Annotated in this window: 58 protein-coding genes, 2 tRNA genes and 1 other RNA gene; 15 read left to right on the top strand and 46 right to left on the bottom strand. The window is 61.2% G+C overall.

The genetic code is table 11. The annotated features are described in order from the left end of the window. Window positions 1-76 precede the first annotated feature (76 nt). The 8 genes from ACW4TB_RS24015 to rlmE form a co-directional block, all read right to left on the bottom strand. Window positions 77-153: transfer RNA gene (locus ACW4TB_RS24015), tRNA-Met, on the bottom strand. 98 nt (window positions 154-251) lie between these two features. Further along, window positions 252-337: transfer RNA gene (locus tag ACW4TB_RS24010), tRNA-Leu, on the bottom strand. 21 nt (window positions 338-358) lie between these two features. Further along, window positions 359-751 (bottom strand): preprotein translocase subunit SecG, encoded by a 393-nt coding sequence (gene secG / locus ACW4TB_RS24005; RefSeq protein WP_279933641.1) that lies wholly within the window; start codon window positions 749-751, stop codon window positions 359-361. A 4-nt stretch (window positions 752-755) separates the two neighbouring features. Beyond that, window positions 756-1,511: a triose-phosphate isomerase gene (gene tpiA / locus ACW4TB_RS24000; RefSeq protein ID WP_012312650.1), complete on the bottom strand. Its 756-nt coding sequence runs from the start codon at window positions 1,509-1,511 to the stop codon at window positions 756-758. A gap of 66 nt (window positions 1,512-1,577) precedes the next feature. After that, on the bottom strand, window positions 1,578-2,918 hold the full coding sequence (gene glmM / locus ACW4TB_RS23995; RefSeq protein ID WP_012312649.1) for a phosphoglucosamine mutase: 1,341 nt from the start codon (window positions 2,916-2,918) through the stop codon (window positions 1,578-1,580). Window positions 2,919-2,934: 16 nt separating this feature from the next. Then, window positions 2,935-3,786: a dihydropteroate synthase gene (gene folP, locus ACW4TB_RS23990; RefSeq protein WP_046788151.1), complete on the bottom strand. Its 852-nt coding sequence runs from the start codon at window positions 3,784-3,786 to the stop codon at window positions 2,935-2,937. A gap of 8 nt (window positions 3,787-3,794) precedes the next feature. Next, window positions 3,795-5,708: an ATP-dependent zinc metalloprotease FtsH gene (gene ftsH, locus ACW4TB_RS23985; RefSeq protein ID WP_455843093.1), complete on the bottom strand. Its 1,914-nt coding sequence runs from the start codon at window positions 5,706-5,708 to the stop codon at window positions 3,795-3,797. Between the two features lie 194 nt (window positions 5,709-5,902). Further along, entirely contained in the window at window positions 5,903-6,529 is a 627-nt protein-coding gene (gene rlmE / locus ACW4TB_RS23980; RefSeq protein WP_012312646.1) for a 23S rRNA (uridine(2552)-2'-O)-methyltransferase RlmE, read from the bottom strand. A 102-nt stretch (window positions 6,530-6,631) separates the two neighbouring features. On the opposite strand from rlmE, the gene yhbY reads away from it, so the two are divergent. Further along, window positions 6,632-6,940 (top strand): ribosome assembly RNA-binding protein YhbY, encoded by a 309-nt coding sequence (gene yhbY / locus ACW4TB_RS23975; protein ID WP_003249945.1) that lies wholly within the window; start codon window positions 6,632-6,634, stop codon window positions 6,938-6,940. Window positions 6,941-6,952: 12 nt separating this feature from the next. Here the strand turns inward: yhbY and ACW4TB_RS23970 are convergent, their stop codons facing one another. From ACW4TB_RS23970 to grpE, 8 genes are all read right to left on the bottom strand, one after another. Then, entirely contained in the window at window positions 6,953-7,402 is a 450-nt protein-coding gene (locus tag ACW4TB_RS23970) for a hypothetical protein (RefSeq protein WP_012312645.1), read from the bottom strand. After that, complete coding sequence (gene greA, locus ACW4TB_RS23965; RefSeq protein WP_039602474.1) at window positions 7,380-7,856, bottom strand: transcription elongation factor GreA; 477 nt, start codon at window positions 7,854-7,856, stop codon at window positions 7,380-7,382. Before greA ends, ACW4TB_RS23970 begins: the two co-directional genes overlap by 23 nt. Before the next feature lie 2 nt (window positions 7,857-7,858). Further along, window positions 7,859-11,080, bottom strand: coding sequence for a carbamoyl-phosphate synthase large subunit (gene carB / locus ACW4TB_RS23960; protein WP_012312643.1), 3,222 nt, complete (start codon window positions 11,078-11,080; stop codon window positions 7,859-7,861). Between the two features lie 105 nt (window positions 11,081-11,185). Continuing rightward, entirely contained in the window at window positions 11,186-12,322 is a 1,137-nt protein-coding gene (gene carA, locus ACW4TB_RS23955) for a glutamine-hydrolyzing carbamoyl-phosphate synthase small subunit (protein ID WP_039602472.1), read from the bottom strand. 373 nt (window positions 12,323-12,695) lie between these two features. Continuing rightward, on the bottom strand, window positions 12,696-13,499 hold the full coding sequence (gene dapB, locus ACW4TB_RS23950) for a 4-hydroxy-tetrahydrodipicolinate reductase (RefSeq protein WP_012312641.1): 804 nt from the start codon (window positions 13,497-13,499) through the stop codon (window positions 12,696-12,698). Window positions 13,500-13,512: 13 nt separating this feature from the next. Beyond that, complete coding sequence (dnaJ, locus tag ACW4TB_RS23945; RefSeq protein ID WP_012312640.1) at window positions 13,513-14,637, bottom strand: molecular chaperone DnaJ; 1,125 nt, start codon at window positions 14,635-14,637, stop codon at window positions 13,513-13,515. A 197-nt stretch (window positions 14,638-14,834) separates the two neighbouring features. After that, entirely contained in the window at window positions 14,835-16,760 is a 1,926-nt protein-coding gene (gene dnaK, locus ACW4TB_RS23940; protein WP_237859328.1) for a molecular chaperone DnaK, read from the bottom strand. Between the two features lie 101 nt (window positions 16,761-16,861). Continuing rightward, on the bottom strand, window positions 16,862-17,416 hold the full coding sequence (grpE, locus tag ACW4TB_RS23935) for a nucleotide exchange factor GrpE (protein WP_012312638.1): 555 nt from the start codon (window positions 17,414-17,416) through the stop codon (window positions 16,862-16,864). A gap of 191 nt (window positions 17,417-17,607) precedes the next feature. Between grpE and recN the strand changes: the two genes are divergently transcribed. Beyond that, complete coding sequence (gene recN, locus ACW4TB_RS23930; protein ID WP_279933639.1) at window positions 17,608-19,281, top strand: DNA repair protein RecN; 1,674 nt, start codon at window positions 17,608-17,610, stop codon at window positions 19,279-19,281. Window positions 19,282-19,393: 112 nt separating this feature from the next. Here the strand turns inward: recN and fur are convergent, their stop codons facing one another. Beyond that, window positions 19,394-19,798, bottom strand: a complete 405-nt coding sequence (gene fur / locus ACW4TB_RS23925; RefSeq protein WP_008096237.1) for a ferric iron uptake transcriptional regulator — start codon at window positions 19,796-19,798, stop codon at window positions 19,394-19,396. A 97-nt stretch (window positions 19,799-19,895) separates the two neighbouring features. Here fur and ACW4TB_RS23920 point away from each other — a divergent pair, with 97 nt between their 5' ends. After that, complete coding sequence (locus tag ACW4TB_RS23920) at window positions 19,896-20,432, top strand: outer membrane protein assembly factor BamE (protein WP_279933638.1); 537 nt, start codon at window positions 19,896-19,898, stop codon at window positions 20,430-20,432. A 61-nt stretch (window positions 20,433-20,493) separates the two neighbouring features. Here ACW4TB_RS23920 and ACW4TB_RS23915 read toward each other — a convergent pair whose 3' ends face one another. After that, window positions 20,494-20,928, bottom strand: a complete 435-nt coding sequence (locus ACW4TB_RS23915; RefSeq protein ID WP_012312635.1) for a type II toxin-antitoxin system RatA family toxin — start codon at window positions 20,926-20,928, stop codon at window positions 20,494-20,496. A 162-nt stretch (window positions 20,929-21,090) separates the two neighbouring features. Between ACW4TB_RS23915 and smpB the strand changes: the two genes are divergently transcribed. Continuing rightward, window positions 21,091-21,573, top strand: a complete 483-nt coding sequence (gene smpB / locus ACW4TB_RS23910; RefSeq protein WP_012312633.1) for an SsrA-binding protein SmpB — start codon at window positions 21,091-21,093, stop codon at window positions 21,571-21,573. 175 nt (window positions 21,574-21,748) lie between these two features. On the opposite strand, the gene ACW4TB_RS23905 is transcribed toward smpB, so the two are convergent. After that, window positions 21,749-22,516 (bottom strand): FCD domain-containing protein, encoded by a 768-nt coding sequence (locus ACW4TB_RS23905; RefSeq protein ID WP_012312632.1) that lies wholly within the window; start codon window positions 22,514-22,516, stop codon window positions 21,749-21,751. A gap of 256 nt (window positions 22,517-22,772) precedes the next feature. Between ACW4TB_RS23905 and ACW4TB_RS23900 the strand changes: the two genes are divergently transcribed. From ACW4TB_RS23900 to ACW4TB_RS23850, 11 genes are all read left to right on the top strand, one after another. After that, a complete protein-coding gene (locus ACW4TB_RS23900; RefSeq protein WP_279933637.1) occupies window positions 22,773-24,443 on the top strand; it encodes a lactate permease LctP family transporter in 1,671 nt (556 codons plus the stop codon). A gap of 63 nt (window positions 24,444-24,506) precedes the next feature. Beyond that, window positions 24,507-25,652, top strand: coding sequence for an FMN-dependent L-lactate dehydrogenase LldD (gene lldD / locus ACW4TB_RS23895; protein WP_251962020.1), 1,146 nt, complete (start codon window positions 24,507-24,509; stop codon window positions 25,650-25,652). Window positions 25,653-25,725: 73 nt separating this feature from the next. Further along, a complete protein-coding gene (locus ACW4TB_RS23890) occupies window positions 25,726-28,536 on the top strand; it encodes an FAD-binding and (Fe-S)-binding domain-containing protein (RefSeq protein WP_279933636.1) in 2,811 nt (936 codons plus the stop codon). A gap of 673 nt (window positions 28,537-29,209) precedes the next feature. Beyond that, on the top strand, window positions 29,210-29,479 hold the full coding sequence (locus tag ACW4TB_RS23885; protein WP_012312628.1) for a hypothetical protein: 270 nt from the start codon (window positions 29,210-29,212) through the stop codon (window positions 29,477-29,479). Between the two features lie 4 nt (window positions 29,480-29,483). Continuing rightward, complete coding sequence (locus ACW4TB_RS23880) at window positions 29,484-29,732, top strand: DUF3077 domain-containing protein (protein WP_012312626.1); 249 nt, start codon at window positions 29,484-29,486, stop codon at window positions 29,730-29,732. Between the two features lie 391 nt (window positions 29,733-30,123). Then, the gene (locus ACW4TB_RS23875; RefSeq protein ID WP_115273537.1) at window positions 30,124-30,393 is read left to right on the top strand and encodes a hypothetical protein; all 270 of its coding nucleotides are present in this window, start codon (window positions 30,124-30,126) and stop codon (window positions 30,391-30,393) included. A 4-nt stretch (window positions 30,394-30,397) separates the two neighbouring features. Continuing rightward, a complete protein-coding gene (locus ACW4TB_RS23870) occupies window positions 30,398-30,646 on the top strand; it encodes a DUF3077 domain-containing protein (RefSeq protein ID WP_012312626.1) in 249 nt (82 codons plus the stop codon). Window positions 30,647-30,796: 150 nt separating this feature from the next. After that, window positions 30,797-31,090: a hypothetical protein gene (locus tag ACW4TB_RS23865; RefSeq protein ID WP_279932467.1), complete on the top strand. Its 294-nt coding sequence runs from the start codon at window positions 30,797-30,799 to the stop codon at window positions 31,088-31,090. Window positions 31,091-31,189: 99 nt separating this feature from the next. Next, window positions 31,190-31,581: a transfer-messenger RNA gene (gene ssrA / locus ACW4TB_RS23860) on the top strand. A 158-nt stretch (window positions 31,582-31,739) separates the two neighbouring features. Further along, window positions 31,740-31,985, top strand: a complete 246-nt coding sequence (locus tag ACW4TB_RS23855) for a toxin-antitoxin system TumE family protein (protein ID WP_455843092.1) — start codon at window positions 31,740-31,742, stop codon at window positions 31,983-31,985. Window positions 31,986-32,069: 84 nt separating this feature from the next. After that, a complete protein-coding gene (locus ACW4TB_RS23850) occupies window positions 32,070-32,435 on the top strand; it encodes a hypothetical protein (RefSeq protein ID WP_455828589.1) in 366 nt (121 codons plus the stop codon). Between the two features lie 17 nt (window positions 32,436-32,452). Here ACW4TB_RS23850 and ACW4TB_RS23845 read toward each other — a convergent pair whose 3' ends face one another. The 27 genes from ACW4TB_RS23845 to ACW4TB_RS23715 form a co-directional block, all read right to left on the bottom strand. Further along, on the bottom strand, window positions 32,453-32,695 hold the full coding sequence (locus ACW4TB_RS23845; RefSeq protein ID WP_455843091.1) for a hypothetical protein: 243 nt from the start codon (window positions 32,693-32,695) through the stop codon (window positions 32,453-32,455). A gap of 95 nt (window positions 32,696-32,790) precedes the next feature. Continuing rightward, entirely contained in the window at window positions 32,791-33,153 is a 363-nt protein-coding gene (locus ACW4TB_RS23840) for a hypothetical protein (protein ID WP_455828590.1), read from the bottom strand. After that, window positions 33,150-33,587 (bottom strand): structural protein P5, encoded by a 438-nt coding sequence (locus ACW4TB_RS23835; protein ID WP_455828591.1) that lies wholly within the window; start codon window positions 33,585-33,587, stop codon window positions 33,150-33,152. The genes ACW4TB_RS23840 and ACW4TB_RS23835 overlap by 4 nt, the downstream gene beginning before the upstream one ends. A gap of 62 nt (window positions 33,588-33,649) precedes the next feature. After that, entirely contained in the window at window positions 33,650-33,874 is a 225-nt protein-coding gene (locus ACW4TB_RS23830; RefSeq protein ID WP_323616423.1) for a hypothetical protein, read from the bottom strand. A 23-nt stretch (window positions 33,875-33,897) separates the two neighbouring features. Further along, window positions 33,898-34,749, bottom strand: coding sequence for a hypothetical protein (locus ACW4TB_RS23825; RefSeq protein WP_323616421.1), 852 nt, complete (start codon window positions 34,747-34,749; stop codon window positions 33,898-33,900). A gap of 322 nt (window positions 34,750-35,071) precedes the next feature. Beyond that, window positions 35,072-41,092, bottom strand: a complete 6,021-nt coding sequence (locus tag ACW4TB_RS23820; protein ID WP_455828593.1) for a phage tail protein — start codon at window positions 41,090-41,092, stop codon at window positions 35,072-35,074. Window positions 41,093-41,100: 8 nt separating this feature from the next. Then, a complete protein-coding gene (locus ACW4TB_RS23815; protein ID WP_455828594.1) occupies window positions 41,101-41,727 on the bottom strand; it encodes a tail assembly protein in 627 nt (208 codons plus the stop codon). Next, window positions 41,720-42,490: a C40 family peptidase gene (locus ACW4TB_RS23810; protein ID WP_455828595.1), complete on the bottom strand. Its 771-nt coding sequence runs from the start codon at window positions 42,488-42,490 to the stop codon at window positions 41,720-41,722. Before ACW4TB_RS23810 ends, ACW4TB_RS23815 begins: the two co-directional genes overlap by 8 nt. Window positions 42,491-42,498: 8 nt before the next feature. Further along, window positions 42,499-43,197 carry a phage minor tail protein L gene (locus ACW4TB_RS23805; RefSeq protein ID WP_455828596.1) on the bottom strand — a complete coding sequence of 233 codons (699 nt, stop codon included), beginning with the start codon at window positions 43,195-43,197 and terminating at the stop codon, window positions 42,499-42,501. Then, a complete protein-coding gene (locus ACW4TB_RS23800) occupies window positions 43,197-43,535 on the bottom strand; it encodes a phage tail protein (protein ID WP_024718016.1) in 339 nt (112 codons plus the stop codon). The genes ACW4TB_RS23805 and ACW4TB_RS23800 overlap by 1 nt, the downstream gene beginning before the upstream one ends. Window positions 43,536-43,556: 21 nt before the next feature. Continuing rightward, complete coding sequence (locus ACW4TB_RS23795) at window positions 43,557-46,049, bottom strand: phage tail tape measure protein (RefSeq protein ID WP_455828597.1); 2,493 nt, start codon at window positions 46,047-46,049, stop codon at window positions 43,557-43,559. Window positions 46,050-46,283: 234 nt separating this feature from the next. After that, window positions 46,284-46,751, bottom strand: a complete 468-nt coding sequence (locus ACW4TB_RS23790; RefSeq protein ID WP_024718014.1) for a phage tail assembly chaperone family protein, TAC — start codon at window positions 46,749-46,751, stop codon at window positions 46,284-46,286. Beyond that, window positions 46,748-47,245, bottom strand: a complete 498-nt coding sequence (locus ACW4TB_RS23785) for a phage tail tube protein (protein WP_455828598.1) — start codon at window positions 47,243-47,245, stop codon at window positions 46,748-46,750. The genes ACW4TB_RS23790 and ACW4TB_RS23785 overlap by 4 nt, the downstream gene beginning before the upstream one ends. 62 nt (window positions 47,246-47,307) lie before the next feature. Then, window positions 47,308-47,676 (bottom strand): DUF3168 domain-containing protein, encoded by a 369-nt coding sequence (locus tag ACW4TB_RS23780; RefSeq protein ID WP_455828599.1) that lies wholly within the window; start codon window positions 47,674-47,676, stop codon window positions 47,308-47,310. Further along, complete coding sequence (locus ACW4TB_RS23775) at window positions 47,673-48,158, bottom strand: HK97-gp10 family putative phage morphogenesis protein (protein WP_455828600.1); 486 nt, start codon at window positions 48,156-48,158, stop codon at window positions 47,673-47,675. The genes ACW4TB_RS23780 and ACW4TB_RS23775 overlap by 4 nt, the downstream gene beginning before the upstream one ends. Then, on the bottom strand, window positions 48,151-48,492 hold the full coding sequence (locus ACW4TB_RS23770) for a phage head closure protein (protein WP_455828601.1): 342 nt from the start codon (window positions 48,490-48,492) through the stop codon (window positions 48,151-48,153). Before ACW4TB_RS23770 ends, ACW4TB_RS23775 begins: the two co-directional genes overlap by 8 nt. Then, a complete protein-coding gene (locus ACW4TB_RS23765; protein WP_287167505.1) occupies window positions 48,492-48,968 on the bottom strand; it encodes a head-tail connector protein in 477 nt (158 codons plus the stop codon). Before ACW4TB_RS23765 ends, ACW4TB_RS23770 begins: the two co-directional genes overlap by 1 nt. 3 nt (window positions 48,969-48,971) lie before the next feature. Continuing rightward, on the bottom strand, window positions 48,972-49,193 hold the full coding sequence (locus ACW4TB_RS23760; RefSeq protein WP_287167504.1) for a hypothetical protein: 222 nt from the start codon (window positions 49,191-49,193) through the stop codon (window positions 48,972-48,974). A gap of 41 nt (window positions 49,194-49,234) precedes the next feature. Then, complete coding sequence (locus ACW4TB_RS23755; RefSeq protein WP_287167502.1) at window positions 49,235-50,491, bottom strand: phage major capsid protein; 1,257 nt, start codon at window positions 50,489-50,491, stop codon at window positions 49,235-49,237. Between the two features lie 9 nt (window positions 50,492-50,500). Continuing rightward, a complete protein-coding gene (locus tag ACW4TB_RS23750) occupies window positions 50,501-51,202 on the bottom strand; it encodes an HK97 family phage prohead protease (protein WP_287167499.1) in 702 nt (233 codons plus the stop codon). Then, window positions 51,199-52,530 (bottom strand): phage portal protein, encoded by a 1,332-nt coding sequence (locus ACW4TB_RS23745; protein WP_455828603.1) that lies wholly within the window; start codon window positions 52,528-52,530, stop codon window positions 51,199-51,201. Before ACW4TB_RS23745 ends, ACW4TB_RS23750 begins: the two co-directional genes overlap by 4 nt. Then, complete coding sequence (locus ACW4TB_RS23740) at window positions 52,523-52,687, bottom strand: hypothetical protein (RefSeq protein WP_181880584.1); 165 nt, start codon at window positions 52,685-52,687, stop codon at window positions 52,523-52,525. Before ACW4TB_RS23740 ends, ACW4TB_RS23745 begins: the two co-directional genes overlap by 8 nt. Window positions 52,688-52,698: 11 nt before the next feature. Next, window positions 52,699-54,426 (bottom strand): terminase large subunit, encoded by a 1,728-nt coding sequence (locus ACW4TB_RS23735; RefSeq protein ID WP_455828604.1) that lies wholly within the window; start codon window positions 54,424-54,426, stop codon window positions 52,699-52,701. After that, the gene (locus ACW4TB_RS23730) at window positions 54,426-54,911 is read right to left on the bottom strand and encodes a phage terminase small subunit P27 family (protein ID WP_455828605.1); all 486 of its coding nucleotides are present in this window, start codon (window positions 54,909-54,911) and stop codon (window positions 54,426-54,428) included. The genes ACW4TB_RS23735 and ACW4TB_RS23730 overlap by 1 nt, the downstream gene beginning before the upstream one ends. 135 nt (window positions 54,912-55,046) lie before the next feature. Next, complete coding sequence (locus ACW4TB_RS23725) at window positions 55,047-55,415, bottom strand: HNH endonuclease (protein ID WP_455828607.1); 369 nt, start codon at window positions 55,413-55,415, stop codon at window positions 55,047-55,049. Continuing rightward, a complete protein-coding gene (locus ACW4TB_RS23720; protein ID WP_455828608.1) occupies window positions 55,406-55,651 on the bottom strand; it encodes a hypothetical protein in 246 nt (81 codons plus the stop codon). The genes ACW4TB_RS23725 and ACW4TB_RS23720 overlap by 10 nt, the downstream gene beginning before the upstream one ends. A gap of 60 nt (window positions 55,652-55,711) precedes the next feature. Next, on the bottom strand, window positions 55,712-56,034 hold a 323-nt coding region (locus tag ACW4TB_RS23715; protein WP_455843090.1), incomplete at its 5' end, for a hypothetical protein.

The raw sequence follows: 56,034 nt of genomic DNA, 5'->3' as shown, positions 1-56,034 counted from the left end.
TGAAAGCGCCGTTGGACAACGACGCCGTAAACTGTTCGGCTAGCAAAAAGCCCCTGAAAAGGGGCTCCGCTGAAGCTGGTTGCGGGGGCTGGATTTGAACCAACGACCTTCGGGTTATGAGCCCGACGAGCTACCAAGCTGCTCCACCCCGCGACAAAGCTGGGGCGAAAGTATAAGACTGAACCCGTCGCTGGGTCAATCTAACCTCCACCTGCAAGAAAGCCCGCTAAAGCGGGCTCTCAAGCTTTAATTGGTACCGAGAAGGGGACTCGAACCCCTACACCCTATGGGCACAACCACCTCAAGGTTGCGTGTCTACCAATTCCACCACCTCGGCAATATTACTTCTTGAAACCCGTTACTTCTGCTCTTCGACTGGAGGAGGTACGTCACCCGCTGGGGTGGTTTCGCTCTTCTGCTCCTGGAGCACCGGTACATCATCATTTACTGCCGGCTTTGGCTGTTTCACTTCCAACACCGCTGGATCCGGAAGTCCCGCCTGACCAAGCTGGTGAGCTTGTTGCTTGGCGAAGTATCCTAACCCAAGTGCTGTCAAAAAGAAAGTGGCAGCAAGTATAGCAGTGAATTTACTCAGGAAGGTAGCAGAACCTTGGCTTCCGAACACAGTATTTGAAGCACCTGCGCCGAAAGATGCACCTGCTTCCGCACCCTTACCCTGTTGCAACAGTACCAGCACTACAAGCGACAGCGCTGCCAACAGATGAAAAACAACGATGACTGTTTCCAGCATTTGTTCAGTTTCCTGCGGCGCGACAAATTGCACCGAATTCGTCTGCGTTCAGGGATGCTCCACCAATGAGCCCCCCATCAATATCCGGCATGCCGAACAGTTCGGCCGCATTGGCCGCCTTCACGCTACCGCCGTAGAGAAGCTGCACATTCTGCGCAACTTCGGCGTCCTTCGCTGCCAACTGCTTACGGATGGCTGCATGCACATCCTGAGCTTGCTGCGGCGAGGCCGTCAAACCTGTACCGATGGCCCATACAGGCTCATAGGCAATTACTGCATTGGCAAAAGCGGCAATACCGAACGCGTCGATAACACTGCTTAGTTGACGCCCTACAACTTCAAGCGTCTTGCCCGCTTCGCGCTCCTCCAGAGTTTCCCCTATGCAGAGCACCGGCGTCAAACCACTTTTCTGAGCAGCTGCAAACTTGCGATTAAGCACTTCTTCACTTTCACCGATAACCTGGCGACGCTCCGAGTGACCAATCAACACAAACTTGCAACCCACTTCAGCCAACTGACTCGGTGCAACTTCACCAGTCAGCGCACCCTGCTCGGGCTGTACTGCAGAATTCTGTGCTCCAACGGTGATTCCTTTGCCTTTGAGACCATCAATGACTTCATTGATGAACAGGGCCGGAGGAAAAACCGCGACTTCGATACCTTCGGGAATGAGCATATTGCCCAAGCCCTGAGTCAGCTCAGCGACGCTGGCGCGGGTACCGTGCATCTTCCAGTTACCAGCTACCATGGGGCGACGCATGCTTTACCTCGTCGGTCAAAGTGGGCGCAGATCTTACCCAACCAGATCTGCGCTGGCAAGCCCAATTCAGACACAAACTTCAGCGACCAGTTTGGCCAGGGCTTCGGCATGCGTGCGCACCTGGTTTTCGTCGTCACCTTCAACCATCACCCGCACCAATGGCTCGGTGCCCGACTTGCGCAACAGCACACGCCCACGCCCCGCCATGTCTTCAGTAACCCTGGCACTGGCTTCCTTGACGGCCGGATGCTCCAGCGGGTCGACCTTGCTGGCGCCGAAACGCACATTGATCAACACCTGCGGGCACTTGCGCAAGGCCTGGCGAGCCTGCGCCAGGGTCTCACCGCGACGTCTGAGGGCCAGCAGGACCTGCAGTGCGGCAATGATCGCATCACCGGTGGTGGTGTGATTGCAGCACACGACATGCCCGGAATTTTCACCCCCCACCAGCCAGCCGCGTTCCAGCAGCTCGGCCATGACGTAACGGTCGCCAACCTTGGCCCGTACAAAAGGAATATCCAGGTCCTTGAGCGCAAGCTCCAGACCCAGGTTACTCATCAGCGTACCGACCACCCCGCCCTGCAGCTTGCCCCGCTCGTGCAGGTCCCGGGCGATGATGAACAGCAGCTCGTCACCATCGACGATCGCGCCGGTATGGTCGACCATCAACACCCGGTCACCATCACCGTCGAAGGCAATGCCCAAGTCGGCGTGACCGACCAGCACTGCCGCCTGCAGCGACTCGATGTGGGTCGAGCCGCAGTTTTCGTTGATGTTCAGGCCATCAGGCTGCGCATGCAGCACCGTCACTTCGGCACCCAGCTCACGGAACACGCTCGGCGCGACTTTGTAGGTGGCGCCATGGGCGCAGTCGACCACCAGCTTGAGGCCTTCGAAGCCGGTGCTGGTCGGCACACTGCTCTTGCAAAACTCGATGTAGCGGCCAGCGGCATCGTTGATGCGCGAAACCTTGCCCAGCTTGCTCGAGTCGACCACCGTCATCGGCTGGTCAAGAAGCTCCTCGATCATCAGCTCGATTTCGTCGGGCAGCTTGGTGCCCTGGCCTGAGAAGAATTTGATACCGTTGTCATCGTGCGGGTTGTGCGAAGCACTGATGACGATACCCGCTTCAGCATGGAAGGTACGGGTCAGGTAGGCGATGGCCGGAGTAGGCATCGGCCCGAGCAGCAAGACATCAGCACCCGCAGCAGAAAGGCCCGCCTCGAGCGCGGACTCGAACATGTAACCGGAAATGCGCGTGTCCTTGCCCACCAACACGCGGCAGTTACCCTGCTTGCGGAAGGCCATGCCCGCCGCCCAGCCCAGCTTCAGCATGAAGTCAGGGGTGATCGGGTATTCGCCGACGCGGCCACGGATGCCGTCGGTACCAAAGTATTTTCTGCTCATAGGGACTCCAATGTTCTTATTCGGCGTTCTGTACCGCAGCAATCATGCGTACCACATCGGCGGTCTCGGCCACATCATGGACGCGCAGAATGCTGGCACCCTTGGTCATGGCCAAAGCCGCCAGCGCCAGGCTGCCGTACAGCCGCTCACCAACCGGACGATCCAGCGTCAGGCCGATCATGCTCTTGCGTGAAACACCCACCAGCAACGGGCGCCCGAGACTGTAAAGTGCTTCCATATGCTTGAACAGGCTCAGGTTATGCGCCAGTGTCTTGGCGAACCCGAAACCCGGGTCGAGGATGATGCGTTCGGCACCGATACCCGCTGCTGCGCAAGCCGCCATCCGCTGTTCAAGATAGCGCGTTACATCGGCGGTCACATCCTCGTAATGCGGGTCGTCCTGCATGTTCCCCGGCTCACCGCGCATGTGCATCAGGCACACCGGCAGCCCGGTATCTGCAGCGGCATCGAGGGCGCCATCGCGCTCCAGCGCACGCACGTCGTTGATCAGGCCAGCACCGAGGCGAGCCGACTCACGCATGACGGCAGGCGTGGAGGTATCGACCGAAATGACCACATCAAGGCGACTATTGATCGCTTCGACCATCGGCGCCACACGCTCGAGCTCCTCGGTCACCGAGACCGCACGGGCGCCCGGGCGAGTCGACTCGCCGCCGATGTCGATCAGCGTTGCGCCCGCCGCAACCATGGCTTCTGCATGACGCAGAGCCTCGTCGCGCTGACTGAAGCGCCCGCCATCAGAGAAAGAATCGGGGGTGATGTTGAGGATACCCATGACATGGGTACGGGACAAATCAAGAACCCGGTTGCCGCAAGGCAACCGGGTCGGGTACAGCTTAGAGCTCATAGATGCCCTTAGTGTTGAGCCGCTGGGCCGCCGATCGGCGATTCAGGGCGATCATTCTGGGCAGCAGGCGTGCCCGAAGTCTTGTCGTCATCCCAGTCACGCGGCTCGCGAGGCGTACGACCGGACATGATGTCGTCGATCTGGTCGGCGTCGATGGTCTCGTACTTCATCAGCGCTTCGGCCATGGCATCGAGCTTGTCGCGGTTGTCGGTCAGCAGCTGTTTGGCAGTGGCATAGCACTGGTCAATGATGCTGCGCACTTCCGAGTCGATCAGCTTGGCCGTTTCGCCAGAAACACTGGCGTGCTGGCTGCCGGCGCTGCGGCCGAGGAAAACCTCGCCCTCTTCTTCGGCATACATCAACGGGCCGAGCTTCTCGGACAGGCCCCACTTGGTGACCATGTTCCGGGCAATCTGGCTGGCACGCATGATGTCGTTCGAGGCACCGGTGGTAACACCGTCGAAGCCCAAGGTCATTTCTTCGGCGATACGGCCACCGTACAGCGAGCAGATCTGGCTGATCAGTGCACGCTTGGACAGGCTGTAACGGTCTTCCTCGGGCAGGAACATGGTCACACCCAGGGCGCGACCGCGCGGGATGATCGAGACCTTGTAAACCGGGTCATGCTCAGGCACCAGGCGACCAACGATGGCGTGACCGGCCTCGTGGTAAGCGGTGTTCTGTTTTTCCTTCTCGGACATGACCATGGTCTTGCGCTCGGCGCCCATCATGATCTTGTCTTTGGCCAGTTCGAACTCTTTCATCTCGACCAGGCGCTTGTTCGAGCGCGCAGCGAACAGCGAGGCTTCGTTGACCAGGTTGGCAAGGTCAGCACCGGAGAAGCCTGGAGTACCACGGGCAATGACTGCCGGGTTGACGTTCTCGCCGATCGGAACCTTGCGCATGTGTACTTTGAGGATCTGCTCACGACCACGGATGTCTGGCAGGCCGACCACCACCTGGCGGTCGAAGCGGCCAGGACGCAGCAGGGCCGGGTCCAGTACGTCCGGACGGTTGGTGGCAGCGATGACGATGATGCCATCGTTCATTTCAAAGCCGTCCATCTCGACCAGCAACTGGTTGAGGGTCTGCTCACGCTCGTCGTGACCGCCGCCCATACCGGCGCCACGATGGCGACCAACGGCGTCGATCTCGTCGATGAAGATAATGCACGGGGCGTGCTTTTTGGCCTGCTCGAACATGTCACGCACACGGCTGGCACCCACACCGACGAACATCTCGACGAAGTCCGAACCGGAAATGGTGAAGAAAGGCACCTTGGCTTCGCCGGCAATGGCCTTGGCCAGCAAGGTCTTACCGGTACCCGGCGGGCCAACCATCAGCACACCACGCGGGATGCGGCCACCCAAGCGCTGGAACTTGCCCGGGTCGCGCAGAAACTCGACCAGCTCGCCGACTTCTTCCTTGGCCTCGTCGCACCCTGCAACGTCAGCCAAAGTGGTCTTGACCTGGTCTTCGGACAGCAGGCGCGCCTTGCTCTTGCCAAAACTCATCGGCCCGCCCTTGCCGCCTGCACCGCCCTGCATCTGGCGCATGAAGAACATGAACACGGCAATGATCACCAGGATCGGGAAGCTCGCCACCAGCAGCTGAGTCCAGATGCTCTGCTGCTCAGGCTGCTTGCCTTCGACGACCACGTTATTGTCGACCAGGTCGCCGATCAGGCCGTTATCGGTAATGGCCGGGCGAACGGTCTTGAAGCTGTCGCCGTCGGCGCGCTTGCCGGTAATGATGTAGCCGTCGACGGTCACACGCTCGACCTTGCCATCCTTGACCTGCTGGATGAAGTCGGAGTAGTTGAGGGTCTGCGGCTCGTTAGGGCTGGAGAAGTTGTTCATCACTGTCACCAGGACAGCTGCGATGATCAACCACAGGATCAGATTCTTTGCCATGTCGTTCAATTCGCTACCCTCTGAGGCCGGCGCACGACGCAGCCGTGCCTCGCATGATATTCATCGCCCTAACTTACTACATTACCTACGCAACCGCAGGCACCGTCTGTAACCCTTTGTGAAATCTAGACTACACGAAGTTCGGACAATCCAGACGGGGCAGCCGATTGGAATTAACTATCGACCACCCCGCAGCAGGCCATTCAAGCGCCCTTGAAACCCTTACCCAACAGGTACTGTTCACGCGAGCGATCCCGCGAAGAGGACGGCTTGCGCATCTGCACCTTGTCGAACTTGGTGCGCACATCCTTCAGGTACATGTCAAAGCCTTCGCCCTGGAAAATCTTGATCAGAAAATCACCGCCGGGCTTGAGCACACGGGTTGCCAGGTCCAGGGCCAACTCACAGAGGAACATGGCGCGCGGCATGTCCACCTCAGGCGTACCACTCATATTGGGGGCCATGTCGGAAATCACAAGGTCTACGTGCGAATCACCGACCGCATCGAGGATCTGCTGCAAGACCTCATCCTGGGTGAAGTCGCCCTGAATAAAGGTAACGTCCGGGATCGAGTCCATTTCCAGGATGTCCGAAGCGATCAGACGGCCCTGGCCACCAATCAGACGACTGGTCACTTGCGACCAGCCACCCGGCGCCGCGCCCAGGTCGATCACGCTCATGCCTGGGCGGATCAGGCGGTCTTTCTCCTGGATCTCAAGCAGTTTGTAGCTCGCACGCGAGCGGTAGCCATCCTTCTGCGCCTGCTTAACAAAAGGGTCGTTAAAATGCTCTCGCAGCCAGTTAGCGCTGCTTTTGGAACGTTGTACCACGGGGCACCTCGATGATATGCGTCGTGTTTGACTGGGCGGAGCCACAGGCCCTCGGGTAAAATGCCCGTCAATTTTACAGAATCAGACGGAAAGGGTCAGATTATGCCGCTCAATAACGAGCAGAAGAAGCAATACAAATCCATTGGTCATGACCTGAAACCGGTCCTGATCGTTGCTGGCAACGGTTTGAATGAAGGCGTGATCGCCGAACTGGAGCGCGCACTGGTCGACCACGAGCTGATCAAGGTCGAAATTCGCTCGGAAGATCGCGAAGAGCGCGCCGAGACCATCGCAGAGCTGTGCAAGGCCGGCCGCGCCGAGCTGGTGCAGACCATCGGCAAGAAAGCGCTGATCTACCGCAAGAACCCACAGCCGAACAAACAGCTGTCCAACATCCACCGCTACAAGTAACGGTGGCGCCGATCAGTGGCGCGCTTGGCGCGCCCTGACCGGTACCGGTTGAGCCACCAGCACGATGCCGGAAAAACCCAGAACCAGAAAACAGAACATCTGCCAGCGCTCGCCGACCGAGATGCCATAGCGCAAGGTGTAGTACCCCACGCAGGCCGCAAAGCCGAGCAACAGCATCTGGCCACGAAATTGCCGCCACCAGGCCGCCAGGCCATCGACCCTCGCCAGTACTGCCAGCTGCGTCAGCAGCCCGAGCAACGCCACGCCAATCAACCAACGGTCAATCTGCCCGGCGATATCCTGTACCAGCAAAGGTGCCAGGCCACTGACCTTGAGCGCGGGCACCAGCCCAACATGGAACACCCAAAGGCCACCGACCCAGAAAACCTGGGCCAGTTGCCAGAGGATCCCCTCAAGGGATGGCGCCCGCAGGCGCCGGTCAGATGTGCTTGACTTCGACAATCTCGTACTCGACCGAGCCGCTTGGCGTCTTGACGACGACAGTATCACCTTCTTCCTTGCCGATGATGGCACGGGCGATCGGTGCGCCGCTCGAGAGCTTGCCTTGCTTCACGTCGGCTTCATCCTCACCAACGATCTGGTAGCTCACCTCTTCATCGGTTTCAGTGTTGGCCAGCACCACAGTGGTGCCGAAAATCACCTTGCCGGTGTGAGGGATAGTGGTCACATCGATCACTACCGAGTTCTGCAGACGGCCTTCGATGTCGCGGATACGCGCCTCGACCATGCCCTGCTCCTCACGGGCGGCATGGTATTCGGCATTTTCCTTGAGGTCGCCCAGTTCGCGTGCTTCGCCAATGGCCTGACTCAGGCGCGGGCGCTCGGTCTTGCTCAGGAACAGGTGTTCCTCTTCCAGGGCGCGAGCGCCCTGAACGGTCATCGGATACTTGGTAATGCTCATGCTTTAAGTCCTGCATGCAGATCCTGCAAGCGACGAACGGTCTTTTCAGGGCCGAATTTCAGCGCTTCGCAGATGGCTTCACCAGCCGCAATGGTCGTGGTGCAGTAGATCTTGTGCTGCAACGCATTGCGACGAATCGAATAGGAATCGGCAATCGACTGACGGCCTTCGGTGGTGTTGATGATCAACGACACTTCGTCGTTCTTGATCATGTCGACCACGTGCGGACGGCCTTCGGTCACCTTGTTCACGCGGCGCACTTTCAGGCCAGCCGCCTCGATGACCTTGGCGGTACCTGCAGTAGCGACCACTTCGAAGCCCAGGGCGATCAGGTCACGGGCAACGCCAGCCACTTGCGGCTTGTCGTCGTCACGTACGCTGATGAACGCGGTACCGCCCGTTGGCAGCACTTCGCTGGCACCCATCTGAGCCTTGGCGAACGCTTCACCGAAGCTGTCACCGACACCCATGACTTCACCGGTCGATTTCATCTCAGGGCCGAGGATCGGGTCAACCCCCGGGAACTTGGCGAACGGGAAGACGGCTTCCTTGACGCTGTAGAAGTTCGGGATGATTTCCTGGGTGAAGCCCAGCTCTTTCAGGGTTTTGCCAGCCATGACGCGGGCAGCGATCATCGCCAGGGAAGTGCCGATGCACTTGGACACGAACGGCACGGTACGCGAGGCGCGCGGGTTGACTTCGATCACGTAGATCTTGTCGCCCTGCAAGGCCAGCTGCACGTTCATCAGGCCAACCACGCCCAGCTCCAGGGCCATCTTGCGCACCTGGTCGCGAACCTGGTCCTGCACGTCCTTGCTCAGCGAGTAAGGCGGCAGCGAGCACGCCGAGTCACCGGAGTGAACGCCGGCCTGTTCGATGTGCTGCATGATCGCGCCGATCACCACGTCGGTGCCGTCGCAGACCGCATCCACGTCCATCTCGATGGCGCAGTTGAGGAAGTGGTCCAGCAGTACCGGGCTGTCGTTGGACACTTGCACGGCTTCACGCAGGTAGCGCTTGAGCTCGTCCAGTTCGTAGACGATCTCCATCGCACGGCCGCCCAGTACGTAGGAAGGGCGCACCACCAGCGGGTAACCGATACCGCCCGCGGCACGGATGGCTTCTTCTTCGCTGCGCACGGTAGCGTTTGGCGGCTGCAGCAGGTTCAGGCGCTGAACCATCTGCTGGAAGCGCTCACGGTCTTCGGCACGGTCGATGGCGTCCGGGCTGGTACCGATGATCGGTACGCCGGCCTCTTCCAGGGCGCGAGCCAGTTTCAGCGGGGTCTGGCCGCCGTAGTGGACGATGACGCCCTTGGGCTTCTCGACGCGGCAGACTTCCAGCACGTCTTCCAGGGTCAACGGCTCGAAGTACAGGCGGTCGGAGGTGTCGTAGTCGGTGGAGACGGTTTCCGGGTTGCAGTTGACCATGATGGTCTCGTAACCGTCTTCACGCAGTGCCAGTGCCGCGTGTACGCAGCAATAGTCGAACTCGATGCCTTGACCGATACGGTTAGGGCCGCCACCCAGGATCATGATCTTGTCGCGGGTCGACGGGTTGGCCTCGCACTCTTCCTCGTAGGTGGAGTACAGGTAGGCGGTGTCGGTGGCGAACTCGGCAGCGCAGGTGTCGACGCGCTTGTACACCGGGAACACTTCCAGCTTGTGGCGGTGACGGCGCAGGTTCTTGTCGGTGATGCCGAGCAGCTTGGCCAGACGCTGGTCCGAGAAGCCCTTGCGCTTGAGGCGCAGCATGTAGTCCTTGTCGATCGCCGACAGGGCCAGGGTCTTGACCTTCTCTTCTTCCTTGATCAGGTCTTCCATCTGAACCAGGAACCACATGTCGATGCCGGTCAGGGCGAAGATCTCTTCGCAGGTCATACCCGAACGCATGGCGTCAGCCACGTACCAGATGCGCTCGGCACCCGGCACGGTCAGCTCGCGCTTGAGGATGCCGGCGGCTTCCGGGCTGGCCAGGTCGACTTTAGGGTCAAGACCGCAAGCACCGACTTCCAGGCCGCGCAGGGCTTTCTGCAGGGATTCCTGGAAGGTACGGCCGATGGCCATGACTTCACCCACGGACTTCATCTGGGTGGTCAGGCGGGCGTCGGCTTTCGGGAATTTCTCGAAGGCGAAGCGTGGCAGCTTGGTGACGACGTAGTCGATCGACGGCTCGAAGGACGCCGGAGTACGGCCGCCAGTGATGTCGTTCTGCAGTTCGTCAAGGGTGTAACCAATGGCCAGCTTGGCGGCGATCTTGGCGATCGGGAAGCCAGTTGCCTTGGAAGCCAGCGCCGAGGAACGCGAAACACGCGGGTTCATCTCGATCACGACCATGCGGCCGGTGTTCGGGCAGATACCGAACTGCACGTTGGAACCGCCGGTTTCAACGCCAATTTCACGCAGCACCGCCAGCGAGGCGTTGCGCATGATCTGGTATTCCTTGTCGGTCAGGGTCTGCGCTGGAGCAACGGTGATCGAGTCACCGGTGTGCACGCCCATCGGGTCGAAGTTTTCGATCGAGCAGACGATGATGCAGTTGTCCTTTTTGTCGCGGACCACTTCCATCTCGTACTCTTTCCAGCCGATCAGCGATTCGTCGATCAGCAGCTCTTTGGTCGGCGACAGGTCCAGACCACGGGTGCAGATTTCTTCGAACTCTTCACGGTTGTAAGCGATACCACCACCTGTGCCACCCATGGTGAACGACGGGCGGATGATGCATGGGAAGCCAAGCTTCTCAAGGACCGCATTGGCCTCTTCCATGCTGTGGGCGATACCGGAGCGCGGGCACTCCAGGCCGATGTCCTTCATGGCCTTGTCGAAGCGCGAGCGGTCTTCGGCCTTGTCGATGGTGTCGGCGTTGGCACCGATCATCTCTACGCCGAACTTCTCCAGAACGCCGTGGCGCTCCAGGTCCAGGGCGCAGTTCAGTGCGGTCTGGCCACCCATGGTCGGCAAAACGGCGTCCGGGCGCTCTTTTTCGATGATCTTGGCCACTGACTGCCACTTGATCGGCTCGATGTAGGTGGCGTCGGCCATGGCCGGGTCGGTCATGATGGTGGCTGGGTTGGAGTTCACCAGGATGACGCGGAAACCTTCCTCACGCAGGGCTTTACAGGCCTGGGCGCCGGAGTAGTCGAATTCACAGGCCTGGCCGATCACGATCGGGCCAGCGCCGAGAATCAGGATGCTTTTGATGTCTGTACGTTTTGGCATGGTGGTCACTCAAATCCGGGGTCAGTCGGCAAGCCGCTTTGAACAATCTGGGTCAGGCGCTTCCGGGCGCGGCGGGTGCCGGCCCGGGGCCTTGAAGCAGGATGCTCAGCGGCGCTTGGCCATGGCATCGGTGAAACGATCGAACAGTGGCGCGACGTCGGTCGGGCCCGGGCTCGCTTCAGGGTGGCCCTGGAAGCTGAACGCGCTCTTGTCGGTACGCTCGATACCCTGCAGGGTGCCGTCGAACAGCGACTTGTGGATGGCGCGAACGTTACCCGGCAGGGTGGCTTCGTCTACGGCGAAACCGTGGTTCTGGCTGGTGATCATGACCACGCCGGTGTCCAGGTCCTGGACCGGGTGGTTGGCACCATGGTGGCCGTGGCCCATTTTCACGGTCTTGGCGCCAGAGGCCAGCGCCAGCAGCTGGTGGCCCAGGCAGATGCCGAACACCGGAATATCGGTGTCGAGGATCTCTTTGATCGCCTGGATCGCGTAGTCGCATGGCTCTGGATCACCAGGGCCGTTGGACAGGAACACACCATCAGGGTTGAGCGCGAGCACTTCGCTGGCCGGGGTCTGGGCAGGCACCACGGTCACGCGGCAGCCACGGGCGACCAGCATGCGCAGGATGTTCAGCTTGACGCCGTAGTCGAAGGCAACAACGTGGTACGGCAGCTCGGAAGCTTCCAGGGTCGGGTGGCTGTCGGTTTTCAGCTCCCAAACGCTGGAGCGCCACTCGTAACGCTCCTTGGTGGAAACGACCTTGGCCAGGTCCATGCCCTTGAGGCCCGGGAAGGCGCGGGCAGCGGCGATGGCGGCTTCTTCGCTGATGTTGTCACCGGCGAGAATGCAGCCGTTCTGAGCGCCCTTTTCACGCAGGATACGGGTCAGGCGACGGGTGTCGATGCCGGCGATGGCAACGACATTGTTGGCCTTGAGGTAGTCAGGCAGCGACTGGGTGTTACGCCAGTTGCTGGCCAGCAGCGGCAGGTCACGGATGACCAGGCCGGCGGACCAGACACGGTTCGACTCGGCGTCTTCCGGAGTGGTACCGGTGTTGCCAATGTGCGGGTAGGTCAGAGTAACGATTTGCTGCGCGTAGGAAGGGTCTGTAAGGATTTCCTGGTAGCCGGTCATAGCGGTGTTGAATACCACCTCACCAACGGTCTGACCGTCGGCTCCGATGGCTTCACCGCGAAAAATACTGCCGTCGGCAAGGGCGAGTATGGCTGGCTTTGTCAAGAAGACCTCCCGTAAATCAAGCATGAAAGGGCGATCGCAGGTTGCAAAAAAGCGGAGTGACGTATGGACACGTCACCCCGCTTCTATGTGCTGAATTCAATTCGCTGCGCGCTTTTAGTGGACACACTAAAGCTGTAGCTTACAGAAAAGTGCTTTTTTGGTCTACCGTAAATGTGCCTCTAAAACACATGATTGCGACAGGCTGACCTTCTTGGGCAATGAACACGCGCGTAGGAGCGGCCTTGTGTCGCGAAAGGGCTGCGTAGCAGCCCTAGCTTTCTGCGGCGCTGCCGAGATCCCTGGGGCCGCTGCGCGACCCTTTCGCGACGCAAGGCCGCTCCTACAGGGATCACATGTACCCCGAGGGAACGGCTTAACGCAGCTCCAGCACATCCTGCATGTCGTACAAGCCCGCCTCACGCCCATCCAGCCACAGCGCGGCACGCACCGCACCCTTGGCGAAGGTCATGCGGCTGGAAGCCTTGTGGGTGATTTCCAGGCGCTCACCTTCAGCGGCGAACAGCACGGTGTGGTCACCGACCACATCGCCGGCACGCACAGTCGCAAAGCCGATGGTCTGGCGATCACGCGCGCCCGTCTGGCCCTCACGACCATACACCGCCACTTCCTGCAGATCACGACCCAGGGCATTGGCAACCACCTCACCCATGCGCAGCGCAGTGCCTGACGGCGCATCGACCTTGTGCCGGTGATGCGCCTCGATGATCTCGATGTCGACATCATCGCCCAGCACCCGCGCCGCCATGTCCAGCAACTTCAGGCTGAGGTTGACGCCTACGCTGAAGTTGGCGGCGAAGACGATCGGGATGTCCTTACCCGCCTCGGCCAGCAGCTGCTTCTCCTCGCTGGTGAAACCGGTGGTGCCGATGATCATCGCCTTGCCATGTTTGCGGCAAAACGCCAGGTTCTTCAGGGTCACCGAAGGGTGAGTGAAGTCGATCAGCACATCGAAATCGTCGGCAACCTTGGCCAGGTCATCCGACAGCAGCACGCCGATACGACCGAGCGCCGCCAACTCACCGGCATCCGCCCCCACCAGCGAGCTGTCCGGGCGATCGATCGCCGCCGTCAGCCCAGCACCCTGGGTTTGCTGCACAGCTTCGATCAGGGTCTTGCCCATCCGCCCTGCCGCGCCCATCACTGCAATACGTCGCATAGCCTGTTCCTTGTCAGAGATCGCCGAAGAAGCGCTTCACGCCATCGAACCAGCCATTGGCCTTGGGCGAGTGGGAGCTGTCGCCTTCGAGCGAGTCACGCAGCTCTTCGAGCAGTTCACGCTGGCGACGGCTGAGGTTGACCGGGGTCTCGACCGCAACGCGGCACAGCAGGTCACCCGCACCACCACCACGTACCGGTGCAACACCTTTGCCACGCAGGCGGAACTGCTTACCGGTTTGCGTGCCCTCAGGGATCTTCAGCTTCACACGACCATCGAGGGTCGGCACTTCCAGCTCGCCACCCAAAGCGGCATCGGTATAGCTGATAGGCACTTCGCAATACAGGTGCTTGCCGTCACGCTGGAAAATCTCGTGCTCACGCACGTTGATCACCACGTAAAGGTCGCCGGTCGGGCCACCATGGGTGCCTGCCTCGCCTTCGCCGGAGAGGCGGATGCGGTCGCCAGTGTCGACGCCGGCCGGCACTTTGACCGACAGGGTCTTGTATTCCTCGACACGGCCTTCACCGTGGCACGAACCGCAAGGGTCGGTGATGATCTTGCCCTGGCCATGGCAGCGCGGGCAGGTCTGCTGCACCGAGAAGAAGCCCTGCTGCATGCGCACCTGGCCGATACCGCCGCACGTCGGGCAGGTCGACGGGGTCGAACCCTTCTTCGCACCGCTGCCGTCACAAGGCTGGCAGTTGACCAGGGTCGGCACGCGAATACTGACCGTCGTGCCGCGAACGGCTTCTTCCAGGTTCAGCTCCAGGGTGTAGCGCAGGTCGCTGCCGCGCGCAGCACCACCACGACCACCGCCACGACCACCACCGAAGAAGTCACTGAACACATCGCCAAAGATGTCGGAGAAGTTGGCGCCACCGAAGCCTGCACCACCGCCACCCATGCTCGGGTCGACGCCGGCGTGACCATACTGGTCGAACGCCGCTCGCTTGCTCGCGTCAGACAGCACTTCGTAGGCCTCATTGGCCTCCTTGAACTTGTCTTCGGACTCTTTGTCGCCCGGGTTACGGTCCGGGTGGTACTTCATCGCCAGGCGGCGATAAGCCTTTTTCAGGTCTGCTTCACTGGCGCCGCGCTCGACACCCAGGACCTCATAATAATCACGCTTGGACATAGGTCATTTGCACCTTGTTGGGCGTTCGGCATCCGCGCCGCGCCGTCAGCACCCGCCTGAAGACCCGATGCGGCCCAGACAAATGCTGTAAAAATTCTCGAATTCCAGATACGCCAACGCGGGAGCAAGCCCCCGCGCGGCGACATCCTACCAGCTCACCGCCAAACGGCGGTGGGCTGGCCGACAACATGCAACGATTACTTCTTGTCGTCGCCTTTCACTTCTTCGAACTCGGCGTCAACCACGTCATCGTGCTTGGCTTCCGGCTCGGCCTGCTGAGCGCCGCCCTGAGGCTGTTCGGCCGACTGCTCGGCGTACATCTTCTGGGCTACCGGCGCGGAGACCTTGGACAGCTCTTCGACCTTGGCATCGATGGCAGCCTTGTCGTCGCCTTTGACAGCGGCTTCCAGGGCAACCACGGCCGCTTCGATGGCAGTCTTCTCTTCGGCAGTGACCTTGTCACCGGCGTCAGCGACCATCTTGCGGGTCGAGTGAACCAGCGCGTCACCCTGGTTGCGGGCAGCGGCCAGCTCTTCGAACTTGCGGTCTTCCTCGGCATTGGCCTCGGCGTCACGCACCATTTTTTCGATCTCTTCGTCGGACAGACCGGAGTTGGCCTTGATCACGATCGACTGGGTCTTGCCGGTGGCCTTGTCTTTGGCGCCGACGTGCAGGATGCCGTTGGCGTCAATGTCGAAGGTCACTTCGATCTGCGGAACACCACGCGGTGCTGGCGGGATGTCAGCCAGGTCGAACTTGCCCAGCGACTTGTTCTGCGAAGCCTGCTTGCGCTCACCCTGCAGCACGTGAATGGTCACTGCGCCCTGGTTGTCGTCGGCAGTCGAGAACACCTGCGACTTCTTGGTCGGAATGGTGGTGTTCTTCTCGATCAGCGGGGTCATCACGCCGCCCATGGTTTCGATACCCAGGGTCAGCGGGCTGACGTCCAGCAGCAGTACGTCTTTCACGTCACCGGCCAGTACGGCACCCTGGATGGCAGCGCCCATGGCAACTGCTTCGTCCGGGTTGACGTCCTTGCGAGCTTCCTTGCCGAAGAAGTCGGCTACGGCCTTCTGAACCAGCGGCATACGGGTCTGGCCACCGACCAGGATCACGTCGTCGATCTTGCTGGCGTCGATGCCCGCGTCTTTCAGGGCGATGCGGCAAGGCTCGATGGTACGGTTGACCAGGTCTTCCACCAGCGACTCCAGCTTGGCGCGGGAGATCTTCACGTTCAGGTGCTTCGGACCGGTCGCATCTGCAGTGATGTACGGCAGGTTCACGTCGGTCGACTGAGCGGAGGACAGTTCGATCTTGGCCTTCTCAGCAGCTTCTTTCAGACGCTGCAGGGCCAGAGGGTCGTTCTTCAGGTCCATGCCCGACTCTTTCTTGAACTCGTCGACGAGGTAGTCGATCAGGCGCATGTCGAAGTCTTCGCCACCCAGGAAGGTGTCGCCGTTGGTGGCCAGTACTTCGAACTGGTGCTCACCGTCGACTTCGGCGATTTCGATGACCGATACGTCGAAGGTACCACCACCCAGGTCATAAACGATGACTGTGTGGTCGCCCTTCGCCTTGTCCATGCCATAGGCCAGCGCAGCAGCGGTCGGTTCGTTGATGATGCGTTTTACGTCCAGACCCGCGATGCGACCGGCGTCTTTGGTGGCCTGACGCTGGCTGTCGTTGAAGTAGGCCGGAACGGTGATGACCGCCTCGGTGACTGGCTCGCCGAGGTAGTCTTCGGCGGTCTTCTTCATCTTTTTCAGGACTTCGGCGCTGATCTGTGGCGGCGCCATTTCCTTGCCGGAAGCTTCGACCCAGGCGTCACCGTTGTTAGCCTTGACGATCTTGTACGGCACCAGCTTGATGTCTTTCTGCACGACATCTTCTTCGAAGCGGCGGCCGATGAGGCGCTTCACTGCGAACAGGGTGTTGTGCGGGTTGGTGACGGCCTGGCGCTTGGCCGACTGGCCAACCAGGATTTCGCCGTCATTGGCGTAGGCCACGATCGAAGGGGTGGTACGCGCACCTTCGGCGTTTTCGATGACCTTGACGTTACCGTTTTCCAGAATGGAGACGCACGAGTTGGTGGTCCCCAGGTCGATACCGATGATTTTGCCCATGTTTACTCTCCCGAAACTTGAATTTGGTAGCAGCGACTACTTTGGCCAACTGCGGTAATACTTGAAGGCTTGACACCTAGATGGGGATGCCCCGTCGGATTTCAAGCCTTTTCATCGATCGAAGGCTGCGGCGCGCTCGGCGCCTTGCTGACCACCACCATGGCAGGGCGCAGCAGGCGGCCATTGAGCAGGTAGCCCTTCTGGAACACGTTCAGCACGCTGTTAGGCTCTACCTCGGCGCTTTCCTGCATGGCCATGGCCTGATGGTGCTCGGCATTGAACGGCTGGCCGTGCGGGTCGATGGCTTCGAGGTTGTAACGCTTGAGGGTGTCCTGGAACATCTTGAGGGTCAGTTCGACGCCTTCACGGATCTTCTTCACCTGCTCATCTTCAGCGCTGGAGTGCGCCAGAGCCAGCTCCAGGCTGTCGATCACCGGCAACAGGTCGCCGGCAAACTTTTCCAGGGCGAACTTGTGCGCCTTCTCGACATCCTGCTCGGCGCGGCGACGCACGTTCTGCAGATCGGCAACGGCACGCAGGGACTGATCCTTGGCGGCGGCCAGCTGCTCCTCGAGCTCTTGAACGCGGGCGCCGTTATCCACTGCACCAGCCTCTTCGGCGTTAAGGTCTTTCTCATTCAGCTGTTCGTCAGCCATGGGGTCTCTCCTCCGCAATCTCTGTAGTACGAGCAAAGCTCGCCGTGTCTGCCGGCTATATGGGGCCGGAAAAATCAGCTTCAAGGGGCAAAGCGGTTTTCAGGTCGACGATGGAAACTGCGAGCAGGCATTGGCAGGCTCGAAAAAAGTACTGTATAAATAACCAGACCTGACTTCTCGGGAGCCGCCCCATGCTGGTGCATCTGTCCATTCACAACTACGCCATCGTCGAACACCTCGATCTCGAACTCGCCCGCGGCATGTCCGTCATCACCGGCGAGACCGGCGCAGGCAAATCGATCATGCTCGACGCCCTCGGCCTGGCCCTCGGTGATCGCGCCGACAGCGGCGTGGTGCGCCCTGGCGCGGACAAGGCGGACATCCTGGCCACCTTCGATCTGGTGGATATCCCCGAAGCGCACACATGGCTGGCCGAGCGCGACCTGGACGACGGCGGCCCGTGCATCCTGCGCCGTGTCATCACTGCCGAAGGCCGCAGCCGCGGTTACATAAACGGCACGCCCTGCCCACTGGGTGACCTGAAGGCGCTCGGGGAACTGCTGATCGACATCCACAGCCAGCACGAGCACCAGTCGCTGCTCAAGACCGACACCCACCGCCGCCTGCTCGACGAATATGCCGGCGCCATCGACCTGTCCCGCCAGGTCCAGCTCGCAGCCAAGCGCTGGAACCAGACCCGCCTGGAGCTCGAGCGCCTGTGCAACTCCGGCGATGAGCAGCGCGCCCGCCACCAGTTGCTCAGCTATCAGCTGGAAGAGCTCGACAACCTTGGCTTGGGTGAAAACGAACTGGAGCAGCTGGAGCAGGAACACAAGAACCTGACCAACGCCGAGGCCCTGTTCGGCATCTGCCGCCAGGTCATCGACCAATGCAGCGAAAGCGACTCAGGCAATGTGCTTGGCGCACTCACCTCCAGCCTCAATCGCCTGGGCGCCGCAGCCAACACCCCCAAGGCGCTGGGTGAAGCCGCAAACCTCATCGCCAGCGCACAGATCCAGATAGAAGAAGCCGTAGGCGAACTCAACCGCTTCCTCGACAATTTCGACGCCGACCCCATGCGCCTGCAGGCCCTGGAAGAGCGCCTCGACACCATCTACACCCTGGCGCGCAAACATCGCGTGCACCCGACCGAACTGCCCCACCTGCAGCAGCAGTTGATGGAGGAGCTGGAAGGCCTGAATGCCAGCGACGAATCCATAGAGCGCCTGGGCGAAGAACTGTCCGCCTATGCCAAGCACTATCAGGAAAGGGCGACCGAGCTGAGCGCCCTGCGCCAGCAGGCGGCCCAGCAGCTCGCCGTCGCGGTCGAACAGGAGATCCAGCGCCTGGGCATGCCTGGCGGGCGGTTCTGCATCGAACTCACACCCAACGAAAGCAGCGACCTGTCGCCACACGGCCTTGAGCAGATCGAGCTACTGGTCAGCGCCAACCCCGGGCAGCCGCTCAAAGGTTTGGCCAAGGTGGCCTCCGGCGGCGAACTGTCACGGATCAGCCTGGCGATCCAGGTCATCACGGCGCAAACCTCACGGATCCCGACACTGGTCTTCGATGAGGTTGACGTGGGTATCGGTGGCCCGACGGCCGAGATCGTCGGCCAACTGTTGCGCCGCCTCGGTGAGCGCGGCCAGGTGCTGACCGTCACCCACCTGCCTCAGGTCGCGGCGCAGGGGCATCATCATTTGTTCGTGCACAAGGTGCGCAACAGCGACACCACGCACACTGCCGTGGCCAGCCTTGGCAAGCGCGAGCGGGTCGAGGAAGTGGCGCGGATGCTGGGCGGGATCGACCTGACCAAGGAATCGCTGGCGCATGCACGCAAGATGGTGGTGTCCGGTAAGGTGTAATGCTGCCTGCACTGGCGTCATCGCCGACAGCTGGCTCCCGCAGCTACCCCTACAGCAGAAAGCACAAAGGCGACCCCAGGGTCGCCTTTGCTCTTCATAACGACCGCAATCGTTACTTTTTCTTACGCACGTAGAGGACCAGATTGTGGTCCACCAGCTCGTAGCCATGCTCGGCCACGATCTCTTTCTGGCGCCGCTCGATTTCGGCGTCCATGAATTCGATGACTTCACTGGTCTCCACGTTGACCATATGGTCGTGGTGACCGCCGTCCGCCAGCTCGAAAACTGCGTGACCGCCATCGAAGTTGTGCCGTACCACCAGCCCAGCAGCCTCGAACTGGGTGAGTACGCGATAAACGGTTGCCAGACCGACGTCCTCGCCAGCCTCCATCAGCGCCTTGTAGACATCCTCGGCGCTCATGTGACGTTGCTCGGTCGAGTCGAGCATCTGAAGGATCTTGACTCGAGGCAGTGTCACCTTGAGACCGGCTTTGCGCAATTCGCTATTTTCAACCATGGTCAGCTTTCTCGCCGATGCTGCTTCGCAGCTTCTCTTAATACGGGTATGATCGGGGTTTACGTTGTCCAGCCAAGATAGTGGAAGTCGCCCACCGATGCAAAACAACACCAAGCTCTTGCTAACCAGCCTCACCTTCGTGGGACTGCTCGCACTCGCCGGTTGCTCGTTTCCCGGGGTTTACAAAATCGACATCCAGCAGGGCAATGTCGTTACGCAAGACATGATAGACCAATTACGCCCCGGAATGACCCGCCGGCAAGTAAGGTTTATCATGGGCAACCCTCTGCTCCAGGATACTTTCAACACCAATCGTTGGGATTACCTGTACAGCCTGCAACCTGGTGGCGGTCAACGCCAGCAGGAGCGCATGAGCATCTTCTTCAACGACAGCGACCAACTGGTCAGCCTGTCGGGCGACTTCATGCCAGGCGTGAGCCGCGACCAGGAAATCCTGGGCGGCAGCAGCGATACGACTGTCAGCCCGGCCACCCAGCCAGGCCAGCCTGCGTCGCAACCGGAAGAGCAGCCGGCCAAGCCAGGCTCGGTGGAAGAATCCATCCAGCGCGAGATCGACACCATCGAGACCACACCGGTGCCGACACCTGCCCCGCTGGATACCTCGCCGCAGTAAATGCAGGCGTAAAAAAGCCCGGATCAGTCCGGGCTTTTTTGTGCCTGATGACTTGGCAGCATCACGTATTGAGCTGTTTGGCACGCTGGCAGAACGCATCCACCAGCGTGTTGGCGGCCTGATTGAACAGCGGCCCCAAGGTCGCCCGCACAATCGGCCCGGCATAATCGAAGGACAGGTCCAGGCTGATCTTGCAGGCTTTTTCACCCAGCGCCTTGAATACCCACACGCCATGCAACTGGGTGAACGGCCCTTCCTCCAGGTTCATCTCGATGGACTGCCCCGGCACCAGCACATTGCGGGTCACGAACTGCTGGCTCATGCCACCTTTGGCCACCTCCAGCTTGGCGCGCATGTGCGTGTCACTGGCTTCGAGCACAGTCGAGGCCGAGCACCAAGGCAGGAACTGCGGGTAGCTGGCTACATCATTGACCAGGTCGTACAGCGCCTGGGCAGGGTACGGCAGCAGGGCGGAGCGTTGAATATGGGTAGTCATCCAGGCGTCACTTCCAAGGCTGGGTGGCGGGCTTCGCAGCGTGCCAAAAACAGGTTCTGTGCGTAAGACAGGGCCTGTATTGTCCGGTATTCATTGCGGTGGCTCAAGCGCACCTAAATCCCGTAGCCGACCACGCGGTGACTTGCCTATAATGCCGCCCCTATGGCTAAACAAAAGAAACATCCGACCGGGACCATCGCGCAAAACAAAAAGGCGCGACACGATTACTTCATCGAGCACAAGTTCGAGGCCGGGCTGGTCCTGTCCGGTTGGGAAGTAAAAAGCCTGCGGGCCGGCAAGGCGCACCTGACCGACAGCTACGTGCTGCTCAAGGATGGCGAAGCCTGGCTGTTCGGCAGCCACATCACCCCGCTGACCACTGCCAGCACCCACGTCATCGCCGACCCTATCCGCTCGCGCAAGCTGCTGCTGAACAAGCGTGAGCTGGAGCGTGTGGAAGCTGCGGTGGCGCAGAAGGGCTACACCTGTGTGGCCCTGGCGCTGTACTGGAGCAAGCACCTGATCAAGTGCGAGATTGCGCTTGGCAAGGGCAAGAAGGAATTCGACAAGCGCGACACCGTGCGCGAACGCGATTCCAACCGCGAGCTGCAGCGTGCGGTGCGGAACAAGGGCAAGGAAGACTAATTCCCGCCCTTGCGCGATCGCCGTAGGAGCGGCCTTGCCGGGGAGGCGGACCGGTCGGAACGGACTGCGCAGCAGTCCCAGGATATCTGTGGCGCCGCTGATATCCTGGGGCCGCTTTGCGGCCCTTTCGCGACGCAAGGCCGCTCCTACAGGGCGCGCATTCAGCAGCAACCGATCAGCGCCCGCTGCGCCGCTCTGCCCGCGCTACGCGCTGGGCTTCGTTCTGCGCCTCTTCCAGCACCTCCTGCACATACAGAATGTGCCGGCTGGACACCTCCCGCGCATCATCCGCCCTGCCCTCGACAATCGCCTGGTACAACTCACGGTGCTGGCTGATCAGCATGTCCCGCGTCTCGGTACGCTGCTGGTACATGCCCCCGATGTTGGTCACCACGTTGCGTTTGAGCAGGTCGAACAGCCCGCGAATGGTATGCAGCAGCACCGCATTGTGGCTGGCTTCGGCAATCGCCAGGTGGAATCGCGCATCCGCCGCGCCCTCCTCTGCACGCGTGACCTGGTCAGCCCGCGCATAACAGTCCTGCAGGGTGTCGAATGCAGCCTTGAGGCGCGCCCGATCTGGCTCGGTGGCGCGCTGGGCAGCGTAGTAGGCGCATGACGCCTCCAGGGTGTGACGGAACTCCAGCAAATCGCGCTGCGCCTCGGCGCTGTGCTCCAGCAGTTGCAGCAATGGGTCACTGAAGGTTGAACCGAGCGATTCGGCCACATAGTTACCGCCACCCTGCCGACTGACCAGCAGCCCCTTGGCCACCAGTTTCTGGATCGCCTCGCGCAGTGAGGGGCGCGACACACCGAACTGCTCGGCCAGGGCACGCTCGGCCGGCAGCCGCTGGCCTGAGGTCAGCGTGCCTTCGAGAATCATCCCTTCCAACCGATCGACGATGTCGTCGGACAGGCGCCGCTGGCGGACCTGATCAAAAACCATCACATGCTCTCCACAAACCCCCGGCAAAGTTCAGGGGGCGCCTATTCTCGCCGATCCACGCCACGCCGACACCCACCAGCCGACGTTTTTCCCATGCCATCAGCCGCCCGCTCATCGGCACACGACCAAAGTTTTGCACGGGACAAATTGACACACCCATGACAGCGCTTTTAACCTAGCGTCCAGCCATTGTAAATTGGTCTTACCAATTATCCAATGCCAGTGCCTGACCAACAACAATTAGGGGCTACCCCATATGCAAACCTGGCAACAACTCTATTCCCCGCTTGGTAGTCTTGGCCTGTCCGCACTGGCGGCGGTCATACCCATCGTGTTCTTCTTCCTGGCCCTCGCCGTGTTCCGCCTCAAAGGCCACGTCGCCGGCAGCATTACCCTTGGATTATCGATGCTGGTGGCGATCTTCGCCTTCCAGATGCCGGTCGACATGGCCCTTGCTGCCGCAGGCTATGGCTTCCTCTACGGCCTCTGGCCAATCGCCTGGATCATCGTAGCCGCGGTGTTCCTGTACAAACTCACGGTCAAGAGCGGCCAGTTCGAGGTGATCCGCAGCTCGGTACTGTCGATCACCGACGACCAGCGCCTGCAGGTGCTGCTGATCGGTTTCTGCTTCGGTGCCTTCCTCGAAGGCGCGGCCGGCTTCGGCGCACCGGTGGCAATCACTGCCGCGCTGCTGGTGGGCCTGGGCTTCAACCCACTGTACGCCGCCGGCCTGTGCCTGATCGCCAACACCGCCCCCGTGGCGTTCGGCGCCCTGGGCATCCCGATCATCGTCGCCGGCCAGGTCACGGGCATCGACGCCTTCCACATCGGCGCCATGACCGGCCGCCAGCTGCCTCTGCTGTCGTTGTTCGTGCCGTTCTGGCTGGTATTCATGATGGACGGCCTGCGCGGCGTCAAAGAAACCTGGCCTGCAGCCCTGGTGGCCGGCCTGAGCTTCGCCGTCACCCAGTACTTCACCTCCAACTTCATCGGCCCGGAACTGCCGGACATCACCTCGGCCCTGGCAAGCCTTGTCGCCCTGACCTTGTTCCTGAAGGTCTGGCAGCCCAAGCGCTCGTTCGCCGAAGCCAAAGGCAGCGTCGGCGCCGCCGTGGTCAGCAGCGGCGGCAGCCAGCCAAGCCCTTACAGCTTCGGTGAAATCTTCAAGGCCTGGTCGCCGTTCCTGATCCTCACCGTACTGGTCACCATCTGGACCCTGAAACCGTTCAAGGCGGCATTCGCCCCGGGCGGTGCGATGTACAACTTCGTGTTCAACTTCGCCATCCCGCACCTCGACCAGCTGGTGATCAAGACCGCGCCGATCGTCGCCGCGCCGACCGCCATGCCAGCGGTGTTCAAGCTCGACCCGATCTCCGCCACCGGTACGGCGATCTTCCTGTCCGCGCTGATCTCCATGGCCGTATTGAAGATCAACTTCAAAACTGGTCTTACCACTTTAAAGGAAACCTTCTGGGAACTGCGCTGGCCGATCCTGTCGATCGGCATGGTCCTGGCCTTCGCCTTCGTCACCAACTATTCGGGCATGTCTTCGACCATGGCCCTGGTACTGGCCGGCACCGGCGCCGCGTTCCCGTTCTTCTCGCCGTTCCTGGGCTGGCTGGGTGTGTTCCTCACAGGCTCCGACACCTCGTCCAATGCCCTGTTCGGTTCGCTGCAGGCCACCACCGCCCACCAGATCGGGGTCAGCGACACCCTGCTGGTAGCGGCCAACACCAGCGGCGGCGTGACCGGCAAGATGATCTCGCCGCAGTCGATCGCCGTGGCCTGCGCAGCCACCGGCCTGGTCGGCAAGGAGTCCGACCTGTTCCGCTTCACCGTCAAGCACAGCCTGTTCTTCGCCACCATTGTCGGCCTGATCACCTTGGTTCAGGCCTACTGGCTGACCGGCATGCTGGTCCATCACTAAAGTGAAAGGGGCCGGGCGCCACCGAGCGCCCGGCATCTCCTTCAACCCACGCTGCGAGAATCCATGATCATTTCCGCCTCCACCGACTATCGCGCCGCGGCCCAACGCAAGCTGCCCCCCTTCCTCTTCCACTATGCCGACGGCGGCGCGTACGCAGAGCACACCCTGCGCCACAACGTCTCGGACCTGGCCGGCATTGCCCTGCGCCAGCGGGTGCTGAAGAACATGTCCGAGCTGAGCCTGGAAACCCGGCTGTTCGACGAAACCTTGAGCATGCCCGTGGCCCTCGCCCCGGTCGGCCTCACCGGTATGTATGCCCGCCGCGGCGAAGTGCAGGCAGCCCGTGCGGCAGCCGCCCATGGCATCCCCTTCACCATGTCTACCGTGTCGGTCTGCCCGATCGAAGAAGTGGCGCCAGCCATCGACCGGCCGATGTGGTTCCAGCTGTATGTGCTCAAAGACCGCGGCTTCATGCGCAACGCGCTGGAGCGGGCCAAGGCCGCCGGGGTCAAAACCCTGGTGTTCACCGTCGACATGCCGGTGCCAGGCGCCCGTTACCGTGATGCCCACTCCGGCATGAGCGGTGCCAACGGGCCAATGCGCCGCGTGTTGCAGGCCATGACCCACCCCGAATGGGCCTGGGACGTTGGCGTGATGGGCCGCCCGCACGACCTGGGCAACATCTCCAAATACCGCGGCAACCCAACCGGCCTTGCCGACTACATCGGCTGGCTGGGTAACAACTTCGACCCGTCGATTTCGTGGAAGGACCTGGAATGGATCCGCGAGTTCTGGGACGGCCCGATGATCATCAAAGGCATCCTCGACGCCGACGACGCACGTGACGCGGTCAAGTTCGGTGCCGACGGCATCGTCGTCTCCAACCACGGCGGCCGCCAGCTCGACGGCGTGCTGTCCAGCGCCCGTGCGTTGCCAGCGATCGCCGACGCAGTGAAAGGCGACCTGAAAATCCTCGCCGACTCCGGCATCCGCAGCGGCCTCGATGTAGTGCGCATGATCGCCCTGGGCGCAGACACCGTGCTCATCGGTCGCGCCTTCCTCTGGGCCCTAGCCGTGCATGGCCAGGCCGGGGTGAAGAACCTGCTCGAACTGTTCGAAAAGGAAATGCGCGTGGCCATGGTGCTCACGGGCGCCAAGGCGATCAGCGAGATCAGCCGCGACTCGCTGGTACGCGAACTGGGCGCTTGAGCGCCTGCAAAAACACCGCCTGTACAACCGGGCATGCGGCGCGCCAGACGCCGTGGCCCGGTGAGGAGATAGCATGAGCCTGCCCGCCGCATTCCTGCGTGATGCCGAGCGCCTGATACCCGCCGATCGCCGTTTCGACGACGCCACGTCCACCCTGGCCTTTGGCACCGACGCCAGTTTCTACCGGCTGATCCCCAAGCTGGTCGTGCGCGTGGAGTCGGAAGACGAAGTGGTCGGGCTGCTGCAACTGGCCCAGCGCGAGCGCGTGCCGGTGACCTTCCGCGCCGCGGGCACCAGCCTGTCCGGCCAGGCTATCAGTGACTCGGTGCTGATCGTGCTCGGCGATAACTGGGGCAGCAAGGAGATCCGTGGCCAGGGCGAACAGATCCGCCTGCAACCCGGGGTTATCGGTGCCCAGGCCAACGCCTGGCTAGCCCCTTACGGGCGCAAGATCGGCCCGGACCCGGCCTCGATCAATGCCTGCAAGATCGGCGGCATCGTTGCCAACAACGCCAGCGGCATGTGCTGCGGCACCGCGCAGAACACCTACCACACTTTGGCCGGCCTACGCCTGGTGCTGGCTGACGGCACGCGCCTGGATAGCGAAGACCCGGCCAGCGTTGCCGCCTTTGAAAACAGCCACGCCGACCTGCTCGAAGCGCTGGCCCGGCTTGGCCGCGAAACCCGCGCCAACACCGCACTGGCAGAGCGCATCCGGCACAAGTACCGGCTGAAGAACACCACCGGCCTGTCGCTCAACGCCCTGGTGGATTACGACAAGCCGCTGGATATCCTCCAGCATTTGCTGGTTGGGTCTGAAGGTACGCTGGGCTTCATCAGCGCCGTCACCTACGACACCGTGCCCGATCACCCGCACAAGGCCAGCGCGCTGCTGGTGTTCCCCAGCGTGGAAAGCTGCTGCCGCGCGGTGACCGTGCTCAAGCGCCAGCCGGTCTCCGCCGTGGAGCTGCTCGACCGCCGCAGCCTGCGTTCGGTGCAAAACATGCCGGGCATGCCGCTGTGGGTAAAAGGCCTGTCGGACAACGCCTGCGCGCTGCTGATCGAGTCCCGGGCCGCCAGCCAGAGCCTGCTGCACGAACAACTGCAACAGGTCATGGCCTCTATCGCCGAATACCCGCTGGAACAGAAAGTCGACTTCAGCGAAGACCCGGCGGTGTACAACCAGCTGTGGAAGATCCGCAAGGACACCTTCCCCGCCGTCGGCGCCGTGCGCCAGACCGGCACCACGGTGATCATCGAAGACGTCACCTTCCCCGTCGAGCAACTGGCCGAAGGCGTCAACCGCCTGATCCAGCTGTTCGACAAGCACCACTACGACGAAGCGATCATTTTCGGCCATGCGCTGGAGGGCAACCTGCACTTTGTCTTCACCCAGGGTTTCAACAGCGCGCAAGAAGTCGCGCGCTACCAGGCTTTCATGGATGACGTGGCGCAACTGGTGGCCGTGGAGTTCGGCGGCTCGCTCAAGGCCGAGCACGGCACCGGCCGCAACATGGCGCCGTTCGTGGAGCTGGAGTGGGGGCATGACGCCTATCAGCTGATGTGGACGCTCAAGCGCCTGCTCGACCCCAACGGCATCCTCAACCCCGACGTGGTGTTGAGCGAAGACCCGGACATTCACCTGAAAAACCTCAAGCCCCTGCCTGCCGCCGACGAGATCGTCGACAAATGCATCGAGTGCGGCTTCTGCGAGCCGGTCTGCCCCTCCAAAGGCCTGACCCTCAGCCCACGCCAGCGCATCGTCATGTGGCGTGACATTCAGGCGAAAAAACGCGCCGGCATCGATACCCGCGCACTGCTGCAGACTTACCAGTACCAAGGCATCGACACCTGCGCCGCCACCGGCCTGTGCGCCCAGCGCTGCCCGGTGGGCATCAATACCGGCGAGCTGGTGAAGAAGTTGCGCAGCCAGGCCGCCGAGCATGCAAAGACCGCCGACTGGCTGGCCGAGCACTTCCCTACTGCACTGGGTGGCGCCCGCCTGACCCTGACCGCCGCCAACACCGCCCGCAAGCTGCTCGGCGCCCCGCGCCTGGGCCGCCTGAGTGCGTCGTTGAGCAAGGCCAGCAACGGCCGCCTGCCGCAATGGTCCCCCGCCATGCCGCAGCCGTTGCGCAGCATCGATTTCGGCCCGGCGAGCAACGATGCCCGGCCACGGGTGGTGTACCTGGCGGCTTGCGTGTCACGGGTGATGGGCCCGGCCTATGCCGACCGCGAGCAAAGCTCACTAATGGACAAGACCCGGGCCCTGCTGGAAAAGGCCGGTTACCAGGTGGTGTTCCCCGGCAACGCCGACAGCTTGTGCTGCGGGCAGCCGTTCGCGTCCAAAGGTTACCCCGAGCAAGCGGAGCACAAGCGCCAGGAGCTCATCAACGCGCTGCTGCACGCCAGCCGCGGCGGCCTCGACCCCATCTACTGCGACACCAGCCCGTGCACCCTGCGCCTGGTGCAGGACCTGGGCGACACCCGCCTGGACCTGTACGACCCGGTGCGCTTCATCCGCACCCACCTGATGGACAAGCTGGAGTTCACCCCACAAAACGAGCCGGTGGCGGTGCACGTGACCTGCAGCACCCAGCACCTGGGTGAAAGCCAGGCGCTGATCGACCTGGCGCGGCGCTGCAGCACGCAAGTGGTGATCCCGGAAGGGATTCACTGTTGCGGGTTTGCCGGTGACAAGGGCTTTACCACACCAGAGCTCAATGCCCACTCACTGCGCAGCCTTAAGGACGCAGTGCAGTATTGCAGTGAAGGGATTTCCACCAGCCGGACCTGTGAGATCGGGTTGTCCAGCCACAGCGGAATCGATTACCACGGGTTGGTTTACCTGGTGGATCGCGTCACCCGCCCGCGTACGCTCTGATCTGTCCTCGATTCGCCGGCAAGCGCTGCCCCCGGTGGTAGCAACTGTCTTGCTCAACCTCTAAAAGCTGGCGCGATCCCTGTGGGAGCCGGCTTGCCGGCGATGGGCCGCAAAGCGGCCCCAGATGCTCGCTGGTCCCGTCGAGCGCGCTCGTGCTATTACAGCTCCGCTATGGGGGCTGCTGCGCAGCCCATCGCCGGCAAGCCGGCTCCCACCGCGGCCGCGCAGTTCTTCAGCCCTGCGCTTTACCTGTGTAAGCAACCGTCTTGCCCAATTTCTAAAAGCCGGCGCAATCCATGTGGGAGCCGGCTTGCCGGCGATCGAGGGCGCAGCCCTCGCCTACGCCCTCCACCCGTAAGACATTTCCTAACCTGCAACCAAATGCTTCTGGATTAAATGCTTTGGGATTTATCCTACGACCGCCGCTGCCGTTTCGCTGTTGTTGCTCACAACCATCAGGGCTAACTTCCCTGGGTCGTCATCTTTGACGATTTGGGTGTGAGAGCCCGCAAACTTCGGCAGTACTGCTATGGCAGCCGCAACGCGGGCAGGCTTCGGCCTGGCTGGCTTATGCCGATCTTTGCCGGTCTCTCACCCCGCGTTCGGCTGCCACCTTATTCTGTGAGAGGAAGACGAAGGGCAGCTCAAATCCAGCCACGATCGGATCTGCACCATGAAGAAAATCGTACCCGACCCACCCCGCTCCAAACTCCTCACCAACCCTTACTTCTCCATCCACACCGACATGCCCCCTCCAGACGCCCTGGCCCACGCCAGCGAACTGCTGCGCGGCGTCGCCGAAACCATCGACGAACACTGCCGCACCCACGCCGGCGAACCGGGCCTGAGCATGCTCAGCAACGCCGAGCACGCCTGCGAAACATCCAGAGCCCTGATCGAGCATGCCTTGACTGGCCTCTACAACGCGCAAAGGCAGAGGTGATTCAATGAACGACGCATTGAAAAACGTCACCACCGCCGGCAGGGAAACCTTCGACCTATTTCGCCTGCAACCGGGCGTGCCTTTCGAGCACGCCTTCAGCCAGCTGTCAGTACTGCTCGGCTGCATCCGCCACCTCACCACCGAAGCCGAAATGGAAAACGACCGCAAAGCCGGCAGCGCGGCGCGCATCCTGAGCGAGATGGCCAAGGCGCTGATCGACGACATCGAGCTTGGCCTGAACAAATCCCACTGATGCCACCCGGGCCGCGCTGCGGCCCAATTGCCGGCGATCGAGGGCACAGCCCTCACCTAAGCCCTCCACCCGTAAGACATTTCCTAACCTGCAACCAAATGCTTCTGGATTAAATGCTTTGGGATTTATCCTACGACCGCCGCTGCCGTTTCGCTGTTGTTGCTCACAACCATCAGGGCTAACTTCCCTGGGTCGTTTTCGAACGACAGGGTGTGAGAACCCCGTAAACATGACAGCAGCCTCGTAATGGCGGCCCTGCGTGGGCAGACCTCGGTCTGGCCGGATTTCCCATGTTTACCGGTTTCTCACCCCACGCATGGCTGCCACCCAATCCCGTGAGAAAGGATCGCGTAGGCAGCTCCTGTTGAGTAATCAAACTGGGATCTGCACCATGAAGAAAATCGTACCCGACCCACCCCGCTCCAAACTTCTCACCAACCCTTACTTCTCCATCCACAGCGACATGCCCCCTCCAGACGCCCTTGCCCACGCCAGCGAACTGCTGCGCGGCGTCGCCGAAACCATCGATGAACACTGCCGCACCCACGCCGGCGAACCGGGCCTGAGCATGCTCAGCAACGCCGAGCACGCCTGCGAAACATCCAGAGCCCTGATCGAGCATGCCTTGACTGGCCTCTACAACGCGCAAAGGCAGAGGTGATTCAATGAACGACGCGTTGAAAAACGTCACCACAGCCGGCAGGGAAACCTTCGACCTGTTTCGCCTGCAACCGGGCGTGCCTTTCGAGCACGCCTTCAGCCAGCTATCAGTACTGCTCGGTTGCATCCGCCACCTCACCACCGAAGCCGAAATGGAAAACGACCGCAAAGCCGGCAGCGCGGCGCGCATCCTGAGCGAGATGGCCAAGGCACTGATCGACGATATCGAGCTTGGGCTGAACAAATCCCACTGATGCCACCTGGGCCGCGCTGCGGCCCAATCAGCGGCAACACCCCGCCGCACACCATCATGTCGCCAAGCCAGCACCCCGATTGAACCCTCGGCAAACCCCAACAGTCCACCCTTACAGGCCCACCTTCCAGAGGCCTTCAAGGAGACACCCATGAAAGGTACCGCGCTTTCGGCCCTCTTCGCGGCCGCTACCCTCCTGGCTTCACCGGTGTTCGCTGCTGACGACCTGTGCACTATCAACCTGCAGAAGATCGACGACCAGATGGCCACCGCCGGCGCCACCTCCGAAGGCCTGGACAAGGCCATCACCGAACACGTCGACAAGGCCAAGGCCGCGCAGGCGTCGGGCGACACCAAAGAATGCATCGCCATTTCCACCAAAGTGCTCGAACGCCTGGAAAAAACCGAGAAGGGTGGCGGCTCGGCCGGTGGCAGCGGTAGCTAAGCTTTGAGCGGGCGGCAAGAAGCGGCTGTCGACGCCGCCCGCGCAAAGGCGTATACTCAGCAGCACGTGCCGAAAGGTACGTCAGCTAGAGCTGAGTGTGGGGCCGATTAGGATTCGACGCCGGTAGCGAAACTCTAGGTGCATGCCGAGTTGGTAACAGAACTCGTAAATCCACTGTTGCAACTTTCTATAGTTGCCAATGACGAAAACTACGAGGGTTACGCTCTCGCTGCGTAAGCAGCTGAGCCCGCTCTCCTGGTAGCTTCGGCTCCAGCAATCATCAGGGGATGCCTGTAAACCCGAAATGATTGTCATACAGAACAGGATCGTCGTGTAGCACGTTGGGGGCAAAGCGACTAAAACTTACCCAACTCGTCCAAAGCACCCTGCCCGTCGGGCGGCTGCGGATTAACTCAATAGACACGGCTAAGCATGTAGTACCGACAGCGGAGTACTGGCGGACGGGGGTTCAAATCCCCCCGGCTCCACCAAATAATCCTTACAAATCAGGCACTTGGCGAATCTCGCAAGTGCCTTTTTTGTGCCCAAATGGGCTGTTTTGGCTCAGGAATGCCAGCTTAATGACAGCCTGGGGATGCGATGAGACTCGTCCGATGGACGCCTGGGACAGAATTCGAACGGATCGAAAATGGGGAAATCGAAAGGCAAGGCCGGCAAGAGCGCCACGAAAAAGATCTCCGAACGCTTCTCGATTTCCACAAAGCGTGGGAACGGTCAGATCAGAATTGAATATGTCATTGAAGAGTGCGGGAAGGTGCTCACGTACAGCATGGCATACATCAACCCCAGGGTTTATTCTGGAGACAACGGCAGAGTCGTGGGATACGACAACGCTCATGGCTACGACCACCGTCACTACATGGGGGGGGGTTGAGCCGGTCACGTTTGTCTCAATAGAAGACACCTTGGCCAAATTTCAGGCAGACTGGCAGCAGTATCTTGAAGAGAGGAAATCCAAATGACCAAGACTTTTCAGGTCGAGACCGAGGATGATTTCTTCGATCGTATGCGTTCCCTGGCCAAAAAAGTTGATAGACAAGAGTTTTTTGGTGAATACGAGAATTCAAGCTTCGAAGAACGGGATGAGATGAGTCACGCAGTGGCCAAGGCCTGTGCGGAAGCTATACCTACCGCTGAGGCCAAGGTCACTAAAAAGCTGGGTAGCGCCGGCCTGAGAGTCATGACAGGTAGGTTAGTACGTCGATTTGGTGGAGCTCTGACGACTCAGGCTGTAGCGACCGGGGCAGATGACGGATCTGTTTACGTCGTAACCTCAAAAAAAGGCCACTCCAGCAAAATCGTCATCAAAAGACATTCGAAGTAAACCTCCACTCGATCAGTTCACCTGCAGGCGGCGATTGCTGCGACCAGCTCGCGCTCATAGCCGATACGCTGCCTCCTTTCAGCCAGCAACGCCCGAATTTTCAGCTCTAGGCGGTCGGTCTTTCGCAGGCTGGCAGCTGCCCATGGCGGCACTGGCACCTCCGGCGCCCGGCACGGCACCTGCACTGGCACCTCGACACGCACGTACTGCACCTGCGGCTTGATGCTGCCAGCGCACCCGGAAATGGCCAGCGCCAGCACTATCCCGCTCCTACAGGCCAAGCCTCGCAACACGCGAGTTGCAGCTGAAAAAGCCCCATTCCCGCTCCTACAAGTTTTCGAGTCCGGCACCAGCTTCATAACCCAAGCTCCTTGTCGATGATCGAAGCACCGGCAGCGCATTGGTCGCCGCCGGTGTGCTCCTGCAGCAGCCGGTTGGCCGCAGCGTAGTCGAGATCTGCGCTGGCTTTTGCTTCACTCACCGCCCGCTCGGCGACGGCCTGACGAGAGTTCGCCGCCAGAACCAGGTCGCCCAGGGCCTTGCCCTGCTCCTGCGCCAGGCCGGCGAGGTTGTCGCGCGCGGCGGCGCACACGGCAAACTGGTCCTGGGCCGCGTTGAGAACCGGGCGGAAGTGGCTGATGGCGGCCCAGCCGCCCACCAACATGCCCGCCAGCATCAGCAGGCCGGCGCCGGCGAGGCGCAGCGCCCAGGCACTCATGAAAGCGCCCTACGCACGCCCTCGTCGATCACCTGGTCCTTGTAAGGATTGCCGCCGTTCTCGTGGATGATGATGCTGACCACCATCCCGCGCAGCGTGGCCGGGTCTTTGATGTTGATCGGGTCGGTGGTGCGCACGCCCAGGCGCTTGGCCACGGCGCCGGCGTAGGCCTGGGTGTCGTTCTCATTGCTCGGCGCCCAGCGGTTGATGGTTTCGAGCACGGTGTCTATGCCCTTCCCGCCCACGCCTGGCATACCGTCCTTGCCCCGGTAGTTGATCAGCAGTTTGCCCAGGGCGCGGATGCCATTCTCGGGGGTGTCGAATAGAGCGAAGCGCCCGCCCGGCTCCTTGCCGATCTGGCCCTGCCAGTCGTTGCGGGGGTTGAAATCGATGTTTCCGGGGTTGCGGTTGCGGACGCCGCGGGGTGTGGTCATAGGTTTTCTCCAGACAAAAAGAAGCCCGCACGAGGCGGGCCTGGGTGAACGATGGATGAGCGTCAGGCGGTAGGCGCTTCAGGCGCCGGCTCTGGCTCAACCGGGTCTTTCGCGGTCACGGTCACCTCGGCGCTGTAATCTTTCAGCACCTGGGCGGTGAAAACTTGGGCGGCCGGGAACTGGCTCAGGATCTCCCGTGCCCGGACATCGGCTTCTTCTTGAGTGGCGTATCGTGTGTTGTTGGCAACGTCGTAGGCATTGCTCATGTTTACGGCGACATATGGCATAGGTATTTTCTCGCTCATTTCAATTATCTAAATGGGAATGGATAGTCAGTCGCTCGAATTACAAGCGCCTGGGGTTGCCGATCCGTTGGAATATCGAACCAGATCGTACTGTTGTTGCTGAATATCGTGGATGTCGTTGCAACTGCGGGACTGAAGAAGAATCGGACGCCTCCAGATGAGCCGCCACACCCTTCACTTGCGCCCAGTTGGGTGCTGCCACTGAAGTCCCTTCCATGGATAACTCCGGCACTTCGCGAGAAAGTTAGGCAGGCGGCAAGTTCTCCAGCAACTACAGGAACATAGGCAGCACCCTTTACCTGCGCAAAATCGCCGGTCGACCACTCTCGACCAGACGCCTCATTAGCGCCACCAACATAGGGCGTCCAGCGCTGATCAGTGTTTCCAGCAATAGGCGCGCTAATGGCCGGAGGGTTGACTGTTGCGATGATATTGAGAGGCGGCATACCAGTGGTAAAGCTGATCCGTCCGGTGGCGTCGTAGCACTCCATTCCGCTCCGCTCACCAACATCACGCATCAGGTCGAACACGAACGCCTTGGTGTTTGGCGTGCAGCCCTGGAAAAACAATGTTCGAACGTTACCGCTCACCGATTCACCACAGGGCTTTCCGTCACCCACCAAGAACACAATGGGTGATACCGCGTCGGTGATAGTGATGCCGCAGATAGGGTCGAGCAGCTGCAGGTAGGAGTAGCTGCCCTCCTCGTTCGGGGGCAGGTTCGCCGAGCGGATGAAGTACCGGCCCCACCTGTCCACCAGGTTCAGGTAGCCGCTCTTGAGCAGACCGTAGCTGATATGATCGATGTCAAATAAGAGAGTGCCGTCCTCCTTGAAAGCTTGGAATCCAACAGGCATCACGCCTCCTAGTAATACCCGTAGTAGATCCGGCAGTTGGCAGAGAACTGCCCAAACCACGTTGAGTGTTGATATTGCCAAGTCAAGGTGTTGCTCGAGACTGTTACCCCTGGCTTCTTACCCTTCCATTGCTGAGTATCAACCAGAGTTACAATGATATAGAAACGCTGCTTTCCGGCCGGTAGAGCGGGCAAAGCAATAGAGCCGTTGGCAGCATTGGTAACTACATCCCCTTGGTGCTGACTTATGGACATGCTCATATCTACAAGCAATCTACCGTCAGCACCGAATACCTGAAGACCTGCATTAGATGCCATTTATTTCACCACACCCCCATCCGAACTCGGCGGACACCGTCAACTACAACGTCGATGCCATCATTATTGATCTTGGTATAGGTAAGTTGCCGACTCCAGTTACGCATGATGATTTCTCCCGAATTGAAGTTCAGCGTCATAAGAGGCTCACCAAATTGCGAATAGGTAGATGAAGCGATGGTTGTACCGACGATGGCATTCTGCACGGACAGCTTTGAAATTAGAGCATCGTTAATAAATACCTGTCCGTTCTGGATCGCGAATGGACTAATAAACCCGTTCCCTGCAGGATTAAGGACTGCGAACCGATCCGCCATTACCGCGAACGTCGATTGCAGCACTCCCCCGCTGTTCTCAACGCCCAGACCGAAGCCAGCAGCAACGTACTGTCCACCAGCGGTGACCTGGAGCTTCACCGAGTAGGACGCGTTGATCTTCCCGTTGAGCGTGGATTGGGCATTGGCTACCTGCTGGATCGACGCCGAGTTGTTACCAACCGAGGTCTGCAGGCCGGTGAGCTGTTGCGCCTGGGCGCTAAGATCATCGCCTTGCTGAGTCACGGTCGAGGTCAACGACTCCACTGCACGACTGGAGGCCGATGGCGCAACCCTGCCGACGGCAACCCAGTCCACATCGAAAGCGCCGCCACTTGTAGCTCCCATGTCCAAGCGAAGCCGAGTGATAGTGCTGTCCACCCAGTCCGTTCCGCCTGCTGCCAGGTTGGCCATGTCCCACTCGACCACTGCCGATTGTCCTACTGCCAAGTTCGGGTTAGCCGCGATTGCTCGATAGCTACCCGAGAACCCGTGACCAGCGGTCTGGTAGAACAACTGGCCATCCCAGTCCGTAACGGCACCGGCCCGACGCGTGATGCGCGCCCGCACGCAGCTGTAGAGACTGCCTGTGATAGACAGCGTCGCCGCCGTACCGCTGTGCAGTTGCGGATCCGAACCGGTCGAAGTGATTTTGATGAACCCAGCCCCCTGCGCCAGCGTTGCGCCCGAAGCCACCCAACCTTCGGTGGTGCTATCGAATTGCCACAAACAGTTGGGTGCTGGATCGAGACCGGAGGCCCCCAGCGCATCTTGCATTGCGCCAACGTTGTTGTTGAGCTCAGTGATGCTGCTGGACTGACTGGTGTTGACCCCCTCCGCTGCGGAAACACGGTTGGTCAGCGCGTCCACCGCCGAGGCCGACGCCTTAGTGGCGAGTCCATTAGTCGTGCTATTGACCGAGTTCTCCAGGGATGTGGTCCGGTTAGAGACGCTAGTGATGCTGTTGCCCTGCTGGGTCACTGTAGAGCCAAGGCTATCTACCGCTGTCGAAACCGCCGACGTAGCCGCCGCATTGACCTGACCGTTATCGCGCCAACCTGTAGCACGTGTGCCGTACTCGAATTGGGGTCTGGCCATTTCGACATGGCCTGATGTGACGGCACCAGTAGCACTATAAATCCTGAGATAAACGTAGCAACTAACGGCACCGGCCGGTGCAACGCCGCTGTATTGAACGCGTTCACCTCCAGGTGTGATGGTGAACATCAACGAGTTCGGTGCGCTTATCGAAGAACCCGCAGCGTTGATCCATTGGAGGAAGAACCTAAACCCCAAACCGGCAGTACCGCGAAGATAAACAGACGCTGTCAAGGTCTGGCCTTCCGCCACTTTGGGTCTTCGATCTGGCGTTCCGCCAGTGGGGCGCACGGATTTGTAGGGGCCGGCATTCCCCACGCCTGAAACCTCAACTCGGATTGCTTTCTCCCCGGAGTTGAGCCAAGAAGTGACTCTGGAATCCACACTCACGGCCGAACCTTCCATGGCCCAGCCATCGGCGATATCTGATCCGGAACCGTTAGAATTGAAAGTGGGGTTGTAGAACAGGTTCTCACCACCAACATCGCCAATTGTGTTGTTCAATTCGGTGATGCTGCCCGAAACGCTAGTGAGGCCTTGTTCCGTGAGGCCTACCCGGCCGGTCAGTGCTGTGGTGGCAGTGGCGTTGGCCGCAATAGCGGATGCATTGACCTGCCCATTGTCGCGCCAGCCCGTCACAACAGGACTATGTTCGTATTGTGCTTTATCCAGGTCAACAAAACCGGCCGTGATGCTAGACCCCGGAGCAGATCTGATCCGGTAGAGAATGTCTACTCGCACCGAACCCGCAGGTGCGGCTAGTCCGGTGAGTACGATGCGGTTGTACGACTCGACAGGAGAGGTGCTGACGTTGACGGGGCCGTGAGTACCTATCGTCACCCCGGCCGCATCCTTGTACTGCATGTAGATCTGCACCATCAACCCCGAGCTGCCACGGATATAGATAGATGCAGTGCCTACGACCCCCTCATAGACGGGGGGCCGGAAGTCAGCAGGAGCCGACTCGGGCACGAAATCAACGTAGTGAGTGCCGGTACCGGCTATCAGCCCCGATACTTCCAGTCTTTGCCGTTTGCCGCCAGCTCCCAAGGCCGATGGCAGAAGCGACGGCACTACAGTGACGGCGGTTTGCGTGCGCCAGTACCACCCATCAGCGACGTTAGCGCTAGCAGCCGATGCTTTATCAAACGACGGGTTGTAAAGCAGGTTCTCACCGCCCACCTGGCTGAGCGACGTGTTGATGTTGGTGATGGCCTGGCCGGCCGCCGTGATGTCCTGACCTTGCTGGGTCACGGTGTTGGTCAGCGCCTGCACCGTCGAAGCGTCAGCCTTGGTAGCGACCTGGCTCAGTGCGCTGGCGGCAGCAGCAGCTGCGTCCGTCGCCACCTTGTCGGTCACGGCCACCCACGCGCTACCGCTCCAGCGTTTGGGCGTGTTGGCATTGCCGGTTGTGTCGATCCAGAGATTCTGCGCCAGGCGGTCCGCCACTGCCGGCACGGTAGACTGGTACAGCACCTTGCCCTTGGCGCCAGCAGCATCGGCAGCGGCTTGGGCGGCCTGCTGGGCTGCGGTCACGTTCTGGTTGGTGGTGTTGAGGCTGTTCTGTACGCCGGTGAGGGCCTGGCCTTGGCTGGAAAGGCCCTGCTCGTTCTGCGTGACACGGTTCGACAGGCTGCTCACCGTCGAGGCGTCAGCCTTCCCGTCGATGCTGGTCCGCAGGCCATCGATCTGCTGGGCCTGGGCATCAACCTCGCCGTTCAACTCTGTGACGCTGGTCTCCACTGTACCGACGCGCGCGGCGAGACCGTTTGCCGTCTGCACCGTCTGGCCGATGTCGATCCAGTAGGTCGCGTTAGGCGGCGGATTGCCGGCCGGCACGTCAACCTTGGCCTGGTACAGCTTGCCGTCTTCGCCCAACGTACCTTGGCCAGCCGTGTAGGCTTGGTCAGGCTTGTACGGCATGGAGTCGGCCAGATCGGCGATGCTGTCGATCTGCTGCTGCAATTCGGACTGCACTTGCCCCAGCGAGTTGTTGACGTCGACGATCTGCTGGCTCAGGTCGCTGCGAACTTCACCCAGGCGCTCGTTGACCGAGCCCGGGCCCTCCTTGTCGATCAGGTCGATGCGGTCGGTGAGCTCCTGACCCAACTCGCTCTCGGTGATCTGGTCCTTGATCTGCTCCAGGATCGGACCGGCGTCCATGCTGGCAACACCAGAGATGACAGTCGGAGCCACAGGGAAGAACGGGCCGACGTTGCCAGTGCGGTCAACCAGGCGAGCCCAGAAGAAGAACCGCTGCCCGGCGCGCAGGCCCTGCATGACGTGCTCGTTCTGCGGGTAGGCTAGGTCGGACAGTTTGGTGGCCAACTCCAGATCGGTGCCTTCGCTGTACCACAGCTCGGTGCGCTGGGTGTCTTCGGCGCCGTCGGGGAAAGTCCACTTGATGCCAATGCCGAACAACAGGCTTTCAGTGGTCAGGCTGGTAATGGACGGGGGCTCACCAGTCTTACCGTACAGCTGGGTCGGGTCGGAATAGGCCCAGACAGAGCTGTTTCCAGCAACTCCCACAGCAGCCACGCGCGCGGTATAGGTTCCTGTGTAAATGCCCCGCACCTCCAAGGCCGCGGTGTAAGTAACCCCCGCATAAATCCAGTCGCCGTTGTTGCGCTTCCACCACACGCGATAGCTCTGGGCACCGCGTGGCGGGTCCCAAGTGATACGCATAGTGGCTACGTTGATGCCCTGGTTCAGGGTGTCGAAGGTAGTCAGGTCGATGTTGGTTGGTGGCGCCTGAACAGCTGCCGGCAGTACGCTGGTTGGCGGGATGACGATCTGTGCGCCGTTGTCGATCGCGTCGAACTTGCTCGCATTGCGGGCGACGGCAACGATGTCGTATTGCAATTTGTCGTCGCCGAAGTTCTCGTTGACGCTCAGGACACGGTAGGTCTCCGCGACCAGCTCAGCCGTCTCGATGGTGTAGACCGAATCCTTCACAGGCACGGCCGAGAATGCTTCGGTGACGGTGACCACCCGATCGACAACCGAGCGGATGATGCGGGTCTCAGCCACGCCCTTCGGCAGGATCACTACCAGAGTATCGCCAGAGGCGGCAGTGACGTCGTTGTCCAGGGTAACGGACGTGGCGGTGGCATCTTTGATCCGACCCGCCAGAGGGATACCCGCATAGTGCTCATCCGCCACGCGAATGATGTCGCCTGGGCGGCAGATGGTCCCGTCGAGGCCAACGCTGAACGTAATGGTTCCAGTTTCCAGGCGGTTGGTGAGCAGAATGTACTGCCCAGCCCGCTGCGCTTGGCCCTGAGAAACACAGCCGAAGGCCGTCACCTCGGTTTCCCGCACCCCATACCGCACCAGGGCTTTCTGATCTTGCACGTACTCCACGCGCTGGTTGCCGAAGTTTTCGCGGTCACTCCAGGCGACCTTGGCCACACTGAAGCGCGTAGATCCACTCGAGCCTGGGCGATTGAACTTGCCGTCAATCACATTGGCGTTGGTGTAGGTGTAGACCGGGTCGCCTGGCATATCGGCTGCACAAGCCACCTCGCCCCCGGCGTAATAGCTCATGCCACGGAACACACTGGCCAGGTCTTGAAGAACGGTCAGCGCATCAGCTCGCGACTGCAGGTATACGTTGCAGGTAAATCGCGGCTCTTGGCCACCCTTGCCATCAGATACCAGCGCGTCACAGTACTGGGCGATCTGGTACAGCCCCCACTTGTCTACTTGGCTGGCATCGATAAAGCGGCCCAAGCCATAGCGTTCATTGAGTACGATGTCACGCCAGATCCAAGGCGGGCAATCGGTCCAGGCCAGCTTGAAAGTACCGTCCCACGTCCCGGAGTAAGCCCGGCTGACCGGATCGTAGTTGCTCGGCACCTGGACGATGCGCCCGCGAATCCGGTAGGCGCGCTCAGGCACAGCGGAGAATTGACTCGCATCGATCTTCAGCCCGCACAGCGCGGTATAGGGGTATTGAAGCTTGGCGTCGATGATCTCGGTGTAGGTACCGATCGAGGTGGTGGCCTGGATGTTCGAGGTGGTCGAATCCGGGGTGGTGCGGCGCACGCGCAGGCGCCAGCCGCGCTCGGCCTTGGGCAACTCGATACGGATAGACCGCTGGTAGCCGGTCGTGGTCTTGCCGTCGAACGCATTTTGATTGACGACCTGGTAGTCACTGTCATCAGTGGAAAGATCGATCTCATAGGCAACTTTGTAGCCGCCGCGATCGCCATCGCTCTCAGTCTGAACCAGGGCGCCGACCGCAAGCTGGATACGCACAGCCGAAAGCTCAAGGTTGCTGAACGATTGGACCCAGGGCTGGCTGGCCTTCAGCTCAACACCCACAGATATCTGCGACTCGACCGCGGGGAAGCCGGCGATGTGATCCTGATCGTGTTCTCCGGTACGCTGCTCCCAGCTCACACCCGTGAAATTCAGGCTGCCATCACTGTTGGCGAGCGGCGTTCTGTCCAGGTAGATCGATTGCGCGCCATTCACCAGTCCAACAATTGGGCCCTCGCTGATACCGTCCAAAATGTTGGCGTAGCTGACGTTGATCAGGCTGTCTGGGCTTTCTACAGGCGTGTGTGGTTTGGACTCACCTTTGGAGCCCAGGATGGACAGATCGGTCATGGTTGCCTCTATTGCTGGTCTTCGGCGCGGATGCCGAGGGAGAGCTGAGCAGAGCCGGTGGTCATTTCGCCGTAGCACAGCGGGACCGGGTTGCCTTGGGTGACGGTGTTCTTGATGCCGGAGAAGTTGTAGCTGGGGCGGTTGTCGGCAGCTTCGCTGCTGTCGATCTTGGCCTGGGCACCTGTAACCATTTGTGCAACGCCGCCTATAGCGAGGGAGAAGCCGACCATGCCGACAGCGGCCCAGCCAGCCGAACCTGCGCCGAATAACGTGGTGGCGCCGGCACCCGCCAGCAGCCCTCCACTGAAGAAGCTCGCGGCGGCAATCAGCGCAATGCCAAGCACGACTTGCAGACCTCCCCCGCTCTTGCTGCCTTGCACTACCGGCGCAATTCGGATATCAGCAGCACCCGGCGGATGGCCCAGCTCGTCCTGGCCAATATTGCGTTTGCCGTAGAACACAGCGAACGCCAAGCCCTTGTCCTTGGATTCCGCCAGATAGGCGTTGAATGCGGGGTGCAGCACACCGAGCGCCTTGACTGCCTCAGCTGAAGATTGGACCGCCAAACGGTGGACGCGACCAAACAGCCGGCCAAGCTCACCGTACAGGCGGATGGTGCGAATCCGATCAGCCATACGGGGACTCCTTGTGTCGCATATAGAAGCGTGCCGATTCACGCCAGAAGCCGCCGAACACGTCACGTTTGGAATCGCGGCCATAGAGGTGGTGCAGAATACCGGCGGGCACCGGATGATGATTTGGCTCTGTTTTCAGGCGCCCGTCTGCAAGATAAACGCCGGCGTGGTTGGCCTTTTCGGCGCGCACCTGCATGACGATGAGGTCGCCCTGGCGTAAATCCGTAGGGTCAACTGGATAGAAACCCGCGCGCTCGAAGTTGTCGGCATAGAGGTCCTGCCCCCTCTCCCACCAGCCATCCTCTCGCTCGTAGTCAGGAAGCACGACACCCAGCTCGCGCTGGTAGTAGTCGCGGACCAGGGTGTAGCAGTCCAGTACGCCGTGGTGGAACGGGCGGCCCACCAGCGGAGCCTGATACCCGCTGGGCTCGTGCACCAGATGCGTCACCGGTTCGCCTTCGCGCACCTCGATGATCACCCAGGGCAAGGCTGTGGACTCCATCGCGGTACGATCGGCGGCGCTCAGCCTTGCAGACTGGCCCGGGTGGCTGTGCACCACTGCCGCGATAACACCTTGATCCTCGGCCTCGGCCCAGTCCTCGGCGCCGATACGGAAATTCTCCTCTGGCTTCGCCGCTGCGTTGGCCATCGGTAGGTACACCAGCTTTCGCCCAACCCGAACCAACAGTCCGCAACATTCCTGTGGCGCCTTTTCGCGGGCGTGCGCGTACATGGCCGAGATGACGGCCTGCGAAATTTTCATGGGAAACCTCAGGTACCAGCGGAAGGGAAACTGCCGTAGCGCAGCGGGTTGTGCTCGCCGAAGCGCACCTTGCAGCCGGTCAGCGTGCCCGAGCACATATCCTGCTCGGGATCGTCAGTCGGCACGTCCTTGTCTGTCGCGTAGTTCGAGCCGGTGTAGCCGCAATACACGCCGCGGTAGCCACCGATGGTCAGCCACTGGCAGCAGTTGGCAACGATCTGTCGACCCGGCAGCTTGCGGTCGGAAGCGATAAGCGGGGACTTGAGCACAAACGAGATGAGCTCGGCATCGGCCGACTGCTTCTGGTCGATGCTGAGAACGTCGTCCGCGAAGTGCTCTTCGGGGTCAGCTTCCGAATTGCCGTCCGGAAAGTTAGCGGCGTCGAGGAAGCGCCCCAGGGTTCGATGGCGAACCACCTTGGCATCGACCAAGTCATCATAGATCCGGCACAAGGCGGTGATCATGCCCGACACGTTGCCGACGGACAGGGTCGGGCTATTCTGCTGGCCCTCACCAGTCATGCCCATGCCTTCGACCTTAATCGGCCAGGGCGAGTACTCCTTGCCCTGCCAGAAGATGGGGCCAACCTGGGTATAGCCGTGGAAGTAGTAGACGTCGCCGCCCAAGGCGTTGAGGTCCAACTCAAACAGCTCGACGTACTGACCCGGCGTAAGCCTCTGTATATCTTCGTAAATGCTCTCGGCCATCAGGCTGCTCCAAAGTATTGCTCGAAGGTCGCGGTCAGGGTGAACATCCCAGCGCCGTGCGGCGTGACACCCCAAGTCGCGCAGGTGAACAGCGCTGCGGAGCCAAGCGGCGGCGTCCAGGTAAAGGGGATAAATCCTTTGCGGTCCCGGAGAAAGCCTAGGATCTGCTGCACATAGGCCTCTCGTCCGCGAAAGGTGAGCGGCCAGCTCTGCACTTCATTGTTGATGCCGTCCCCAGCAACCTGGCGGTAGCCGTTGCCGAACTGCGCGCTGCGCACGCGAAAGGTCCCGGAGCCCGTCGGCTCGATATACGGGCACCAGGTGAAGGTGTCTGCCATGGTGGGTGCTCTGTGGTTGAATCAGCGAACGGGACGGTTGATAGCGGTCCAGATCATCCCGCCTCGGCCGAGTTGTTTCGTAATCTCTTGCCTAGCCCCGTCTTGGGCGGCCTTGGCATAGGCCTGTGCGACTGCGCTGATGTCACCGGTAGCGCTCCCGGCTTGTCCGCTCGCACCGTCTACCGAGATTTCCTGCTTGATAATCACCGGTGAGGTACCGCCGCCCTGCCCTATGGCCTGCATGGCCGCGCTCGAGTAGGAATTGCCAGCAGGAGCGACATAGCCGCCGTCCGCATAACCTTTGGTGTTGAGGCTTTCTAGGAAGGCGCGCATGCCGGGCTGTTCGACCACTTCCTTGCGGAGCACGAACTCGCCGGCGTGAACGATGCCAGCCGGGTCGTACTTACCGCCGGCGCCGGTATAGCCGCCATCGGAGAAGCCGCCCGGCGTGTATGTCATCCCTGCCGATGCGCTGCCGAGACCGTAATCGAAGCCGCCGGCGGCGGCAGGCCCTGCATAAGATCCGGCAGCTGAGGTGGCCACAGTCGAGAAAATACTGGAGAACACGTTCGAGGCCGCAGCCTGCATGGCCATCTTGGCCACCATCTTGGCAAAGCTCAGGGCTACTTCACCGAATGTCTGATCGGCACCGAAGGCCCATTCGACAGCTGCATCCGTCAGGCCATCAAACAGGGAGCTGAAGGCGCTTTCCATTTGGCCAGCCACATCCTTGGCCTGATCCATGTAGTTCTGCCAAGCGTCACTCGCACCGGCAGTCCAGTCCGACTGGGCGTCATCCAGCTTGGCGTAATAGTCCTGCTGATCGGCAAGACGCTCGACCAGCGACGCTTTGAGGATGCCTGTCTCTTTTGCGTACAGGGACTGGCTGATGTCCCCGGCGTTACGCTGCGCTTGTAGATCGGCCAGTTTGTCGTTGTACTCCTGCTGTATCTGCAGCCCCTGCCGCAAGCGTTCACGGGCCTTGTCACCCATGCCTGCCCCCGCCAGATCAATGGCAAACCCGGAGCGTGCGGTTGCGTTCGAGGCGGCCAGGGCTGCAGCGTAGGTCGCAGCTTTGGCGTTGTCCTCATTGGCCTGCTTCAGTTCTTTGAGGCGATCCAGTTCCTCTGCCAGCTGTTTCAAGCGTCCCTGCTGCTGGCCGCTGAGCCCTTTCAATTTACCGCTCTCAAGTTCGAACTGAAGCTTGGCGAGCTCGGTCGCATCCTTGCGCTTATCGATCTCAGTGTTGATCAGGGCGATTTGCCGCTCATACCCCTCTTCTGCGGTATCGAACTGGCTTTGCAGTTTCTTGGCGGCGGCTTCAGCTGCCTTGACGGCCGCCTGTGCAGCTGCATCAGGGGCCTTGAACGTGCCGCCTCCGGTCTGCTGGTTGAGCATCGCCAGTGCGCCGGCGATCTCTTTGATCTTTCCGCTGGCCTGTCCAGAGGAGCCGGCCTGGTCGATACGGACCCACAGCTTGTTGTAGCGGGCATCCATGTCGTCCAGGTCCTTGCCTACCCCAGTGGCAAGCTTGGACGAGTTCTCTCGGATCTTCCCGATCACCTCGGTCGGCTTTGAGAGGTCCACCCCATCGAATGCGCCGCCAATGATCGTGACCAAACCCTTGATGGATCTGCCAGTCAACTCGAACGCATAGGCGACCATCAGCGCTGTCTTGGCACTGACGTCGAGGATCAACCGCAACCCCTCGGACAGCACCGACATCGACTCGGTATCCTGGCTCAGATCGAACAAGATCCCCGCGTAATCGCCCAAGGTAGGCATCAGCGACGCGGCAAGCTGGTTCTTGACTCCGGACAGGGACTGCTCTGCCAGCCAGCCCGCCGCAGCAAGGTTCTGGGTCGCGACGATGGTCTTTTCATCCATGATCGCGCCAGCCTTTTCGGCTGCATCACCCAGAATCGCGAAGCCTGCGCCGTTGTCGCGTAGCAGCGGCAGCAGCAAGGTCGCGTCGTTTGCCAGCGATTCCATCTGCTGGGTCATCTCCGCCTGACTCAAGCCCGCTTTCTGCAAACTGGTTGCAAAAAGCTGCAGGGCCTGGGGACCAGACAGATTGCGAAACTGTTCGGCAGTGACCCCTACTTTCGGCGCGATGGTCTTGAAGAAGTCCTGAAGCTCGCCACCACCATTGAGCAAGAAATCGCCAACCTTGTCGTTCACATCCTTGAAGATGTCAGCCAGCTTGTCGTTCTCGACCCCTACCGCTTTCGCGCCAGCGGCGTACTTCTGGAACTCGGAGGTGCTGGTTCCAGCCACAGCGGAAAACCGACTGATCTCATTGGCAGCCTGCACTGTTGATACGGTGAATGCCGCCAATGCAGCGGCGCCGGCGGCCACCCCCGAAACGATGGCAAGCCCGGCCGCCTTGGCATTCTTCTCCACCTCTTTGCGCCACTTCTGAGAGCTCCGCTCGGCCTTATCCATGCCCGCCACGAATCCCCCCACCCGCGCGATGACGTCGAGCGTCAATGTGCCAAGGGACTTGCTTGCCATCTGTATCTCCGGGCTATGACCAGGACTCCACCGCCTGCGCCAGGCTTATTGCCCCAGCTTGGTCGTGAGGGGTGAAGTCATCCGGTGTGAATGGTGTCGGGCGGACCTTGGTGTCTCGGCACTGGTTGGCCAGGATCGAGGCGAGAAGCCCGCCGACACGCTCGATGCGCATGCCGAGGTGCAGAGAGCCACGGCGCTTTCTGAACTTCGCCCAGGAGTGGAACTCCTGCAGGCTCAGGCTTTCTTGCGCTTGCGCGATGGTGCGGCCGCCGACACCGCAGAGGACGAGCTCGTGCCAGAGCTCGTCGAGGTCGGTGAGCTCGGCGTCTTTCCCAGGTTGTTCACCTCATGGATGACGGTCAGCAAGGCAACGGTCAGGTTGCCATCGAGCGCACCAAGGCGCTTGGTGCTGCCCGGATCCTTGGCCAGCTCCTGCGGATCAAGCGGGCCGTGAGTGATATCCAGCGCGGTGAAAACCGGGTTGCCTTCTTCGTCGCAAATGGCGGCGGCGATCCGGCCGGCGATGCTGTCCTGCTTGCCGCCGGCGGCGAGCACATCGCTGACGGCGGCCTGGTAGCCAAGGGGCCGGACAAAGACGGTTGCGGTGAAGTCAGTGCCGTTCTGACGCCACTTGATCTCCTTCTCCACTGGGCGGCCAGTGAAAGACCCGGCGCCCTTGAGCGCTTCAAGTGTCAGTTTCATGGATTTTCCTTGATGACCCAGTTGAGTTTGCCGGAACGCTGAATAGTGGCGGCGGTGCTCACCGAGGCGTTGCTCGCGAAGTCGAACGGGAAGTCCGCGACATAGCCGGCGAACAGGCACCAAGTGCGCGTGGAGGGGAGCTCGAAATCGTCTCCGGCCGTGTTGACCGTGGGCGCGATACCTTTGCCATCGGACCAGCCGAGCGCCCAAAGGATGTCTTCGTCGCTATCGTCCTGGGATAGCTGGAACATGCGCACATGGCTGGCATTGCGCGGATCGGCCAGGATCGTTGCGGTAGCTTGACCTGGTGTGCGGAGGCCTTTCTTGTATTTGCGATCGGTGTCCGCCAAGCAGGTGTCATCGATCTGATCGGCAGGGGCACCGCCGGGGTTGAATGCAGTAAGGCACTCCACCTCCATCACGGTCTTTGGGCCGGTGCCGGAAACAGGCGGCAGCAGCGCGTAGAGCTGGGCGCCCTGAGCATTCATCGACATGGGTTGTCTCCAGTCAGCAATTAAAAAGCCCGCACATGGCGGGCATCATGGATTTCGACAATTCAGCGCTGTACCCACCAGTCCACGTCGAAGCTGGCCCGGTAGTTCTTGGTAGTGGAGTCGCGGGCTTCGCCACCCCACCGAGTGACGTAGGCATCCAACTCAATGGCGTCACGAATGGCGTCGCGCACCTGGCGGACAGAGGTGCCAGTGGTTCCGTAAACGTCGATCTGCAGCGTCACACCGTCAGCATCTGGCCGGCCGGCCAGGTAGTTCTCTGGCTCGCCATTGACCAATTGCCACACCGCGTATGGCTTGGTTACGCCCTCGGGCGCCTCGCCAAACGAGTAGAGCCGAAGATCTGCGCCGGTGCCGAGCAGCGCCGTGACGGCCGCCGCCTGGGAGCACAGCTGATAAATTGGTGGTGTCATGAGGACGCAGCCTTCTTCGCAGCGCGCCGGATGGCGCGGTCTATCGACTTCTCGTATTCGGTGACAAAGGTATTGGTCACCTCACTGATACTGTTGGCCAAGGCCGGGCGCATGAACGGCACGGCGGCCATGTTCTCGGTACCGAACTCGATCAGGCGCCAGTGCGGCGTGGGCGAATTCGGGCTGAGATCTCCGCCATCCTTGAGCACGGCGCCGTGCAGCACACCGATCCGGAACCCAAGGTTGCCGGTCTGCTTGAAGAGCCTCCCGTTCCAGCGCAGGGCTATGTTCTCAGCGATGGAGCGCCCTGTTTCCTTGTCGTCGATCCGCTCAGCGCCCTCCCTGGCCTTCTGCACCACAACCTGGGCCGCCTTGCGCAGTGCGGCCCGGCCACCCTTTCGGCGTACGTCATAGCTGACCGAATCCAACTTCCCCAGCAGGCTGTCCAGGCCGGTTATGCTGAACTCGACGCCGTCAGCCATCCTTCACCCCCTTCGAGACCAGGATGGTCAGGTAGTCCAGGCCGGAGTCGGCATCGGGCAGCGGCGGGCCCTCGATGCTATAGATCTCGCCGCGGTGGACGATGCGCATCGTGGGCAGCACGCTTGGCCGGTACCGGATAACGATCCGGGCGGTGGCTTCGGACTGGCCAGCCTTGGCGGCAATCACGTCACGGGCCGATAGCGGCTCGACTGACGCCGGGCAGCGGGCCCACACGTCAACCCAGTCCGACTCACCGAATTCACCAGTGACCTCGTCGCGCGCAGGCTTGAACTCTTGGATGTCGATGCGCTGCCGCAGCTTGCCGGCCAGCATCACACACCCATCCGGATGCGGTATGGCATCAGCAGGTGCTGGGACGCCAGCGGCAGCTCGGTGGCGATGGTGCCGGTTACCACCTCCTCGCGGTTGGCGAACAGGTGGCCCAGCTTGAGCAGGCAAGCAGCCTGGATCCCAGGGTTGAGCACCATGCCGTAGGCGATGGCATCGGCCTGATCGTAGGCCTCGGCCAGTGCCTGACGGGTGTGCTCGAGCAGGCGGCAGCGCAAGGTGTGATCTTGCTCAGCCTCGGCGACCGCAACCGCCTGGGCGTTTGTCTCTTTGGCCTGACGCATCATGCCTGGCACGCCAGCGCGCGCCTCATCGAGCGCCACTTGATCCAGGTAGAAGCGGCGATTCAGGAACTGCATCGCCGCCTCCTCCGCCGCATCGAGCTGCGCCTGGACCAGCTCCTGGTCGTCAGGCTCGGCCAGCAGGTGATGCATGGCGATGTCGATGGCGATCACGGACATGGATCACTCCTTGGGCTTAGCCGCAGGCTTCCCGCCTTTGTTGGTCGGCTCGGGCGCCTTCTTGTTTTCTGGCTCTTCGGCTTTCTTCACGTCGTACTCCTCGATCAAGCCGTTGCGCAACAAGTCGCGAGCGCGGAGCTCGTCGACGGTAATCTCCGTGTTGCGCTTGGCGTAGACGCCTTCGTTGTTGAAACCCTTGATGGTCTTGACCTTGATGTCTGGCATGTTCGGTCACGCCTGGTTGCCCAGGCGCGCTCCTGGGCAGGTTACGGGGTGACGTCGAATTCGCCGTGGACGAACGATTCCGGGCGGTACACCGCCATGGCCAAACGCTCCTCGGCGCGGATGGTGACCATGTTGGTGCGGAAGTTGTCACCGTCTTCGGTGGAAACCTCTACGGCAGCCTCCTCGCGGTCAAATACCTGGGCCGCGATGTTCATCGCGCCGACCAGGAACTCACCTTCTGGCACCGCATTACTGTCTACCACTGGCAGCTTCCACAGACGCTGGACGCCACCTTCCTGGACATTCACCCAGATGTAGGAGCCATTGGCATCCTTGGTCAGCTCGATGTCTGCCCAGTCCACTGGGTTCAAGGCGATGGCCGAGGCTCGGTACTCGGCGACACGGACCTGCAGGATGGCGCGGCGCAGGGTATCGATCTTGGTGTCGCCAGCCTTGCGCAGCGCTTCGTTGAAGGCGGTCGCCTGGGGGATCAGGCCCAGGAGGTTCTGGCCAGTGCCGTCGCCCGCCAGGATCTGCTCTTCCTCCTTGTACTTCAGGCCGTAGATAGCGCGGCCGTTGATGTAGCTCTGCAGGAGCGGGACGTCCGACAGCACCTGCTTGGAGGCGCGGAACCAGTGGGCGATGGTGCGGACCGGCGTGTCCTTGAGCTCGAAGGACAGATCCGACTGGGCCTTCATGGCGCCTTCACCGGCCTGCGCCGCAGCCATGTTCTGGAAGCCGCTCTCACGCACGTACTCGACAGAGTTCGAAGCGGTGCGGCCCGGCATGATCAGGTCGCGAATGGTGAACTCGCGCTCCGGACCGACCACGATGCCTGGCACACGGGTCGGCTGGATGCCGGCGCCAGCACCGCCGGTACCGGTGGTTGCGCTGGTGATGTTGGTCACGGCCTTGCGACCGATGCGTGCGACGCCGCGGCCACGGGTTTGCAGCGCCTGGAAGTCCTCCGACTCGGACAACTCCTCACCGGCCGACTTGGCCTCGATCGGGTCATTGGCCGAGAAGCGGCGCGCCATCTTCTGCTCGATCTCCTGCAGACGATCCTGCAGACCCAGGCCATCCTTCACCAGGCCGTCCAGAATGGTCTTGGTCTCGGTCAGGATGGTGCCGTGTTCTTTGATCTCGTCAGCCGCTTTCTTGGCGAAGGCCTTGATCTCTTCGTCGCGCTGGTCGAGCAGGTCGTTGACCGCCTTCAGCTGGATCTTGTCGTCGGCGTGCTCCTTGCGCTGGAACTGGCGGTGTTCGGAGCGAGCCTGGTTGCTCATGGCGTTGTGCATGGTGAATCCTCAAAACGATGGGAGAGACAGTGTCGGGCGCGATTTCAGCGCCTCGACGATTTCAAGTTCTGCCAGGTCGCCCGCGGACTCGCTCCGGAGCAGGTGCTGCAGCCCGCGGTTGGCAATCACCGCTGACTGGGTTTTCGAGAAGCCTGCCTCGCGCAGGAGCAATTCGAATTCGGGCATCGAAGGCAGACCGCCGTGGGCCAGCTTCGACTTGATGGTGTCGGTCCGCGCTTCGTCGTTGGCGGGCACGGTGACAATGGAGATTTCGATCAGGTCCAGCTTGGTCAGCGTGCGGATCCGGGTCTTCTCGTCGAAGCTCGACTCGCGGACGTAGTAGCCGATCGACAGCCCGGTGATCGACCGGGTCTGCATCCCGCGGTAGGCGATGCGGGCATAGGGTGCATCGGCCAGCCAGAGCTCGCCCGAGCCGAGCAGCCCGTGATCGTCTTCCTTCAGGCTGCTGATGTCCCAGCTGCCGATCGGCTCGCCGGTGCGGTGCTGCCACAGCACAGGAAACGTGCGGCCCTTGGCCTTGGCGTCCTCGATCGACTCGAGAAACGCACCTGGTGCGACCACCTCGTTGTAGCTATCGACCACGCCGAACACGGAGCCGTAGCCAGAAAAAAGGCCGTCGTCGCCGACAGCCTTCACGTCATAGTCGAAGGAGCGGTACTTGACCGCCGCCAGTCGATCCTTGCGTCTCATGGGGTGTTACCTCTTGGCTGGTCGTTGAGCCAGTCGAGCAGCGCCGACTTGGCCTGGTTGGCACCGCCAGGGTCTTGGCCCAGCAGGTCGATCGGCAGCATGTTGGATTGCACGGTCAGCTTTGCCGCGTTGCCGCCGGCCAGAGGCAGATTCTCTTTGCCTCGGCAGTCGTCGCGGGTGTAGATGCCGTTCTGGACCATGGAGCTGTAGAAGGCCGCGCGGGCGGCGCTGTCCATCCGCAGCAGGCCCTCAGGGTTGAACTTCACATAGAAGCGCCGGCGCTCGTCGACACGCAGCAAGCGGCGGTTCGCACACATCTCGATGCGCTTGATCCAGGGCAGCAGCGTGAACGACAGGAAGCCGATCATCTGCTGCTCCATGCCGGTGCCCCAGCTGGTGGAGTTCTGCGTGTGTCCAACCATCCACGGCGGCACGCGGAACCAGCGGCAGATCTCCTCGACGTTGAACGCCCGGGTCTGCAGCATCTGGGCATCTTCCGGCGTCATGGAGACCTGCTGATACTTCATGCCCGCCTCGAGCACCATGGTTTTGCCATGGTTGGTCGCGCCGGAAAACTGCTTGATCATGTCCTCCCGGATGTCCTTGCGCTGCTCTGGCTTTAGAATCTGGTCGGTTGACAGCACACCGCCGAGCTTCATGCCATTGGCGAACATCTTTGCTGCGGATTCGTCGGCCGCCATGGCTGAACCCAGCACCTGCCGGCCATAGGCGAGCGGTGACAGGCCGCACAGGGGGTCAACCCCGAAGGCCCGGACATGCACCATCTCGTCTTCGGTCAGCGTGTGCGGCTTGCCGAAGTTGTCGGTGTAGCGGTACTCAATCGAGCCGTCCGCCCGGCGCCGTGGCGCCATATTCTGCGGCAACAGAAACTCGAGACTGCTCAGCTGTCTGCCGCTTAGGTGCGGCTCGCAGAACGCATTGCCCTGCAGCAGCAGGCTGGCCATGACGTTCTCCCAGAATTCAACCGGGGTCTGGTCGGCGTTGGGCTGCTGGCTGATCACGAAGTTGACAGGGTGCGCAGTGGCTACCACCGGGGCGCCGTTCTTGTCCTCGTACAGCGCGATCGGCAGTGTGGCAATGGTCTCGGCAATCAGTCGGACGCAGGCCCATACCGTGGAGAGCTGCAGCGCCGTCTGCTGGCTAACCACCTTGCCCGAGGCAGAGTCGGCACCGTAGAACGTTTTCCAGAATCCGGCATCGCCGAGGCCAATCTTGCGCCCAGCCCAGCCCGCCAGGTTGGATGCCAGGCCCGGCTCGGCAGACTTCACCAGCGCCCGGCCCAGGACCTGCGAGAAAGATTTAGTCACCGGTCAGCCCCTTGCGAACGAAGCCGGCCGCGAGCAGCAGCGCTGCAGCTGCCGACAGCAGGGCATAGCCCAGGCCTGCCAGCACGAATACGCCGGCGACGCTCAGCAGCAAGCCGCAGCTGGCCAGCACCAGAAATATGATCAGACCAGTGTTCATAGGTAGTCCCATTATCCAACCACGATAGGGTTGGCGAAGAAGTTGTCGAAGCCGCCCGAGCCTTCGCTGACCAGCCGCAGCACGGAGCCGATAGCCATGATCAGCGCGACCGCGCCATCGATCTTGTTGTCGTCGCCCTGCTTTATCGGACGCACCACGTCATCGTTACCCGGCAGGTTCTTGCCGATCACGTTGCTGATGCACCAGGTCATGATGGGGTTGCCGTCGTGGTGGAAGCGGCCAGCCTCAATCGCCGCCTCCAGTTCCTTCATGGGGTCGGACATGTTCGTATAGTTCTGGGTGACAGTGATCGGGTTGAAACCCTCGTCATCCAGGTCGTGGCTGAGGCCGGTAGCACCGTGCGGGTCGATCGGGCTTTCCCTAATCGGCGCCAGCTGGTTCGCTTCCTTGGTGTCCTCGAGGATCTCTCGATAGTCCACCTCAGCGCCCGGCGTGGTGGTCAGGTGACCCGTGTTGATCCAGGCCTGGAACCGCTCGGACATGCGCTTGTTATCCGGGTCGAACGCTGTGTCCTCAGGCACCCAGAATGCCGGCGCCACGCTGTAGTAGTGGATCTTCCCGTCGATCTCCCTCCAGAACAGCCGCGCTCGCGAGTTCATGTCCAGCTTGCGCGCCAGGTCGAAGCCCGGGACCCACTCCTGACCCTCGAACTGCTCGAGCGTCAGCGTGGTGTCCTCGCATGCCTTCCAGCTTTCCATGTTGAAGAAGCCGGCCTTCGCACTGACCCATAGGTTCAGATGCTTGGTCTTGAAGGTGTTGGTGAAGCGGGCCGAGCGCATTGCCCTGGCCAACTGACTCTCCAGGTACTCCTGAAAGACCGAGACCCCCATGCAGGGGTTGGCCTTGGCCAGGTTCTTCGGATCGGTCCAGTCGTCCCCCTTGTCCAGGGTCCAGATGTAGCCGAACAGCTCGTCGTCAGGAACGCTGCCATTCAGCATCTCGATGACCTGGCGGCGCTTGTCGTAGCACGGCCCCTCGATGTTCGCGCCCGCAGTGGTGATGATGAACATCAACGGCTGTCGACGGGCACCCATGCCGGTCAGCATGGTGTCGTACTGGGCTGCGGTATCGTGCTCGTGGAATTCGTCGATGATCGCGCAGGAAGGCGATGCACCATCACCCGGGTTGCCGATCAGCGGCTCGAAGCGGCTGCCGTTGGACGGAATGTTCAGGTTCGAGGCATTGACCTCTATGCCTGCCGCCTCGATTAGCATGGGCGAACGGCTGACCATCAGACGGGCCGGCCGGAACACTTCCCACGCCTGCTTCTCGGTGGTTGCGCCGGAGTAGACCTCGGCGCCGAACTCGTTGTCGGCGGTGAACATGCTGATGCCGACGCCAGCGGCGATCACCGACTTGCCGTTCTTGCGGGGCACCTCCCAGTAGCTTTCGCGAAAGCGTCGGTAGCCGCCCTTCTTCCGCACCCAGCCGAAGGTGCAGGCCAGGCCGAACAGCTGCCAGGGCTCAAGGGTGATCAGCTGACGCTTGAACGCCCACTCGCCTTTCGTGTGCGGTAGCAACTGCATCAGCCGCAGCTTCTTCTCGGCCTTGGCCGGGTCGAACTTGTAGGGATAGCTCTTGGACCGGCTTGCGGTCACGTCGTCGAAGTGCCGTTCGATCGCCTGGTGGATGTAGCGGCAGGCAGGAAACTTGCCCTTGAGGACGGACCTTGCCCACACCATTGCCTTGTCGACATTGGTGTACTTGGCTCTGGCCATCAGGAACTCAGTAGGGCTGCAAACTCATTGGTGGATTTCTGCTTGTTGCCGCCGATGATCCGGGTCCGGCTGGCCGGGTCGAGCCCCAGCATTGAGCCGAAGGTGACCATCTGGCGCATCGCTTCATTGGCCGCAGTCAGCGCCGGGTTCTTCATGGGGCTGCCCTGGGACGACTCGACGACGGTGCCAAACTTCTCGACCGCCTCTTGCGCCATACGCCAGTTGCTGTAAGCAGTGCAGAAGGCCTCGACGTTGTGCAGGTCGGTCAGCGCCAGCACGTTCTCGCGCAGCAGCTCCGGCACCAGCATCCGCCAGACCACCGCGGCCCGCTCACTGAGCCAGTCCGGCGGGTCAACGTTTGTGATCCGGGAAAATTGGGGCTCGGCCTTGTTCAAGGCCCGCTTGCCAGGGTTTCCGGCGAGCTCTTTCTTGGCCGTCGGCTTGGGTTTGCGACCACGGCCGGCGACCGTGGCGGTGCCTCCCATCGCGCAACTCCTGAATTTTTAATTTCGCGGGTGTAAAAAAACGACTGAGGGCGCGGTGTCCGAGCGAAAGGGCCTGAACTTTTGACCCTCCCCCTCCCCGCCAACGATATTTCATCTCATTTGAACCGTTTTCGATCATTTTTTGATCGATTTCCACTCCCGCTGGGTCTTGGCCTTGTGGCAGTCACGGTTGATCGCCCGAAGGTTGCTGTCATCGTCGGTTCCGCCGTGGGCCAAGGCTACGATGTGGTCAACCTCGTGCGCTTCGCGGATCCTGCCGAGCGAGACGCAGTCCTCGCAACGGCAGAGGTACTGGTCCCGCTTCAAGATTCGCTCACGCTTGCGGCGCCAGGGGCGACCACCACGGCCTGACCCCTTACGTGTCGCCCAGGCCTTGGCCTGTTCAGCAGCCAGGTCGGCATGGCCATCGCAGTAGCCATTGGCATTGCGGTGCAGAGCACGACAGCCTTGAGCCCGACAGGGTCGCTGGGGTCTCAACGGCATGGTGTGCCATCCAAGTAGCTGCGCGGTTCGGCATCAGGATCAGGCTCATCGCCCTGGTCTTCGGCTAGAGCCTGGAGGAAGCCGGCCAGCAGCTCATTGGTCTTGGCCTGCTCGGCCAGCATCTGCTTGAAGATCGACAGGAAGGCCTGCTGATTCGCCTGAATCATCGCCATCTGCTCCGGTGTCACCTTGATCTCGGCGAGGGTTAATGTCGAAGAGTGATCTGGCTCGCTCATAAGCTACCTTTGTCCACTTGTTGATCCACTCGCGCCGGGCGGCGCATCCGCTGCAGGCCATTACTGGCTCGCTCGATTCAGCGCCTCATCAGCCTTGTCTGCTGCCTGGGTCGCGGTGGTTGCTGCCTTCGACGCCTTGGTCGCGGCGCTCTCGGCCTTGCTGGTCAGGTCGTCTAGACGCTTGTCACGCTCAGCCATTGCGGCGTCGTATGCCTTGCGGATCTCGTTGACCTGCTGGGCCTGGGTGCTGGCCATCGCCCAGTAGGCAGACTGCCAGCCCAGCACCGCACCGCCTGCAATGAGCAGCACAGCGATGACCCACACCTCTGCCCGTCGCCACCAGCGTCGAGCGATGAATTCCAAAGCGCATTTGTCCATCAGGC

The organism is Lelliottia jeotgali (assembly GCF_977070485.1).
This window is presented reverse-complemented; position numbering and strand designations above follow the sequence as displayed.

Excerpts from the sequence above, each read along its gene's own strand:
- secG (WP_279933641.1), bottom strand. The coding sequence starts at position 751 with ATGCTGGAAACAGTCATCGTTGTTTTTCATCTGTTGGCAGCGCTGTCG.
- tpiA (WP_012312650.1), bottom strand. The coding sequence starts at position 1,511 with ATGCGTCGCCCCATGGTAGCTGGTAACTGGAAGATGCACGGTACCCGC.
- glmM (WP_012312649.1), bottom strand. The coding sequence starts at position 2,918 with ATGAGCAGAAAATACTTTGGTACCGACGGCATCCGTGGCCGCGTCGGC.
- folP (WP_046788151.1), bottom strand. The coding sequence starts at position 3,786 with ATGAGCTCTAAGCTGTACCCGACCCGGTTGCCTTGCGGCAACCGGGTT.
- yhbY (WP_003249945.1), top strand. The coding sequence starts at position 6,632 with ATGCCGCTCAATAACGAGCAGAAGAAGCAATACAAATCCATTGGTCAT.
- carB (WP_012312643.1), bottom strand. The coding sequence starts at position 11,080 with ATGCCAAAACGTACAGACATCAAAAGCATCCTGATTCTCGGCGCTGGC.
- dapB (WP_012312641.1), bottom strand. The coding sequence starts at position 13,499 with ATGCGACGTATTGCAGTGATGGGCGCGGCAGGGCGGATGGGCAAGACC.
- dnaJ (WP_012312640.1), bottom strand. The coding sequence starts at position 14,637 with ATGTCCAAGCGTGATTATTATGAGGTCCTGGGTGTCGAGCGCGGCGCC.
- dnaK (WP_237859328.1), bottom strand. The coding sequence starts at position 16,760 with ATGGGCAAAATCATCGGTATCGACCTGGGGACCACCAACTCGTGCGTC.
- grpE (WP_012312638.1), bottom strand. The coding sequence starts at position 17,416 with ATGGCTGACGAACAGCTGAATGAGAAAGACCTTAACGCCGAAGAGGCT.
- recN (WP_279933639.1), top strand. The coding sequence starts at position 17,608 with ATGCTGGTGCATCTGTCCATTCACAACTACGCCATCGTCGAACACCTC.
- fur (WP_008096237.1), bottom strand. The coding sequence starts at position 19,798 with ATGGTTGAAAATAGCGAATTGCGCAAAGCCGGTCTCAAGGTGACACTG.
- ACW4TB_RS23920 (WP_279933638.1), top strand. The coding sequence starts at position 19,896 with ATGCAAAACAACACCAAGCTCTTGCTAACCAGCCTCACCTTCGTGGGA.
- ACW4TB_RS23915 (WP_012312635.1), bottom strand. The coding sequence starts at position 20,928 with ATGACTACCCATATTCAACGCTCCGCCCTGCTGCCGTACCCTGCCCAG.
- smpB (WP_012312633.1), top strand. The coding sequence starts at position 21,091 with ATGGCTAAACAAAAGAAACATCCGACCGGGACCATCGCGCAAAACAAA.
- ACW4TB_RS23905 (WP_012312632.1), bottom strand. The coding sequence starts at position 22,516 with ATGGTTTTTGATCAGGTCCGCCAGCGGCGCCTGTCCGACGACATCGTC.
- ACW4TB_RS23900 (WP_279933637.1), top strand. The coding sequence starts at position 22,773 with ATGCAAACCTGGCAACAACTCTATTCCCCGCTTGGTAGTCTTGGCCTG.
- lldD (WP_251962020.1), top strand. The coding sequence starts at position 24,507 with ATGATCATTTCCGCCTCCACCGACTATCGCGCCGCGGCCCAACGCAAG.
- ACW4TB_RS23890 (WP_279933636.1), top strand. The coding sequence starts at position 25,726 with ATGAGCCTGCCCGCCGCATTCCTGCGTGATGCCGAGCGCCTGATACCC.
- ACW4TB_RS23885 (WP_012312628.1), top strand. The coding sequence starts at position 29,210 with ATGAAGAAAATCGTACCCGACCCACCCCGCTCCAAACTCCTCACCAAC.
- ACW4TB_RS23880 (WP_012312626.1), top strand. The coding sequence starts at position 29,484 with ATGAACGACGCATTGAAAAACGTCACCACCGCCGGCAGGGAAACCTTC.
- ACW4TB_RS23875 (WP_115273537.1), top strand. The coding sequence starts at position 30,124 with ATGAAGAAAATCGTACCCGACCCACCCCGCTCCAAACTTCTCACCAAC.
- ACW4TB_RS23870 (WP_012312626.1), top strand. The coding sequence starts at position 30,398 with ATGAACGACGCGTTGAAAAACGTCACCACAGCCGGCAGGGAAACCTTC.
- ACW4TB_RS23865 (WP_279932467.1), top strand. The coding sequence starts at position 30,797 with ATGAAAGGTACCGCGCTTTCGGCCCTCTTCGCGGCCGCTACCCTCCTG.
- ACW4TB_RS23855 (WP_455843092.1), top strand. The coding sequence starts at position 31,740 with ATGGGGAAATCGAAAGGCAAGGCCGGCAAGAGCGCCACGAAAAAGATC.
- ACW4TB_RS23850 (WP_455828589.1), top strand. The coding sequence starts at position 32,070 with ATGACCAAGACTTTTCAGGTCGAGACCGAGGATGATTTCTTCGATCGT.
- ACW4TB_RS23840 (WP_455828590.1), bottom strand. The coding sequence starts at position 33,153 with ATGAGTGCCTGGGCGCTGCGCCTCGCCGGCGCCGGCCTGCTGATGCTG.
- ACW4TB_RS23835 (WP_455828591.1), bottom strand. The coding sequence starts at position 33,587 with ATGACCACACCCCGCGGCGTCCGCAACCGCAACCCCGGAAACATCGAT.
- ACW4TB_RS23830 (WP_323616423.1), bottom strand. The coding sequence starts at position 33,874 with ATGCCATATGTCGCCGTAAACATGAGCAATGCCTACGACGTTGCCAAC.
- ACW4TB_RS23825 (WP_323616421.1), bottom strand. The coding sequence starts at position 34,749 with ATGCCTGTTGGATTCCAAGCTTTCAAGGAGGACGGCACTCTCTTATTT.
- ACW4TB_RS23820 (WP_455828593.1), bottom strand. The coding sequence starts at position 41,092 with ATGACCGATCTGTCCATCCTGGGCTCCAAAGGTGAGTCCAAACCACAC.
- ACW4TB_RS23815 (WP_455828594.1), bottom strand. The coding sequence starts at position 41,727 with ATGGCTGATCGGATTCGCACCATCCGCCTGTACGGTGAGCTTGGCCGG.
- ACW4TB_RS23810 (WP_455828595.1), bottom strand. The coding sequence starts at position 42,490 with ATGAAAATTTCGCAGGCCGTCATCTCGGCCATGTACGCGCACGCCCGC.
- ACW4TB_RS23805 (WP_455828596.1), bottom strand. The coding sequence starts at position 43,197 with ATGGCCGAGAGCATTTACGAAGATATACAGAGGCTTACGCCGGGTCAG.
- ACW4TB_RS23800 (WP_024718016.1), bottom strand. The coding sequence starts at position 43,535 with ATGGCAGACACCTTCACCTGGTGCCCGTATATCGAGCCGACGGGCTCC.
- ACW4TB_RS23795 (WP_455828597.1), bottom strand. The coding sequence starts at position 46,049 with ATGGCAAGCAAGTCCCTTGGCACATTGACGCTCGACGTCATCGCGCGG.
- ACW4TB_RS23790 (WP_024718014.1), bottom strand. The coding sequence starts at position 46,751 with ATGAAACTGACACTTGAAGCGCTCAAGGGCGCCGGGTCTTTCACTGGC.
- ACW4TB_RS23785 (WP_455828598.1), bottom strand. The coding sequence starts at position 47,245 with ATGTCGATGAATGCTCAGGGCGCCCAGCTCTACGCGCTGCTGCCGCCT.
- ACW4TB_RS23780 (WP_455828599.1), bottom strand. The coding sequence starts at position 47,676 with ATGACACCACCAATTTATCAGCTGTGCTCCCAGGCGGCGGCCGTCACG.
- ACW4TB_RS23775 (WP_455828600.1), bottom strand. The coding sequence starts at position 48,158 with ATGGCTGACGGCGTCGAGTTCAGCATAACCGGCCTGGACAGCCTGCTG.
- ACW4TB_RS23770 (WP_455828601.1), bottom strand. The coding sequence starts at position 48,492 with ATGCTGGCCGGCAAGCTGCGGCAGCGCATCGACATCCAAGAGTTCAAG.
- ACW4TB_RS23765 (WP_287167505.1), bottom strand. The coding sequence starts at position 48,968 with ATGTCCGTGATCGCCATCGACATCGCCATGCATCACCTGCTGGCCGAG.
- ACW4TB_RS23760 (WP_287167504.1), bottom strand. The coding sequence starts at position 49,193 with ATGCCAGACATCAAGGTCAAGACCATCAAGGGTTTCAACAACGAAGGC.
- ACW4TB_RS23755 (WP_287167502.1), bottom strand. The coding sequence starts at position 50,491 with ATGCACAACGCCATGAGCAACCAGGCTCGCTCCGAACACCGCCAGTTC.
- ACW4TB_RS23750 (WP_287167499.1), bottom strand. The coding sequence starts at position 51,202 with ATGAGACGCAAGGATCGACTGGCGGCGGTCAAGTACCGCTCCTTCGAC.
- ACW4TB_RS23740 (WP_181880584.1), bottom strand. The coding sequence starts at position 52,687 with ATGAACACTGGTCTGATCATATTTCTGGTGCTGGCCAGCTGCGGCTTG.
- ACW4TB_RS23735 (WP_455828604.1), bottom strand. The coding sequence starts at position 54,426 with ATGGCCAGAGCCAAGTACACCAATGTCGACAAGGCAATGGTGTGGGCA.
- ACW4TB_RS23730 (WP_455828605.1), bottom strand. The coding sequence starts at position 54,911 with ATGGGAGGCACCGCCACGGTCGCCGGCCGTGGTCGCAAACCCAAGCCG.
- ACW4TB_RS23725 (WP_455828607.1), bottom strand. The coding sequence starts at position 55,415 with ATGCCGTTGAGACCCCAGCGACCCTGTCGGGCTCAAGGCTGTCGTGCT.
- ACW4TB_RS23720 (WP_455828608.1), bottom strand. The coding sequence starts at position 55,651 with ATGAGCGAGCCAGATCACTCTTCGACATTAACCCTCGCCGAGATCAAG.